The sequence below is a fragment of the Pirellulales bacterium genome, assembly GCA_035533075.1.
Classification (GTDB): domain Bacteria; phylum Planctomycetota; class Planctomycetia; order Pirellulales; family JAICIG01; genus DASSFG01.
In genome coordinates, this window is the sequence record DATLUO010000084.1 from 1 (window position 1) to 43574 (window position 43574).

The 43574-nt window shown below is 62.4% G+C and carries 37 protein-coding genes; 12 read left to right on the forward strand and 25 right to left on the reverse strand.

Annotated features, from left to right (window positions below; translation table 11 throughout):
- Window positions 1–120: 120 nt before the first annotated feature.
- The 10 genes from VNH11_11235 to rpmE form a co-directional block, all read right to left on the reverse strand.
- Window positions 121–1257: an LLM class flavin-dependent oxidoreductase gene (locus VNH11_11235; protein ID HVA46930.1), complete on the reverse strand. Its 1137-nt coding sequence runs from the start codon at window positions 1255–1257 to the stop codon at window positions 121–123.
- A gap of 119 nt (window positions 1258–1376) precedes the next feature.
- A complete protein-coding gene (locus VNH11_11240; GenBank protein ID HVA46931.1) occupies window positions 1377–1694 on the reverse strand; it encodes a hypothetical protein in 318 nt (105 codons plus the stop codon).
- 124 nt (window positions 1695–1818) lie between these two features.
- Complete coding sequence (locus VNH11_11245) at window positions 1819–3834, reverse strand: hypothetical protein (GenBank protein HVA46932.1); 2016 nt, start codon at window positions 3832–3834, stop codon at window positions 1819–1821.
- A gap of 184 nt (window positions 3835–4018) precedes the next feature.
- Entirely contained in the window at window positions 4019–5728 is a 1710-nt protein-coding gene (locus tag VNH11_11250) for a hypothetical protein (protein ID HVA46933.1), read from the reverse strand.
- Window positions 5725–7551: an ABC transporter permease gene (locus VNH11_11255; GenBank protein ID HVA46934.1), complete on the reverse strand. Its 1827-nt coding sequence runs from the start codon at window positions 7549–7551 to the stop codon at window positions 5725–5727. The genes VNH11_11250 and VNH11_11255 overlap by 4 nt, the downstream gene beginning before the upstream one ends.
- A 52-nt stretch (window positions 7552–7603) precedes the next feature.
- Entirely contained in the window at window positions 7604–8545 is a 942-nt protein-coding gene (locus tag VNH11_11260) for an ABC transporter ATP-binding protein (GenBank protein HVA46935.1), read from the reverse strand.
- 282 nt (window positions 8546–8827) lie between these two features.
- A complete protein-coding gene (locus VNH11_11265; GenBank protein HVA46936.1) occupies window positions 8828–9502 on the reverse strand; it encodes a hypothetical protein in 675 nt (224 codons plus the stop codon).
- A 1651-nt stretch (window positions 9503–11153) separates the two neighbouring features.
- Window positions 11154–12029: a peptide chain release factor N(5)-glutamine methyltransferase gene (gene prmC, locus VNH11_11270; protein HVA46937.1), complete on the reverse strand. Its 876-nt coding sequence runs from the start codon at window positions 12027–12029 to the stop codon at window positions 11154–11156.
- A 214-nt stretch (window positions 12030–12243) separates the two neighbouring features.
- Entirely contained in the window at window positions 12244–13323 is a 1080-nt protein-coding gene (gene prfA / locus VNH11_11275) for a peptide chain release factor 1 (GenBank protein ID HVA46938.1), read from the reverse strand.
- A 196-nt stretch (window positions 13324–13519) separates the two neighbouring features.
- Window positions 13520–13786, reverse strand: a complete 267-nt coding sequence (gene rpmE, locus VNH11_11280) for a 50S ribosomal protein L31 (GenBank protein HVA46939.1) — start codon at window positions 13784–13786, stop codon at window positions 13520–13522.
- A 158-nt stretch (window positions 13787–13944) separates the two neighbouring features.
- Here rpmE and VNH11_11285 point away from each other — a divergent pair, with 158 nt between their 5' ends.
- Both VNH11_11285 and VNH11_11290 read left to right on the forward strand, forming a co-directional pair.
- A complete protein-coding gene (locus VNH11_11285; GenBank protein ID HVA46940.1) occupies window positions 13945–14307 on the forward strand; it encodes a 4a-hydroxytetrahydrobiopterin dehydratase in 363 nt (120 codons plus the stop codon).
- Window positions 14308–14365: 58 nt separating this feature from the next.
- Window positions 14366–16450: an aryl-sulfate sulfotransferase gene (locus VNH11_11290; GenBank protein HVA46941.1), complete on the forward strand. Its 2085-nt coding sequence runs from the start codon at window positions 14366–14368 to the stop codon at window positions 16448–16450.
- Here the strand turns inward: VNH11_11290 and VNH11_11295 are convergent.
- The gene (locus tag VNH11_11295; protein ID HVA46942.1) at window positions 16416–17816 is read right to left on the reverse strand and encodes an amidase; all 1401 of its coding nucleotides are present in this window, start codon (window positions 17814–17816) and stop codon (window positions 16416–16418) included. The two genes, VNH11_11290 and VNH11_11295, sit on opposite strands and share 35 nt — an antisense overlap.
- Before the next feature lie 2 nt (window positions 17817–17818).
- A complete protein-coding gene (locus tag VNH11_11300; protein HVA46943.1) occupies window positions 17819–18136 on the reverse strand; it encodes a hypothetical protein in 318 nt (105 codons plus the stop codon).
- Between the two features lie 118 nt (window positions 18137–18254).
- On the opposite strand from VNH11_11300, the gene VNH11_11305 reads away from it, so the two are divergent.
- On the forward strand, window positions 18255–19208 hold the full coding sequence (locus VNH11_11305; GenBank protein HVA46944.1) for a DNA methyltransferase: 954 nt from the start codon (window positions 18255–18257) through the stop codon (window positions 19206–19208).
- Window positions 19157–20158: a hypothetical protein gene (locus VNH11_11310; GenBank protein HVA46945.1), complete on the forward strand. Its 1002-nt coding sequence runs from the start codon at window positions 19157–19159 to the stop codon at window positions 20156–20158. Before VNH11_11305 ends, VNH11_11310 begins: the two co-directional genes overlap by 52 nt.
- A gap of 51 nt (window positions 20159–20209) precedes the next feature.
- On the opposite strand, the gene VNH11_11315 is transcribed toward VNH11_11310, so the two are convergent.
- The 8 genes from VNH11_11315 to VNH11_11350 form a co-directional block, all read right to left on the reverse strand.
- The gene (locus VNH11_11315) at window positions 20210–20761 is read right to left on the reverse strand and encodes a flavoprotein (protein ID HVA46946.1); all 552 of its coding nucleotides are present in this window, start codon (window positions 20759–20761) and stop codon (window positions 20210–20212) included.
- A 159-nt stretch (window positions 20762–20920) separates the two neighbouring features.
- The gene (locus tag VNH11_11320; GenBank protein ID HVA46947.1) at window positions 20921–21187 is read right to left on the reverse strand and encodes a DNA-directed RNA polymerase subunit omega; all 267 of its coding nucleotides are present in this window, start codon (window positions 21185–21187) and stop codon (window positions 20921–20923) included.
- Window positions 21180–21758: a guanylate kinase gene (gmk, locus tag VNH11_11325; protein HVA46948.1), complete on the reverse strand. Its 579-nt coding sequence runs from the start codon at window positions 21756–21758 to the stop codon at window positions 21180–21182. The genes VNH11_11320 and gmk overlap by 8 nt, the downstream gene beginning before the upstream one ends.
- 8 nt (window positions 21759–21766) lie before the next feature.
- A complete protein-coding gene (locus tag VNH11_11330) occupies window positions 21767–22651 on the reverse strand; it encodes a YicC/YloC family endoribonuclease (protein ID HVA46949.1) in 885 nt (294 codons plus the stop codon).
- A gap of 139 nt (window positions 22652–22790) precedes the next feature.
- Entirely contained in the window at window positions 22791–23168 is a 378-nt protein-coding gene (secG, locus tag VNH11_11335) for a preprotein translocase subunit SecG (GenBank protein ID HVA46950.1), read from the reverse strand.
- Window positions 23168–23962: a triose-phosphate isomerase gene (gene tpiA, locus VNH11_11340; protein ID HVA46951.1), complete on the reverse strand. Its 795-nt coding sequence runs from the start codon at window positions 23960–23962 to the stop codon at window positions 23168–23170. The genes secG and tpiA overlap by 1 nt, the downstream gene beginning before the upstream one ends.
- A 39-nt stretch (window positions 23963–24001) precedes the next feature.
- Window positions 24002–25063, reverse strand: coding sequence for a 3-deoxy-7-phosphoheptulonate synthase (gene aroF, locus VNH11_11345; GenBank protein ID HVA46952.1), 1062 nt, complete (start codon window positions 25061–25063; stop codon window positions 24002–24004).
- Window positions 25064–25257: 194 nt separating this feature from the next.
- Window positions 25258–26043, reverse strand: a complete 786-nt coding sequence (locus VNH11_11350; GenBank protein HVA46953.1) for a DUF4058 family protein — start codon at window positions 26041–26043, stop codon at window positions 25258–25260.
- A 155-nt stretch (window positions 26044–26198) separates the two neighbouring features.
- Here VNH11_11350 and VNH11_11355 point away from each other — a divergent pair, with 155 nt between their 5' ends.
- From VNH11_11355 to VNH11_11380, 6 genes are all read left to right on the forward strand, one after another.
- Window positions 26199–26402, forward strand: a complete 204-nt coding sequence (locus VNH11_11355; protein HVA46954.1) for a hypothetical protein — start codon at window positions 26199–26201, stop codon at window positions 26400–26402.
- Window positions 26403–26614: 212 nt separating this feature from the next.
- Window positions 26615–27673 carry an alpha/beta hydrolase gene (locus VNH11_11360; GenBank protein ID HVA46955.1) on the forward strand — a complete coding sequence of 353 codons (1059 nt, stop codon included), beginning with the start codon at window positions 26615–26617 and terminating at the stop codon, window positions 27671–27673.
- Window positions 27674–27797: 124 nt separating this feature from the next.
- The gene (locus VNH11_11365; protein ID HVA46956.1) at window positions 27798–28946 is read left to right on the forward strand and encodes a transglutaminase-like domain-containing protein; all 1149 of its coding nucleotides are present in this window, start codon (window positions 27798–27800) and stop codon (window positions 28944–28946) included.
- Between the two features lie 2 nt (window positions 28947–28948).
- Entirely contained in the window at window positions 28949–29245 is a 297-nt protein-coding gene (locus VNH11_11370) for a hypothetical protein (GenBank protein HVA46957.1), read from the forward strand.
- A gap of 44 nt (window positions 29246–29289) precedes the next feature.
- Complete coding sequence (locus tag VNH11_11375; protein HVA46958.1) at window positions 29290–30951, forward strand: DUF1549 and DUF1553 domain-containing protein; 1662 nt, start codon at window positions 29290–29292, stop codon at window positions 30949–30951.
- A complete protein-coding gene (locus VNH11_11380) occupies window positions 30948–32417 on the forward strand; it encodes a DUF1501 domain-containing protein (GenBank protein ID HVA46959.1) in 1470 nt (489 codons plus the stop codon). Before VNH11_11375 ends, VNH11_11380 begins: the two co-directional genes overlap by 4 nt.
- Here VNH11_11380 and VNH11_11385 read toward each other — a convergent pair whose 3' ends face one another.
- Window positions 32418–32711, reverse strand: a complete 294-nt coding sequence (locus tag VNH11_11385; GenBank protein HVA46960.1) for a hypothetical protein — start codon at window positions 32709–32711, stop codon at window positions 32418–32420.
- A 62-nt stretch (window positions 32712–32773) separates the two neighbouring features.
- On the opposite strand from VNH11_11385, the gene VNH11_11390 reads away from it, so the two are divergent.
- Both VNH11_11390 and VNH11_11395 read left to right on the forward strand, forming a co-directional pair.
- Entirely contained in the window at window positions 32774–33085 is a 312-nt protein-coding gene (locus VNH11_11390; protein ID HVA46961.1) for a hypothetical protein, read from the forward strand.
- Complete coding sequence (locus tag VNH11_11395; protein ID HVA46962.1) at window positions 33082–33507, forward strand: DUF4288 domain-containing protein; 426 nt, start codon at window positions 33082–33084, stop codon at window positions 33505–33507. The genes VNH11_11390 and VNH11_11395 overlap by 4 nt, the downstream gene beginning before the upstream one ends.
- Window positions 33508–33522: 15 nt before the next feature.
- Here VNH11_11395 and VNH11_11400 read toward each other — a convergent pair whose 3' ends face one another.
- The 4 genes from VNH11_11400 to VNH11_11415 form a co-directional block, all read right to left on the reverse strand.
- Window positions 33523–34680, reverse strand: a complete 1158-nt coding sequence (locus VNH11_11400; protein HVA46963.1) for an acetyl-CoA C-acyltransferase — start codon at window positions 34678–34680, stop codon at window positions 33523–33525.
- A 250-nt stretch (window positions 34681–34930) separates the two neighbouring features.
- Window positions 34931–37075 (reverse strand): 3-hydroxyacyl-CoA dehydrogenase NAD-binding domain-containing protein, encoded by a 2145-nt coding sequence (locus tag VNH11_11405; protein ID HVA46964.1) that lies wholly within the window; start codon window positions 37073–37075, stop codon window positions 34931–34933.
- Window positions 37076–38078: 1003 nt separating this feature from the next.
- Window positions 38079–39386: a hypothetical protein gene (locus VNH11_11410; protein HVA46965.1), complete on the reverse strand. Its 1308-nt coding sequence runs from the start codon at window positions 39384–39386 to the stop codon at window positions 38079–38081.
- Window positions 39387–39485: 99 nt separating this feature from the next.
- Window positions 39486–43313, reverse strand: coding sequence for a polymorphic toxin-type HINT domain-containing protein (locus VNH11_11415; GenBank protein ID HVA46966.1), 3828 nt, complete (start codon window positions 43311–43313; stop codon window positions 39486–39488).
- Window positions 43314–43574: the final 261 nt, after the last annotated feature.

The window sequence follows — 43574 nt, forward strand, 5'->3', positions numbered from 1 at the left end:
GTTCAGAAACATTTGAATTGACCTTTGCCTGATGCCTGAAACCTGACGCCTGATGCCTGAAACCTGACGCCTCAAATGGTGGGCCGGCGCTCGCGAGCTCGCTGGTCCCACCCTACAATCTCACACGACCGCCGGTGCCGCTCCCACGGCCTTGTTCAGCGCCGGCATCAGCTCTCGCGCAAACAACTCCATGCTCCGCAGCCAGCTCGGCTTGTCGTCCCAGTCGTAGCTCATCAGCACCAGCGTGCCGAAGGTGCCGGTCTCTTCGATCAGGGCCAGCAAGCGGCGGAGCACTTCGTCGACGTCGCCGGCGATGATTTGCTCTTCCATCAAAAAGTCGAGGTTGCAATCGGCGTCGCTCATCTCCGGGTCGCGCTTGTAGATTTTGCGTCCCAGGCCGCGGTCGAAGAGCCTGCCGATGTATTCATAGTTGCGGCCGAGCGAATTCGTGCGGGCCAGGCGGCGGGCCTCCGACGTGCTGTCGGCCAAAAAGATCGAGCGGCAGACCTTCCAGTCGCTTCGCTGGGGCGTTCGCCCGGCGGCCAGCGCGGCCGCCGCGTAGGTAAGCCAGTGGTCGGCCACCACGTTGCCCGTCACCAGGCAATGGCTGAACGGCTGATAGCCGCGGGCGCCGGCCGTTTTCATCGTGGGCGAGTTGCGGCTCATGGCCGGCATGGCGATCGGCGGCAGCGGCCGCTGCAGCGGCCTGTGGACGAAGCCGATGCCGGTGTCGTAATCGACGTATTTCTTCAGGCTGATCTGCCAGAACTTGCCCTGGTATTCATAGGGCGGGTCCGACGACCAGAGATAGAGAATGATGTCGACCGCCTCATCGACCATGGCCTGGGCCTGCTTGGGGTCGATGCCATACAACTCCTGGTCGGCGGTGACGCTGCCGGCGCCGAAGCAGAGGTTCAACCGGCCTTTCGACAAGTGGTCGAGAAAAGCCAGCCGGCTGGCCACGTGCGCCGGATGATGTTGTTGCAAGCAGACGGGCGCCGCGCCCAGGCGAATCGAGCGGGTTTCGCCCAATGCCCGGCCGATGAAGATTTCGGGCATCACGATGGTTTCGTACTTCATCGTGTGATGCTCGCCGATCCAGAACTCGTCGAAGCCGAGTTCTTCGGCGCGGACGATCAGTTCCAGATCTTCGTCATAGCACTGGGCCAGCGGCTTGGCCGGGTCGTGGAACGGCATGATAAACATGCCATAGCGCACCGTGCCGCTGTCGCCGTTGGTCGAGGGGCCGTGTAACATCGCCTGGATCCTATGTGGCCGGATGAGCGAGAAGTGGCATCGTCGATGGCATCATCGCCCGCGCCCAAGCTAGACGCTGAGGGGACGCGAGTCAAGCAGTTGCCGTTCGCAGCGCCGAGCTAAACCGAGACGCTTTCGGGCGTCGTTGCGGGCTTCTGAAGCTGATGCGCCGGGACCCGCGGCGGCATGTGGACCCGCAACTGCCGGCAACGATCGAGCGCCCGCCGCGTGGCCGAAAGCATCTCGTCGGTGATGGCCTCCAACTGGCGCGCGTCGGACAGGGCGCGGCCCAGATCCTCTTTCGACTGCTGGGCCGTTGCCGATCGGTCGCGCGATTGCCGCCCGACCAGATAGCCGATCAAGGCCACGAACGCCAAAGCCATCGTCGCCGGGATGCCGGGAATCGGAAACCGATCGGCCAGATCAAAGAAATTCATTGTCGACGCCATGCAGGAAGGGTTGCTATTGATTTATAGCTCCGTTTCTCTCGCCGCCCGCCGTCGGAAAAAGACCGCACAATCGTCAAAAACGCCATCACCGTCGCGCCGGGGTACAGACAGCCTACTCCTCGCCCTGCTTCAACTGCCACGCTTCGTCAAAGAAACCGGCGGCGCTGACCTTGCCCGGCCAAAGGGCGTTGGGCGGCGTTTCCAGATCGATCACGGCCCAGTCGGGAAGCTTCGGCACTTGCCGGGCATTGTTCAGATACGCATAGTCGCGGAAGGTGAAGCCGCTGTTGAGCACCACGTAGCGCTCCGCATTCAACGGATTGGGGTATATGAGAATCAGAGCATGCCGATCGGCGGGAAAGCGCTGCTCGCCAACTTTGATCTCGCCCGTCTTCCACGAAATGGGCAAACGCTCGACGATCTTCGCCAGCACGCGGTTGCTCGCCGGATCGCCCCAGAGAACCAGGTTCGAATTGGCGATGTCGTCGTCCGTCACCTCGCTGTCTTGCTTGACCGGCGCGGCGCCGCGAAACTGCCGTCGCCAGTGTTCGATGGCGCGGTCCAATTCCGCCTGCGCCCATTTGCCGACCGCCGCGTGCCCGGCCTTCTGCGACGGCCGCACAAACAGAAACCGGTCCATGAACGCGTCGTCGATCGGCCCCTGCAAGTTGTGACGCTTGCGCAGTCCCTTGCGGGGCCGCGGGCCGGCCTCCCACTTGCCGTCGGCCAGGTGCAGATCGGCGTGCCACGAGCGGTCGCTCAGCGGCTGGGGCAGGAACACCTCCTGATTGTCAACAAAGGCCGAGATCGGCTGGTCGACGTCAAAGGGACACCACCCGGCGGGAAAGTCGAAGGCCAGATCGGTCACATTGTCGGCGGTCGCGTCGAGCGACGACGTATCGGCCAACTCCACCTCGACCGCGGAACGCTGCCAATGCTCGTTGATTCCTTCGATCGTGACCCAGCTCGTGCGGTTGTACTTGAGCGTATACGTCACCAGGTGAACGGCCGTGGGATGGCGATCGCGGCCCAGCTCCGCCAGACTGTTCATGCCCTGCTCGACTTCGGCGGCGGCTTGCGGATGATAACTGTGTGCGGTGCCGGGACCGATCACGTGCCGCAATCGAATGCCCGCTTCTTCCAGGGCCGCCGCCATCACGTCGGCCGCCTGCTTTTGGACGTCCTTTTCGCCGCTGTAGGCGATCGTCGGACAGTGAAACAGGTTGGGGGCCCAATCGTTACAGTCGTAAAGGTGAAACAGCCGGCGTTCGAACCAGGTGGGCTGCGCCGCTTCCTTCTGAAAATGACGCAGGAAGGCGGGCGTTTCGGCGAAGCCCGCGCCCGGATTGGCGGCGAACCAGCGATCGGCGTAATGCACGGCGAAATGCCAGCAGGCCGCGCCCCCCATCGAAAAGCCGCGGACGGAAATCAACTCGGGATCGACGCGATAACGCCGCTCGACATCGGCCAGGGCTTCGAGCACGTCCACCTCGCCCGCGAACTTGAACGCGTTGCAATAACGCCCGTAAGGGTGCAACACCAACGTGTCGCGCGGGGCAAACTGGCCCGCCTGCTTGCGCCGGCCCTGGATGAAGTTCAGCTCGCTGAGCGTCTCTCCCCGGCCGTGAAACCAGATGTCTAGCCGGTGACGGTACAGTCCTTTCGGCTCATAGGACTCCGGCACCACCAACCCGTAGGGCTGCACCGAGCCGTCGATGCGTGAGGCATAACCGCGCACGACAAGTCCGGTGGCCGTGCTCCAGGGCGCGTCGCCTTCGGCAAGTTGCCGGGCACGCTCCTGTCCCTCGCGCAGCAATTCCTCGGCGACGTCCAGTTCTTTGGCGTCGAAAAACTCGTTGAACTCCAAGGCGTCATGCACGGCCTTGGTATAGATTCGCACGTCGGGCAAAAGATCGCGGACGCGCGCCGCGGTCTGCTTGTCGAGCGAGGAGATTTGCTCTTCCAACGCCGCAAGCGCTTTTCGCAACCCCTCGGCACGTTCGGCGGGAACGTCGATTCCCGGCTTGGGAATGCGGCGGACGTTGTCTGGCACATTATCGGCCGGACCGTCGGCGCGTGCGAGGTTAGCGAGGCAAACAATCAGTAAGGAAGCGGCAGCGAGGCGCATAATGGCATCTCAGAAGACAGAACACGTTTTTAAGACGGTAGCCGCTGGCCGCGGGCTGTGCAAGCACTGCGTAGCCCGCTTGCTCCGCAAGCGGACCGGCTCGACGACAGGGTTGATCTTTCAGTACGTGAGGATCCTGCCGCGGAAAAAGGCCCTTGCGCTCACGGAGTGAGTGGGCTGCCACTCAGTCCTTCTTCGCTTCCGTCTTGTCTGCCTCCTTCTTCTCGGCTTCTTCTTTGCCCGTCGCTTCCTTGCCTACCTCCTCCTTAACGTCCTTGGTCTCTTGCGGGCTCCCGTCCTCTTCTTTGAGAACCTCTTCGAATTCCGGCGGCACCGGCAAGGCCTTGCGGACCATCATCGACCGGGCGACGTCTTTCAAAGGAAAGTCTTGAGGGAACGGCTCGTCGAGCTGGTGGAGCAAATCGAAGTATCCTTTGAAGGCTTCTTCGATCGAGGTGCCGCCGATCGTGTCGTCGCGCAAGTCGGGAAACTCGTCGATGACCTTTCGCCACTCGGCGAATCCTTTCTCGTAGGCCGCGCGCGCCTCTTCCCATTGCGTGTTCTCATAGAAATCCTTGCCCACGAAGATCAACCGGCGGGCTTCCAACGCCGGATCCGTCTTCTCGGCCAGGCACCGTGTCCGCCAATAGTTGAAGTTCACCGTATCTCGCTGGTGATTGATGAACTGGGCCAGATCGTAATCGCTCGACGCCTCGGCGGCCAACTTCTCGGCCTCCTCACGCTTCGACTCGTCGACGCGCGCGGACAGATCCTTGTGCGAAACGTTGAGCTTGACCGTGGCGCTGAAGGCCAGGTTGTTCTCTTCGAACGACCGCTCGTTGGCGGGCTTCTCGAGGGCCTCGCGCTCATCCGCGGGAAGTTTGGCCCGCCGCTCTTCGACGATTTTCTCCCGCAAGCCGGGTGCCAGCGCCTCGATCTGCTTCACCAATTCGTCCGCCTTGTGATGGAGCGATTCCTCATCATTCAAGCGGATCTCGATCCCGATGGTCGAAGGCATCCCCCGAGAGCCATATTTGTTCCAGTAATCGTCGGCCTCGGTCCAGGCGACCTTGGCCTTTTCCTCGAAGATGCCGTCTTCTTCCAGGTTCATGGCGTAATCGATCTGGCACATGGCCGGCTCGCTGAAGAAAATCAGCGGGTTCATGTGATGGATCGACCCGCGGCGGTCTTCCACCAGCGAGATGGCCCGGTAGTACCACTCTTGGCCGACCAGCCAGTTGTCGCGCCGGCTCAGGGGGCGGCCGGGATGCGTCGGCGGCTTGCGGCGTCCCTCATGGGCCGGGAATTCGTCGTCGTCATCTTCGTGGAACAGCCGGCGATATTGCACCTTTTCGTCGGCCACGCCCATTTTTTGAGCGGTGGTCCAGCCGACGTCGTAAACGAGCAGCGCTTCGCGGTCGTTATAGCGCATCCCTTCCAGCAACAGCTTGATGCCTTCCTTCACCCAATGGTAGCGGTCGTGGTAATCGTCCCACTCCACGGAAATGTTGTAAGACACGTTCCATGCCTGGTGCCGCCAGAACTTGTGGAAGTGCGGTTCCAGCTTGGTGAGCTGGTCGAGCGTCGCCTGCAGGCCGTCCCAGTCTTCCTTCATCTGCGCGGTCTTGGCTTTTTCCCACAACAGCGTGACGGCCACTCCGCGCAGGCCCAGCGTGGCCAGCTTGATCGTTTCGCCGGTGGGATCGATTTCTCCCAGGCTCGACGCGCCGATCTGGTCTTTCTCGCGCAACTGGGCCAGCTTGCCGCCCGAGCTGGCCTGCCGCTCGTTGCCCGCGGCCACGGTGGCCGGCTGGCTGTAGTACGACAACGGCACCAACAGAATGCCGATGCAAACGATATAAATGATCTTGCGAATGAACGAACGACGGTTCATTTCGCCACCTCGCGCATCTTGAAGAACAGGAATCCGAGAATCAACACCGGAATGACATAGCCCAGACCCATCGTGACGTGAATCGCCAGCAGGTCGAGCGGAATGTTAAAGCCATAGGAGACGTAGTCGACGTCGCTCAACGAGCTGAAATCGGGCAACACGCGCGCGGCCACAAAGATGGGCAGGCGGATCAGCCGGTCGCCCCACTGGGCCGTCAGCGTGGTGACGTTTCGCTCCAATTCGGAGGTCAAGTTCTCTTGGGTGACAATCCGGTAGAACGATTCCATCGGCCCGCCGCCCAACGAGCTGTTGTTGGCCAGGTTGCCTAGGAAATCGACGAAGTATCCGCCGACCATCGTGCCCAGGGTGGCCAGCAGGGCGACCGGGCCGTTCAAGAACGTGCTCCACATCACGCCCGCCGTCGTGATCAGCAGCATCTGCAGCCAGATCGCGACATAGCCCTTGACGAAGTTGACCCAAGGAATGCCTTCTCGCTTGAATAGGTACAGGTCGGGGCGGGCCATGCCAAAGAACTGCGCCCGCTCCAGGCAGTGGATCACGATATCGAGCTGGCCGTTCTCTGTAACGAGATCGCGAAACACGTCGATCTCTTTTTTGTCTTTGTCTTTGAACGTCAGCGGTATCTGGTGATGGTCGATCGAGAACTCCTTGGCCACAAAATTCTTGAGCAGGTAGCTGACCTTCGGATTGTCCGGATTCCGCAACGTGATCGAGCCGGAGATTCCCTTTTCGATATCTCCCTTGAAAGTGCGAAACACGCGCAGGGTCATATCGAGATTGATGCCGCCGGGAAAATCAGCCTGCCGCAGGCCCGAAAAGGTCCAGATGGCCGCCGCCGGGCTGCCGCCTTCGATGTAGCTGCGGTAGCCCCACTCGTTACCGACGTTGATTCCTTTGTCCGTCGGCCGGCCAGCGCGGTCGACGAAGGCCAGCTTGCCATAAAGGGGCACGCGGGCCTTGAGCTGACCGAGCGGTTTGCCCACGAGATACTCGGTCTGCCCGTCGCGCGTGACGGCGGTCACTTCGTGTTTGTGGTCCTGCGCGGATTCGGTAAGGCCGTGCCCGGTCTCGTCGAGCAACACCACTTCGTGGCGGTGTTCGCGCGTCACACTTGTGCGGCCTTGTTTGCCCGGCCGGGGCGCGCCGCCAGGGCCCGGCGAGCGCGGAGCCAGGTCGTCCGCCGTCAACTCATGGGTGTGATCGAGCGTCCGCACGACAAACAGGTAACTCGCCCCGCACATCACCACCAAGAGCGCGGTGCTCACCGCGGCGAAGCCGACCGCGCGGCCGAGCACGATTTCGGTGGGCCGCACCGGCTTGGTGACGATGGTGTAAATGGTCTTGTTTTGAATGTCGGCCGGCAAAGAGAACGCGCTGAGGACGAGCGCCATGAACAAGATGAGGTAGCTCGTGGCCGTCAAAACAAAGCTCAAGTAGAGTTCGGCCGGATCGGTCTTGCCGGGATTCAAGAACCAGCCGGCGAACAGCAAAATCAGCACGAAAACGATAAATCCCGCCAGCACGCGGCGGCGAATCGACTCTTGCACCGCCAGCTTGGCCAGGGCGAACACGCGCCGCGGCGAGGTGTGTGCCAGATCGTCCACCAGACTGACCAGCGACCTGAAGATCAAGTCGCCCGCTTTCATCGGTCCATTGCGGACCGAAGAGATGATCCAGGCCACAAACAGGCTGGCGACGATGAACAGCACCACCGTCAACAGCCAAATCCAGAAGGCGCCGGGAGTGGTTCCGGCGGAAAAGAGCCACTCGAAGTACGGCGGATACGGGTTTTCCAGGACCATGATGAACGAGAAAAGGGAAAAGTAGTTGGCACGAACCGGGACGAAGGTCTTTTTAGCCTTCCACGCGCGCTCGCCGGCCGGGCCGCGCCTCGGCGTCTTGCACGATGCTCAGGAACAGCTCTTCGAGCGTGCTGGTCGGGTTGTCCATCGAGACCAGCGACCCGCTGTGCCGGGCAATGACCGCTTTGATTTCTTCTTTGGCGGCGTCGCTCAAGCCCGAAGCCCGGATTTCCGTCACGTCGCGGATTTTGAGCAGGCTGTCGACGCGGCCCAGCTCCTTCAACTCGCCCTGGTGCAGAATGGCGATGCGGTCGCAGACGTCCTGCACGTCGGCCAGAAGGTGACTGCACATCAGCACGGTCTTGCCTTTGTCGCGCAGGTCGAGAATCAGGTCTTTCATCTCGCGGCAGCCGATCGGATCGAGGCCCGTGGTCGGCTCGTCGAGCACGATCAACTCCGGGTCGTTAATCAATGCCTGGGCCAGACCGATGCGCCGCGTCATGCCTTTGGAATACTCTTTGAGCTGACGCCGCTTGGCCCAGTCGAGCTTGACCAGATGGATCAACTCGCCGGTCCGCTGGCGGCGCAGGTCGGCCGGCATATCGAACAGTCGGCCGTAAAAGTCGAGCGTTTCTTCGGCGTTCAAAAAGCGGTAGAGATACGACTCTTCCGGCAGATAGCCGATGCGTTCGTTTTTGGTGACGTCGGAGGCGTCTTTGCCGAAGACGAGCGCCTGGCCGCTGGTGGGAAAGAGCAGGCCCAAGAGCAGCTTGATGGTGGTAGTTTTGCCCGACCCGTTGGGACCGAGCAGCCCGAAGATTTCGCCGCGCCGCACTTCCAGGTCGAGTGCCTTGAGGGCGCGGACCTTTTGCCGCCCCCAAAAGTCTCGGTAGATCTTGGAGAGGTTTCTGGTTTCGACGACGACGTCGGTTTTCGCGTCGGCCGGCGATGAGACCGCGGGATCGAGGACCGCCTGAGATGCCATGGACAAAATGCCTTACGATGGGAAGCGTAGAGATAAAACGGGCCCGAATTGCATGTCTTACGCAGACGCCGTGGTTTCGGTTCGCCGGCCGTTCAAAATAAGGCCGTTGGCCCGAAGACGACCCGATCGGCGTGCCCACTGCCGGCGCCCGACGCGCAGCATGCGCCGTCTTGGCGACGGCCGGATCGCCCCTGTCGATCATGCAAGAACGTGCCAGAACCCACTATAAGGCACCTGCCGGGCGGATTCAAGCGGCCGTACTTTCAGATCGTGTTTTGCGGCAATCATCGCTTAGCTCCTTTCCGCGGCTTGCGGTCCGGCGGCGGAAACGTCGATGATTTGCGGCGCGGTCTGCCCGGCGACCTGCCGCACGACTTGCCCCAGCCGGGCGTGCGCTTCGCGCACGCGGCCGTAAATGAACGACAGGTGCGAGTTGGGCACGGGAATTCCGCGCAGCTCGTCGAGCACCGATTGCAGCGTGGCCATCGCGTCTTGCAGCGCGCCGGTGGCCCGCGACCGCTCGATGACGGGCCCGCCGTCGGCCGGCGCCGGCCGCGCGGCGCGCTGCGCCTTGGGCGGCTTCGCGGTTTTGGGCGGCGTTGCGTCATTGGCGGTGGCCGCCTGCCCGCCCGACAGGATGCAACTCAGGGCCTTGATGGCCGAGCGTTGCGAGGTGAGGGCCTGGGCCGGCGCGCGGGCCTTCAACAGTTCCCAGTGCAGTGCCAGCCGCATATAGATTTGGGCCGACCGCTGCGAACCGTGGAAACCTTCCAGGAAACGCTCGAACGCGGCATCGTCGCACATTTCACGGGCACGGACCAGCGCCGCCCCGGCCCGCACGATAGGCTCGACGGCGTTCCGGGCATTTCGTTCGGCACGCGAAAACTCGCTGTTGGCCATCCGGGCCAGTTCCTCCAGGCTGCTCGGCAGGTGGATTCCTGAAACGGTCAATGGGTTCTTCGCCATCGCACATTCTCCTTGCAAAACAACAGTTAATGAATAGTCGTCATACCGATAAATGTACATAAGCGTCTTAAAGTTGTGTTGCTCGCCCACACCAACCCGAAGCGCAAGTTTTGGTGTTGCGCTTTCGACCGCCGCGGAGCGGCGACGGAGTCTAGCCGTGGGTGCCAACCCACGGAAAACAGGCCGAAATGCCTTGGGAAGCCGCGGAGCGGCGGCGGAAATTGGCGCCAGGCTCCGCCGCCGCTCCGCGGCTAACCCATTCCGGCCGATACGAACCGTGGGCTGGCGCCGGCTGGCGCCCACGGCTAAACACCGTCGCCGCTCCGCGGCGGTCCGTAATTCGCGCAACATTGAAAAGCGCAAGCGAGGAAATGGCGCGATTTGCCTCGCTGGCGCTTGGGGTTTGTGTCTCGTCGCACCGCAGCAACACAACTTTAAGACACTGCCCGATGGCCGCCGAGCGCGCTGCGCCTCGCGATCCGACACTGACATGTCCGTGAACAAGGCTCTTGGCTTCGACGACGGCCCCGCCGCTGTGTCGCGCAGCGCGCTGCGCGGTCCGAACGGGGCGTTCCGTTTGCTTGGCGACCGACGAAATCGGTCCGTCAGCCCGTGCCTGCCGCCTGCGCCAACCGCGCAGCGCGCTGCGCGTCGCGACGGTTTTCGTCACATGGCACAGCGATCGCTTGCCGGCGAACACCCCTCTGCTGGTCACCGAGGCGCAGCGCGCTGCGCGTCGCGTTATCATTCCACCCGACAGTATTTGTGTCGTGGAAGCCGTAACGTCTTGGAGCATAGTGGGTTGCGTCTCCGGCTGGGTAAAGTTTCGCCGAACCCGGTACGCAGGCGCCCTACACCAACCCGAAGCGCCAGCGAGGAACGTGAAAAAGGCGGCAAAACCTCGCTTTGGAGCCGTTTCTCGACTTCGAACTGGCGGCCGACGAAACCGCCTGGATTCGCAACTTCCGCGCCTGGGTGCGCGAGCGGTTCCTTCACGAAAAGGCTTGAAGCGGGCCGCAGGGTCAGTGGACCATCGGCACCGGGGAGATTCGCCGTTAGGGCGCGCGCTGATTCCTTCTCAGCCTCCTTGCAGGCAAGGCTCTCTTCGCCGCAGCGCTTTGATTAAGGAACGCCAGTACTTTTTCTGGATCGTAATGGTCTCCGTCTTCGAGATTTTGGCTGGCCTGGGCCGTGATCTCGGGCCGCTGGGTCTTGTGTTTACGATGCGCGCACCATGCATGCCAACGTGAGCCAGCCCGCGAGGGTCGATACCGTCTACGCTAGAAGGTGCGCCCGCCGTGAATGGGGATGGAGATTCCATCAACGCCGTTAGCGGGCGACCCACCTAGGCGTCCTTCGCGCCACAGTGTTGGTTGTTGCACCCGGCCTTGGCGCGTTAGCTTCTAGGAAACGCGACGGTCGGCAGGGTTGCAAACCTGTTGGCCAAGCGATCCGGAGTTTCCGCGCCTGGGTGCGCGAGCTTGGCCTTCGCGCTGGTTCTCTGGGCACCATCCGCCAAGGCTGAAGTTGATGTACCGGAAAGTCACCGCGTCGCCGTCCTTTCGTTCTCAGACTACGCCGAATTCAAGCGCGACCTGGAATATCTGAGCACGCTTTCTGGCGATCTCACGGAGTACCGACTGCTCCCACCCTACGCACTCCGCTGGGCCTGAATCACACGGCCTAGCCCGGCCAGGTCTTTCACAGTCGGCCCCAACTGCAGCCGGGCGTCGCCCGACACCAACTCGCGGACCGGGCGCTCGATCTGCGGACTGATTTCCATCAGCAACCAACCGCCCGGCGTCAGCCGTTCGGCCGCTTGCGGAATCAATCGGGCAATCACCTCGGTGCCGCGCGGGCCGGCCACAAGCGCGCCGCGCGGTTCGTAGTCGCGGATGTCGCGCGACAGCTTGTCGATCTCGCCCTCGGCCACGTAGGGCGGATTGGAGACGATGTAATCAAACGTCTTCTCCGCAGGCACGGCGGCAAAAAGGTCGCTTTCCATAAACTCAATTCGATCGCTCACCGCGTGGTCGTCCGCGTTCGCCGACGCCACCGCCAGCGCCGTGGGGCTGACGTCGATGGCCAACACGCGACTGGCCGCCAGCCATTTGGCGGCGCAGACCGCAACCACGCCGCTGCCCGTCCCCACGTCGGCAACCTGCCACTGGCTCTCGGCGGGCACGGCCAAATCCAGCAGTCGCATCACCACAAATTCCGTTTCGGGCCGTGGGATGAGCACCTCGGGCGTGACGCGAAAGGGGAGCGAGTAGAACTCGCGCCGACCCACCAGATAAGCCACCGGCATCCCTTCGGCGCGCCGCCGCACCAACTCGCGAAACGCGGTGCGGGGCGCTTCGCCGGGCACGTCTTCGAACGAGGCATAAAGCTGGATCCGCGGGCAGCCGAGCACCTCCGCCAGCAACACCTCGGCGTCGAGCCGAGGGCTATCGGCCCCGTGCTGCTTCAAGTAGTTGGTCGTCCACTGCAGGAGACGCCCAACGGTCCAGGTTTCGCTTGGAGGCATGCAAACAGAGTAACGGAAAAAGGATGAGGGATAAAGGACGGGGGATGGTGGCTGGGGCAGAAGCTGGCCGGGGCGCGCTCGCGCAATCCCCAAGACGCCGTCGGCCAGCGATGCCCCGGTGGTGCTGCCACCGGGGCATCGCTTGGCCGCCGGGCCTGCCGGCAAATCCAGCCCCGCCCGGCCAAGCTCTGCCCCAGCCACGATCCCTCATCCCTCATCTCTCATCCAGCGCGCCCATTTCCGACCGTTGCTGCTGTCGATCATATTCGACGCAGGCGTCGAGCACGGGCTGCAGATTGCCGGCCAGGATGCTGTCGAGCTTGTAGAGCGTGAGATTGATGCGATGGTCGGTGACGCGGTTGTCGGGAAAGTTGTAGGTGCGAATGCGCTCGCTGCGGTCGCCGGAGCCGACGAGCGTCTTGCGCTCGTGGGCACGCTTGGCGTGCTCCTGCGCGCGTTTGTGTTCCAGCAGCCGGCTTTTGAGCACGCGCAGGGCCTTGGCCTTGTTCTTGTGCTGGCTCTTCTCGTCCTGGCACTGCACGACGATGCCGCTTTCATAATGCGTCAGTCGAACCGCCGACTGCGTCTTGTTCACGTGCTGCCCGCCGGGTCCGCTCGCCGAGAAAAGGTCGAGCCGATAATCCTCCGGCTTCAAGTCGATCTCGACGTCTTCCGGTTCGGCCAGCACGGCCACCGTCGCGGCCGAGGTATGGATGCGTCCTTTGGCTTCGGTCTGGGGCACGCGCTGCACGCGGTGCCCGCCGCTCTCATAGCGCATCAGCCGATAGACGTCTTCGCCTTCCAGCCCCAGATAGATTTCTTTGAATCCGCCCAGTTCAGTGGGACTCAGGTCGAGCACTTCGACCTTCCAGCCCCTCTGCTCGGCATAATGCCGATACATTTCATAAAGGTCGCGCGCGAAGAGCGCGGCTTCGTCGCCTCCGGTGCCGGCGCGGATTTCCATTACGCACTTGGCGCGATTGGCGTCTTCTCCGCCCACGGTCATATCCAGCAGCTCGTCCCACAGCGTTTCGCGCTCGGCCCGCAGGTTGGGCAGCTCGGCCTCGGCCAGCTCGCGCAGTTCGGCGTCGCCGTCGGCGATCATCTCGTTGGTATCGCTGATCTGCTTGTTCAGATCGAGAAAATGGCGGTACTTCATGGCCAGCTTGGCCAGCGACCCGCGTTCGCGGGCGACCGCCGCCATCTGGCTCGAATTGGTGAGCACCGCCGGATCGAGCAGCTTGCGATCGAGCTCCTCGAAGCGGGCCAGTTTTTCGTCTAGTAGTTCGCGCATGGTAGTAGAAAATCGTAGGGTGGGACCAGCGAGCTTGCGAGCGCAGGCCCACCGTTAGACGCATGGTGTACTTGCGCTGTGTCTTGGTCCCGTCCGTCGTCCTTTACGGTGGGCCTGCGCTCGCAAGCTCGCTGGTCCCACCTTACGCCAGAGAGCGTTAGGCATTATCCAAATGCACAGGGAGACGATGCGGCCGCTAAGCTTCGCCGGTTTCCACCGTCGCGGCTTTGGCCGTTTTCTTGTCGCGCTTCAAACTGGCATAACCCGCCGTGGCAAACTTGTTCTTGAACTTCTCGATCCGTCCGGCCGTGTCGACGTATTTCAGCTTGCCCGTGTAAAAGGGATGGCAAGCGCTGCAGATATCGACCTTCAGTTCGGGCATGGTGCTGCGCGTGGTGAACGAGTTGCCGCAACCGCACTTGACGGTGGTCTCGAAATACTTGGGGTGGATTCCCTTTTTCATGGCACTCGCTCCGTTCGTATGGCGGCCGCTGCGGGGGAAATGCGCGGCCCGCCGTTTGCTCGCTCTTGACAGTTTGGTCAAACGCATAATTCTACTGATAGCCGCCGCGGGCGGCAAGAGGGGCCAAACTGCCTACCAACAACCGGAGGAGGTGTGTCATGCAGACGCAGACCGTAGACCAATTGACCCAGAAGAAGTGCCAGCCATGTGAAGGGGGCGTCGAGCCTTATAGCCTGCAGGAATCCAAGGCCCAGCTCGAAAAACTCGCGGGCTGGCGGCTGACCCACGATGGCCAGCGGATTCGCAAAGAGTGGACGGCCAAGAATTTCATGGTCGCCATCGACTTTTTCAACCGCATCGCCGAGATCGCCGAGGCCGACGGCCACCATCCCGACCTGCACTTGGAAAGTTATCGCAAGGTGGCCGTCGAGCTCTGGACGCACGCCATCGGCGGACTGTCGGAGAACGACTTCATTCTGGCCGCGAAGATCGATCGCCTGCCGATCGAGCTGAAAAAGTGACCGGCCGAATCCTGATGTACACTTCAATGGTGTTTGACAATGCGTGCGGAACCATGAGATGCCAAGCAGATTTCCCGGCCCAAACCTCATTCTCCGCTTGCGGAGCAAGCGGGCTACGGTGCGAACGATCGTTGCCGCCTCGGCCCTGCTGAGTCTGGCAAGCTTGGGCCGGCCGACAAACGGTCTTCAGGCATTCGCCGACGACGACGCGCAACCGTCCGGCGTCGATGTGTTCTCGTTCGATTTCGACGACTCACGGGCGTTTCCGGGCTATAACCTGATGTCGCCGCTCAATTCCAACCGCACGTACCTGTTCGACCTGCGGGGACGTGTGGTGCGCACCTGGGAGAGCGATTGTTCGCCGGCGCTGTGCGCTTATCTGCTCGACAACGGCCATGTGCTGCGCGGCGGCGCCATCGGCAACGAGTCTCAGGTGTTCGGCCCCGGTCCGGGCGTCGGCGGACGCGTGCAAGAATTCACCTGGGAGGGCGAGCTGGTCTGGGACTTTCCTTTTTATAACGCCAGGCAGATTCAGCATCACGACGTCGCCCCCCTGCCCAATGGCAACGTGCTGATGATCGTCTGGGACCGAAAAACGCGCCAAGAAGCCCTGGCCGCGGGCCGCCGCCCGGAACTGACCAGCGACAGTCATCTGCTCGTCGATTCGCTCGTCGAAATCAGGCCCACCGGCAAGACCACAGGTGAAGTGGTGTGGGAGTGGCACTTGTGGAATCACCTGGTGCAGGATTTCGACGGCGGCAAGCCGAATTACGGCAACGTGGCCGAGCACCCGGAGTTGGTCGACCTGAATTACGTCGAGGACGCGCTGGCGCCGCTGGCGGTCTCCAGAGACGCGGCCGACAAGCTGAAAAGCGTGGGCTACATCGGGGCCAAGGCGGCACGGGGCAGGCCGCGCGCCAACCCCGATTGGACGCACGCCAACAGCGTGGCCTACAACGCGGCTCTCGATCAGGTGGTCGTCAGCGTTCACAACTTCAACGAGTTCTGGATCATTGACCACAGCACGACCACCGCCGAGGCCGCCGGTCACACGGGCGGCCGCGGCGGCAAAGGCGGCGATCTGCTTTATCGCTGGGGCAATCCACGCGCCTATCGCGCCGGAAAGAAGGCAGATCAAAAGCTGTTCGGCCAGCACAACGCCCATTGGATCGACAAGGGCCTGCCCGGCGAAGGGCACGTGCTGGTGTTCAACAACGGCGGCAATCGTCCCGACGGCAGCTATTCGTCGGTCGATGAGTTGGTTTTGCCGGTCGATTCGCAGGGGCGATACCCGCGCCGGCCGGGTGCCGCTTATGGACCGGGCGGTCCGGTGTGGAGCTACACGGCGCCGAAAAAGACCGACTTCTATTCGTTCTTCATTTCCGGCGCCCAGCGTCTGCCGAACGGAAACACGCTGATCTGTTCCGGCGCCGAGGGCGTCCTCTTCGAGGTGACGCCGAAGAAAGAAGTCGTCTGGAAATTCACCAACCCGGTCAAGGGCGACCGGGGACCGTGGGGCGGCTTCGGCCCGGCCCCGCGGCCCGGCCAGGTTCTTACGCCGATCGTGCGAGCGCTGCTGGCGATTTCTCCGGAGCAGGCCGCGCAGCTCGACGCCGTGCAGCAAGACGTGGACCGTCGTCTGGCCGAGGTTCTCAGGGCCGATCAAACGCAACAGCTCGACGAGCCGCAGCCGCAGGGGCCTGGCCGCCTTGGTCCTTCTTACCAGGCCGGTCAGGTGTTGGCGGCCGCGGACGAGCGCCGCCTGAACCTTTCCGACGAGCAACAGAACGAATTGGCCGCGCTGCAAAAAGACGTCGACAGGCAGCTCAAAAAGATTTTGACGGTGGAGCAACGCCAGCAGACCCAGAGCGGATTCGCGCTGCCGGATTCCGTGCCGGACGGCGCGCATGTCGCCGGCGGTCCGTCTCGACCCGGCCAGCCGTCGCCACCGGTTGTACAAGGCGCGTCGAACTCGTCGGACGCGATGCCGGTATTTCGCGTTTACCGTTGCGCGGCGAATCATGCCGGTCTGGCCGGCAAGAATCTCGTTCCGGGCAAGACCATCGAAGAGCTGGAGGCGAGCGAGCCGGATTCACCAGACCGGCCTTTCATTCCTCAGGCCGCCGGCGATGCCAGTCGGTGATCTCTTGATACTTACGTGCAACCGCCAATATTCGATTCTCGTCAAAGGCACGGCCGACGAATTTCAGGCCGGTCGGCAGACCCCGCTCGCCAAAACCGTTGGGCACCGTGATTGCCGGGATGCCGGCGGCATTTTCCGCCCCCCCGAGCTCGCGGCTTCCCCAGCGGCGATGATACTCGCTGAACGGCTTGTCGATCGGGCCGGCCACCGTCGCCAAAGTCGGCGCCAGCAAGGCGTCGAAGGGCGCCAGCCAGGCGTCGATGGCTTGCTGAATCTTGCGGCGAATTCGCTGGGCGTTGATGTAGTCTTTGGCCGGAATGAACAACGCGGCATGCGCGCCCCAGCGGTCTTCCGGAGCCGTCATCTCCCAAATGTCGCCGCTTTTCACCAGACCCTCGAACGCCGCCGCCATCTCGCAGGAAATGATCGTGCCCGACACCGTGCCATAAGGAAGATCGGGCAGGTCGATTTCGGTGCAGGTGGCCCACGGCGCGAGTCGCTCGACGGCCGCTTCGTAGTTTGCCTTGACCTCGGGCTGAACGCGCTCCGTCGCGTCTTTCAGCACGGCCAATCGGAACGGCGGCCGGTGAGGGTCGTCGGGCGGATAGCTGTATTCCCGCTGGCTGCACGTGGGATCGAGCGGGTCGGCGCCGGCGATGGCCGCCAGCACCAGTCCGCAGTCGTCGGCCGTGCGGGTCATCGGCCCCAGTTTGTCCATCGTCCAACTGAGCGCCATGGCGCCGTGCCGGCTGACGCGGCCGTAGGTCGGGCGCAGGCCGGTGATGCCGCAGTAGCAGGCCGGGGTCATGATCGAACCCCAGGTCTCGGAGCCGATGGCGAACGGCACGGCGCCGATGCCGACGGCCGAACCCGGCCCGCTCGACGAGCCGCCGCTCCAGGCTTGCCGATTGAAAGGGTTCAAACCGGGACCGGTAAACGACGCATGCGCCTGGTCGTAGCCCAGCCCGCCGGCGATCTCGACCATCGCCAGTTTGGCGATGAGCACGGCCCCGGCCTCTCGCAGCCGGTGGATGACCGTGGCGTCTTCGTCGATCATCTGTTCTTTCAGCGGCGCGGCGCCCCAGGAGGTGGCAATGCCGCGCGTCGCGAGCAGGTCCTTGGCGCCGTAGGGGATGCCGTGCAAGGGCCCGCGATCGCGGCCGGCGCGCAGCTCGGCGTCGGCCTGCCGGGCCTGATCGAGTGCCAATGCTTTCGTCACGGTAACGACGGCGTTGAGCGGCTTCGCCAGCCGCTCGAGGCGGTCCAGAAAGAACTCCGCCAACTCCGCGGCGGTGTACTCGCCTCCCCGCAGAAGCCCGCCCAGTTCGCGAATCGTCGCCCAAGCGGCGTTGGCGGGCACAGCCACGTTCAGCCCTCCAACCGCCAGGCCGAGAACGTCGGCGCCGGCTCATCGGCATTGGTCAAGGCAAAGGCGCTCAGTCGCGCGGAGCGTTGCAAATTGACTTCCAGGTCGCCGTGAAGCTGTTCGAGATGCTCGCGCTGAAGCTGTTCAGGGTCGACGCGCCGGACGAGCTCCAGCAAGAGCTCGATGTGCGGCACCGACGACAGATCGGCGGTGGCTGCCTTTGGGTCGTCAGCGGAAGCGGCCGTGCCCGCGGTGAGCCCAGCGGCACCGCCGGCCAGGCACCTCACAAACGCACGTCGATGGATGTCACTGGGCGTCATGATGATACCGTAAAGAAGCCGACTGCGAAATCGATCTTCGAAGCCGAAACAAGGCTCCTTCAGGGTGGCACTTTGCCGGACGATTTGCAAGCGGTTACGGGCACGATATGCTAGGTCCATGCCCATAAAGCGAAAACACAACGACGCCCCCTTCCTGTTCCAGACGGACGTCGTCGTCAAGGGCAAGGTCGAAGCTATCACGGCGGCGTCGAATGGCCATCGCTTGTATTACGACCATCCGAACGGCAAGCTTTATCAGGGCGACTCGATCGACTGGCTGGCATCGCTCGCGACATCCTCGGTCGATCTGATCTTTGCCGATCCACCGTATAACCTGAATAAGGCGGAATGGGACAGCTTCGACAGTCAGGAAGCGTACATTGAATGGTCGCTGTGCTGGATCTCGCATGCGTCGCGAGTCCTGAAGCCCACCGGTTCGATGTATGTGTGTGGATTCTCCGAGATTCTGGCGGACGTCAAGCACCCGGCATCGCGATTTTTCAAGCATTGCCGCTGGCTCATTTGGCACTACCGTAATAAGGCCAACCTGGGTCACGATTGGGGCCGGTCACACGAGAGCATCTTGCACTTCCGCAAGACCGATCGGTTCAAGCTGAACGTCGATGAAGTGCGCATTCCCTACGGCAACCACACGCTCAAGTATCCCTCTCATCCCCAGGCCGAAACCAGTCAGTACGGCAGTGGGGCAAAGCGTGAGAACTGGACACCGCACCCGCTTGGCGCGAAACCAAAAGATGTCATTGAGATCCCGACCACCTGTAACGGCATGGGCGAGAAAACGCCGCATCCGACCCAGAAGCCCGAAGAGTTGCTGCGGCGACTCGTTTTGGCGGCCTCGAGGCCAGGCGATCTTGTACTCGATCCCTTTTCCGGTTCGGGCACCACCATCGTCGTTGCCGAGCAGCTCGGCCGCAAATGGCTGGCATGTGATTTGGAGTTGAAATACAACGAATGGGCCGTAAATCGAATCGAAGGCGTTCCCAAAATGACGGCCGACGCGTGGCTGGAGATGGACCGGCAGAACGCCGCACGCCGCGAAAGCATTCGCTAGCGCTTCGGCACCTCGTGGAGCGGGCCTCGAACAAGCAGCGATTCGAAAAGCTCCAGGATTACATCTCGTTCGCGCAGAGCTATCTGGACTTCATCGAGCGGAGCGGCAGTCTGCAAGCCCGCATCGTATCGCAAAACGAGACGCACTATGAATTCTTCCAATACAAGCAGGACGGCCATTTCAACATTACGCGACCGCTGAACTCAAATCTCTTTGTTCCCGCCGCCGATTCGCAGCGATTGGAAAACGAATTTCTGGAAATCCTACGGGAACCTTGGAAGATCCCTAGGGAGAACGACGAGCAGCGACTGCTGATATGTAAGGCGATCTACACGATCCAGCAATGCATCGGAGCGGCACTTGACGCTCTGCCAGCAAACCGATCGAACACCGCCAGGAAGATCAATGGCGACCTTTTCGAGCGTTTGATTCAATTGCTAATTCGGAGGCTGGGCGTCGATTGCGCCGCCGGCACGGTGCAGGTGCCAATCACCGTCGACGGCGTGGAACAGTTCAAGATGAGCTATCAGCACGACCTGATCGTCAAGGAAGGGGAAACCGTCAAGGTCATTGGCGGCGTGAAAACCTCGAGCAAGGATCGCCTCGACAAAATCTTCATAGACAAATACCTTTACTGCAAGCTGACCAACTCCTGCATTCCCCACATTGCAATTTTTCTCAATGACGTACAACGCAAGGTTGGAAAAGGTCGAAACCGGTACGGGATCAACGCCACGTTTCTGCCGGGCCATTTCAAGGGTTACTCAATCAAGTTGAACCCTCTCGACGGGGTCTATTACTGCGACATCCGGCCCAACATGAAGACCGACCCTTTGCTGAGGCAGCATATCCGCACAATCGATCATTTCTTCTGCGGTGACCTGTGGCAGTTCATCTCACTGCCAGGAGACGCAACAGCACAAATCGCTGACGAAACAAGGCTTCCTTGAGCTTCCTTCCAGTGCCGGCGAATGCACCACGCGAGGCAAAACCATGCGGCGTCAGCTCCTCGGAAGGCCAAGCTGTTCGACAATCACCTCGCGTATCCGCTCTGGCGAGGCCATGCGGCCGGCGCCCTGCTTGCGGCAACTCAACCAGCCCTCTTCCGGATCGATGATCGTCACTCCATCGCGGCGAAGCTGCTCGACATTGCGTTGCACGGCCGCCTTGGCCCACATTTCGCAGTTCATGGCCGGCGCCATCAGCACCTTGCCGGCGAAGGAAAGCAAAAGCGTGCTCAACAAGTCGTCGGCCAGACCGCCGGCCGCCTTGGCCAAAAAGTTAGCCGTGGCCGGCGCCACGCAAACCAGCTCGGCCTGCTCCGCCAAGTCGATGTGCGCCCCCAAAGGATGCCCGACTTCGTCGAACACGCCGACATGCACCGCGCGGCCGGTCAGCGCCTCGAACGTCGGCGGGCCGATGAACCGCCGGGCCGACTCCGTCATCACCACCGACACGCCCGCGCCGCCTTGCACCAATTGGCTGACCAGGGCCGCGGTCTTGTAGGCGGCGATTCCGCCCGTGACGCCGATGATCAGTTCGCGGCCGGTCATAGGGTTCAGGGTTCAGGGTTCAGGGTTCAGATGAGGGATGAGGGATGAAGGATGAGGGATCGCAAAGGGCGTGCGGGCACGACAGCCCAAGACCGAAGGATCCAAGACCAAAAATCCTGAACCCTGAACCCTGAACCCTGAACCCTGAACCCTGCGGCGCTAGGACAGGTCGGTCAGATCGAGCTCGGGCGGTCCGCCGGCCTCTTCGGCCTGTTCAACCGTGCGCAAGTTCGATGACGTGTCGAGAAATATCTTGTCCTGTAGGATCTCCTGGATCACGATCTCCAGCTTGTCTTGCGACTTCAGGTCGACCAGCGGACGGCTGCCCGCGTTCAGGGCCACCAGCCGCTTTTGGATCAAGGTCGATAACTTGAACCGGCCGCCTACTTTGTTCACGATCGCTTCTTCGCGAAGCTCGTCAATCATCTCGTTCGTTCTCCAGAGAAGTCAGGATTTCACGCAACTGTTTCAAAGCCGTGTCGACGTCGTCGTTGATCACCTGAAAGCGATAGCGGTCGGCGGAGGCCAACTCGCGGCGGGCCACTTCCAACCGCCGCCCGAGGGCGGCTTCGCTTTCGGTGCCACGCTCGCGCAGCCGCCGCTCCAACTCGGCCAGCGAACTGGGCCGCACAAAGATCGTCACGGCCTTCGGATACTGCTCGACCACCGCCAAAGTGCCTTGAACGTCAATCTCTAAGACTACCCATTTTCCCGCGGCCAGCCTAGGGGTGACTTCGCTCTTCAGCGTACCGTACCAGTCGCCCCGCTGGTAGACCTCGAAGCACTCCAGGAATTCGCCCCGCTCCCGCCGCCGGGCAAACTCCTCTTTGCTCAAGAAATGATAGTCCACCCCATCGGCTTCGCCGGGCCGCGGCGCACGGGTGGTGGCCGAGATGCTGGTCACCAGCGGCACCGGCGCCGTGGCATACAGCCGCTTCAGGAGCGTCGTCTTTCCAGCACCCGACGGCCCCGAAATGACGACCAGCTTGCCCGTCATGATGAACCCTATTCCACATTCTGTATCATTTCGCGGATCCGTTCGATCGACGCCTTGATTTCGATCACGTGCCGCGCAATCTGCACGTCGTTGGCCTTCGAGCCGATCGTGTTTGTCTCCCGAAACATTTCCTGGGTAAGAAATTCTAGCTTGCGGCCGGAGCTTTCGGGCGACTCCATGATCGTGTCGAACTGCTCCAGATGGCTTCGCAGCCGCACGACCTCTTCGGAAATATCGCTTCGCTCGGCAAAAAGCCCCACCTCTTTGATCAGGTCGGCCGGATTGAGCGTGACGGCGAACTCCGCCAGCGTGGCCTGCAATCGGTCGGTCAGCCGTTCGCGAAAGGCGGTCACCACCAAGGGTGCCCGCGATTCGATCTGCTTCAGCTCGGACGCAATCGCCAGACAGTTGGCCCGCAGGTCGGCGGCCATGGCCCGTCCCTCTTCGACCCGCATCTGGGCCAGGTTCTCCATCGCCGCCACGAGCGTATCGCGCACCAGCGGCCATTCTTCTTCGGCCTCGGCCGGGCTGGTGGGGTTTTCGATCACCACGCCCGGCAACAAGAGCAATTGGGCCAACCCCACGCTCTCGCCAAGCTGCCACTGGTCGCTCAGCTCTTGGAGTTGGCGGCGATAGTTCGAGAGCACGGCCGGATTAAGCTGGTAGTCTTCGCTGCCGCGAACGCGATCGACCCGCAGCGAGACCTGCACCGTGCCGCGGCGAATCTGCTGACGCACGACGCTCTCGATCTCCGGTTCCAGCAGGCTGTAACCTTCGCCGCACTTGAGCGTGAGCTTGAAATAGCGATTGTTGATGGTCCGCACTTCGACGACCACCGCCACACCGTTGGTCTGTCGATGCGCCTCGCCGAAGCCGGTCATACTGAGAAGCAAGGCACCACTCCGTTCTGTTCCTGATTGGGGGCGTCCGCGCCAGCCCATGTTCAAGGCGTTAGGCGATAGGCGTTGGGGCATTATTAGGGGGCCGCGCCTAACGCCCATCGCCTACCGCAAGAGGCAGTTCAGCGCTTGTTCACTCCTCGCCGGCCTTCTCCGCCGGCTTGGCCGGCCCCGTGGGGCTTCCACTGCCTTTGGGCGACGGCTTTTCGGGCGACCGGTCGATCGATTCTTGCGCAGGCGGCGGCGCCGCTGCGCCGCCCGCGTTGGGATCGAACAGGTCGGTCGGCGAATTGACGTACTTCAGAAAACCAACGCAGAGCACAATCCACACGACGGCCACGACCGAAGTGATACGCGTGAACACATCGCCGGCTTTGCTGCCGAAGGCGCTTTGTCCCCCCATGCCGCCCAAGGCGCCGGCCAGACCGCCGCCGCGGCCGCGCTGCAATAAAATCAGCACGATCAAGAACAGCGACGTGACCAGAATCAATATCTTAAGAAACAATACCATCAGTTGCTTGCTCCGGCGACAATTCCCAGGAAGTCATCGGCCTTCAGGCTCGCCCCGCCGACCAAAGCGCCGTCGATGTCAGGCTGCGACAGCAACTCCGCCGCGTTGCTCGGCTTCACGCTCCCGCCGTATTGAATCCGCACCGCCTGCGCCGTCCCGCTATTGTAGCGGGCCTCGATCAGCTTGCGAAGGTCGAGATGCACCTCCTGCGCCTGTTCGGGCGTGGCCACTTTGCCCGTGCCGATGGCCCACACCGGCTCATAGGCGATCACCACGCCGCGCATCTGCGGTTCCGAGAGCTTGGCCAGCGATCCGTCGAACTGGCGGCGAATGACGGCGGCCGTCTGGCCCGCCTCGCGCTCGCTCAGCAACTCGCCCACGCAGACAATGGGTGTCAGGCCGGCGCCCAAAGCGGCCAGCAGCTTGCGGTTGATCTGTTCATCCGTCTCACCCAGAATGTGCCGCCGTTCGCTGTGACCCAAGATACAATAGCGGCACCCCAAATCGACCAGCATGGCGGCACTGACCTCGCCGGTGAAGGCGCCCGAGGCCTCGTGATACACATTCTGCGCCCCCAGGCCGACGCGGCTGCCGGCCAGGGCTTGTCCCACCGCGTCCAGATAGACGCTGGGCGGGCAAACCGCCAGATCGGCGTGCGGGAATTCCGCCGCTCTGGCCGCCACCGCTTGAGCCAACTCTACCGCCTGCCGGCGGTTGAGGTTCATCTTCCAGTTGCCCGCGATAAAGGGACGTCGCACGCTCAGCACCTCTTTCAGGTAGTTTTTTCTGCCCATCGCCCGGCGATTCAACTCGCCTGCCGAAACGCTTGCATTTCAAACGGCCAGGGCACGGGCCGGTCGCGCGGCCTCTTTCTCGACGGTTGAAATCCGCTGGCCCAGCAACGCCGCCAACGACCGGATTTGCGCGACGACCGCCGCGTATTGTTCGGGCAACAGCGCCTGCGGACCATCGGACAGCGCCTCCTCCGGGCAGTTGTGTACTTCAATGTGGACGCCGTCGGCGCCCGCGGCCACGCCGGCCAAGGCGCAGGGGCCGATCAAATCGGGCCGGCCGGTGGCGTGGCTCGGATCGACGATGATCGGCAAGTGCGACAAGGCCTTGGTCGCCGGCACCGCCGCCACGTCGAACAGGTTGCGCGTGATCGGGTCGAAGCTCTTCACGCCGCGCTCGCAGAGCACCACGCTGGAATTGCCTTCCGACAAAATGTATTCGGCGCTCATCAGCAGGTCTTTGACCGTCGCGCTCATGCCGCGCTTCAACAGCACCGGCTTGCGCGTCTGGCCCACTTCGGTGAGCAGCGTGAAGTTCTGCATGTTCCGGGCACCGATCTGGAACATATCGGTATAGCGATCGACCAGCTCGACGCGGCGCGGATCCATCACTTCGGTGACGACCGGCAGGCCGTACTTGTCGCCCGTGTCGCGGAGAATCTTCAGACCCTCCTCGCCCATTCCCTGGTAGGCATACGGGCTGGTGCGCGGCTTGAAGGCGCCGCCGCGCAGCAGGTTCGCCCCGGCGGCCTTGATGGCCTTGGCAATCGCATCCATCCGCTCGGCGCCCTCGACGGCGCAGGGGCCGGCGATCATGGCCAGGAAGCCGCCGCCGATTTTGACGCCGGCCACATTCACGATGCTCGGTTCCGGGTGGGCCTCGTTGCTGGCCAGCTTATAGGGCGGCAAGATCGGCACGACGCTGGCCACGCCGGGGATGGCTTCCAGCGGCGAGACCTGCAGCTTGGCCTCGTCGCCGATCACGCCGATGATCGTGCGGTACGTTCCGCGGCTGAGGTGCGCCCGCAGGCCGAGCGATTCGACGCGTTCGATCACGTGCTCGATCTGCTTTTCGGTAACTTCGGGCTTCAGTACGATAATCACGGCTGGTTCGTCGCGTCGAGAAAAGGAAGGTGCATTATGCCCGCCGGGCGGGAAACTTCGCAGTATAACAGAACGTCGGAGATCAAAGTAGCCATGGGAGAACTGGGTAGTGTCCTGAAGTTGAGTTGGTCCCACCCTACGACGATGGCTGCGTTCGTGAGACCAACGCAACTTTAGGACACCACCGAGAACTGCTATGACCGCCCCGGCACCTTAAGCCCTGCCTGCTCAGCAGCCCAAGCTCGATCCACCGCAGACAACGGCGCAGTGGGCGGCTGTGAATAGTCGATCGAAGTCGCGTAGCCGCCGTGCTCGAACGCGGCGGCAAAGGCTTCCTGCAGATCGACGACGACATCGCCATCGGGCGGCTTCAAAGGAACGCGGAACGTCGGCAGCGGTTGGCGGAGGCTCGACGGATAGACCTCGCACCTGGCCCGTTCGTCGGCGCGGGCTACGACCACGCAGTAATCGCAGTCCGGCAACGGATCTGGCGGCGAGATGCGTCTGCCGCCGACCAACAGGTCGATCTCCACGAGCGAAATCGGCTGGCGGAGAATTGCCCGGCGTTTAGCGAGATAGGCAATGCGTTCCGACCCCGATTTATTGGTTGGTGAAAGCACCTCCAGCACCGAAACCACCGAGTGGTCGGGACGGTAACGAATCTCGATCCAGGCTTCACGATACTCTTCTTCTTCGATCAATAGTGGAAGAGTGACGGGTGACGCGGCCGATGTGCGCGCGGGGACGATAGCAACCAGTTCGGCCTCCCGCCTGAGGAGCGCAACGTCGGGCTTGATTTGTTTCTCGGAGTCCGAGGAGACATCGATCAGCTTGATCTGCTCGTCGAGGCGCGCCTCGTAATTCACCGGCAGACGCCGCCGCAGGCTGTTTCGCAGCGCGACAATAAACTCGAGATGGAAGTCCGGCCAGAATGCCGGGTCTTCGAGATACGGATCCATGCCGGGAAACGGGCTAAGCATAACGATCTCTCTCAGCGGCGTGATAAAGCCATCACGTCCATTCTAGCCGCACGTCATGGCCCCAGCCAACAGCCGCGAAGATGGCAGGCGTTTCGCGTTCACGCAAAGCGAGAATCCGTTGAGTCAACCTCCCCGCCGACGGTAGAATTGTGGGCATGGCCGACGATACCGACGAATTCGTAACGCAAATTGGCCGTGCCCAGAAAGCCGGCGACAAGCGGAGCGTCACGTTTGTCCGTGTCATCCACAAAACCACCGGCAAGGAAAGGCTGGTTACGGGCATCGGCAACGAGCGCGCGCTAGCCGTTGAAGCTCGCCTGATTCAAGAAATCAGGAAAGAGCTTGGCAGCGGCGATTAGACCACCGCCTCCAGGCTGAGGCCTGGACCGGTCAAACTGGCATCTGTTTCGCTCTCGGCCGAGGCGAAAGCTCAGCAGGCGCAGTCGCTAACCTGCCGGTTGTACGTCACAGGCAGGCGGTACGGCCACGCTAAACGCCGCATCTTCGTCGAGATGCTTCGCGTCGGTCAGGTGCTTCACAGATGCTATGTTAGCGGTCGAAATACGCCCTTATGGGTCGTCGTTGTTTTCGCCTGCTCGGCACGAAGCGCAATTTCCGCGCGGTCGCTACAGTCATTGCAATCGCTCTGGCGGGACAGCAGGTTTGTGTTGCGCGAGCGGCTGACGCACCGCCGGTCGAGGAGCAGTTGTCCGCGTCGCCGCGTCGCCCAGGCGACGAAGTCTGGCTGGTAAGCTGCCGCAACGTCGCGCCCAGTACCGACGGCGACCTGACCCGGCTAAGGTATTCGCGGTACCGTGCAACCCGTGGTTGGTCGGCTTCCCGTCAGCAAGACTTTCGCGGTTCGACGACATCCGCGGCGAATTGTCTGCTGGTGCTGGGCAACGGATACTCCGCCTCGCAAACGCAATCCTTGGGGTTATCCATTTATCGCCGACTGACCGCCGATCTGGAGGCGAACGTCGCCGTGCGCTTCATCATTTGGTCGTGGCCGAGCGATGAGACCGATTTGGGGGCGATCAAAGACGTGCGCCTCAAGGCCGCGCGCACGCCCCAAGTGGCGAATTGCCTTGCCCGCTGGCTCGACGCGATGTCGTTGCCGGGCAAGCTTTCGCTGCTGGGCACCAGTTTTGGCGCCCGAATCGTCATGGAAGCACTTGAGCTGCGTGCGGATGCGCGGCTTCGCAATTTGCAGACCGAGAGTTCCGTCCCCGCTTTTCACAGGCCGCTCGATGTCGTGCTGATTTCGGCGGCCATCGATAATGACTGGTTATTGCCCGGACGAAAGCTGAATCGGTCGTTGGAGGAGGTCGACCGCTTGCTGCTGATCAACAATCACGATGACAGCGTGCTCAACCGGTATCGTTGGCTTTATGGACGTCGCAGCCGGGTGGAGGCCGTAGGCGTCACCGGCATTGCAACGAGCCGGCTCGGACAAAACGCCGGCAAAACCGTGCAAATCGACGCGGCGTCGATCATCGGTCGACGGCACGGTTGCGATCCTTATTTCGATTCGCCCCGACTGTTGGCGGCCATGCGACCGGTCCTGTTCGGAGAACGCCCGCTTTCGCCACCCGCCGAAGGCGTCACCCTTCCCTTGGCTGGAAGGTAGAATTGGTTGGTTTGACGTCCCCTGAAAATCGCCGCGTTGCCGCCAAAACCTCTGGATACCGCGGCCAATCTGCAACATACTGGGTATATTGCCCAGTTTCACTCACCAGCCACGGTACTCTTGTATGACAAAACCCACTTTCACGCCGGCTGCTTTTTTGGCCGCCTTGTTGTGTCTTGCGTCGGCCCCATGGGCGAAAGAACGAGCTCCGTCGCCGGCCAAAAAGTCCGCGGCGCACGACGATAGCAGTGCCACAGATGCCGCCGACTCGTCAGCCGAGGAAAGCAAGAAGGAAGCCGATGACAAGCCAGCCCGGCCCGCCAAGCCCGGAGCGATCAAACCGGGCGTCAGTCCCGATCCGGCCATTGAATTGCTGGAACCGCGGACGTACCGGCTGAAAATCGTCGCCAAGGTTGAAGCGCCTGAAGATGCGGAGAGCCGCAACGTCGTCGTGGTGGCACCTGTTCCGATGGACTGGCCCGAGCAACGGGCACGGATGATCGGCAGCCCGAAAGTCACGTCGGGGGCCAAGTACAGCGAGACCGTGAAGCGCGGCCAGTGCGCCACGATGAAATTCACGGTGCCGATGATTCCCGCGGGCGAATCGGCCGGCGTGGAACTGCTCTATGAGATCACGCGCTGGCGGATGGAGTTCGCCTCGCCGACGGAAGACCTGACCCTGCCGCACGGTCCCCCGCCGGACGTCCGCGATCAATTCGTCAAGAACGACGCGCCGGGCCTCGAAATGAAGCACCCCAAGATCGTCGGCCTCACGCGCGAACTGGAAAAGGAACATGCCGGAGAGAATGCCTGGGACCGGGTGAAGGGCTTTTGGCAGTGGACCCGCGACAACGTCGAATTCAAGAACGGCGATTTCCGCGGGGCGCTGTTCGCCATCGAGCATCACTGCGGCGACTGCGAGGAAATGAGCGCCCTGTTCGTGAGCATGTGCCGGCTGTCGGGAGTGGTGGCACGCAGCGTATGGGTCGAGGGCCACAACTATCCGGAGTTTTATCTGCTCGATTCACAGGGCCGCGGGCACTGGATTCCGGCCCAGGTCGTGGGGCCGCCCTGGTTCGGCGAGATGACCGAGTATCGGCCGATCTTTCAGAAGGGCGACCGCTTTTACGATCCCTTCCAGCGGCAGTACGTGCGCTACACTCCGCAGACGATGAAGGCCGACGGCAAAGTGAAGCCCAAGTTCACCGTCGAGCACCTGATTCTGGCCGATTCGGATATCAACGGGCCGACGTATGAGAATAGCCGCGAATAGCCATGTTGCTCACCGACTATGAACGAAGTTTTTTGAGCGTATTTATCCGCGAAGCGACGACCGACCCTTTTAAGGGCCCCGTCACGGAGGAACTGCACCGCAGGGGCATTTACTACAGCGACTTGTCCGATTTGATGGCGGCCTACTACAGGGAGACGCCCGCCGACCAAGTCGCCGCTTTCGGCGAACAAAGTTTCACGGCCTGTTCTTGTCCTTGGCCTGACCGAGAGGCGGTTGCCTGTCGGAACCACGAGGTCCGATCCGAGCTCGAAGCGATGGCCAAGCAAGCCGCATTGTAATGCTGCGATTCTTGTCGATATCACTCATCGTTGCCACTTTCACCGTGCGATCCGACCTGGCTTCGGCGGTCGAGAATAGCGACGCGCCACGGGCCGCCGTTTCCGGCAATGCGACCGCCGAGCAAGCGATCACCGAGCGACGCGCGCAGCGGCTGAAGCTCTTGCCGGCACCGCCGTCGCCGCCCAAGGTCGCCTGGTCGCCAACCGGCAAGCAAACCGTCAACTTGAATCCCCTCGACCGGTTCATCTATGCCGGCTGGCAGGCCGCGAAATTACGCCAGGCCAGCCGGCCGCCCGAACTGTGCGACGACGCGACCTTCTGCCGACGCGTGTATCTCGACCTGACCGGCGTCATTCCCGGCCCGCTGGAAGTGAACCGCTTTCTGGCCCATCGCTCGCCGCAAAAACGGGCGGAACTGATCGATCAACTCTTGGCACGCGACGCCGATTACGCGGCACACTGGACGCCGTTCTGGGAAGACGCCCTGGCCAGCCAGCCGGTGCTCAGCCAGGGAGGCATCCCCACGCGCGGCAATTACCGCGAGTGGATTTACGACAGTCTCAAAGAGAACCGGCCCTACGACGTCATGCTGGCCGAGCTGATCGACCCCAGCATGCCGCGGCGGCATCGGGCAGTGACCGAGGACCTGTTCGGCGTCAAATACGCCATCGAGTACGTCCGCAACGAAGACCATACCGTCACGTTGCAGACGGCCGCCAATATTGGCCAGGTATTTCTAGGCACGAGCATGAAGTGCGCGAGCTGCCACGACCATTTCGACAACCCCGAATGGACGCAGCAGCGGTTTGTCGGTTTCGCCAGCCTGTTTGCACCCGCAGACCTGGAGCTGATGCGGTGCGACGTACACCTGGGCAAGACCGTGCCGGCCCGTTTTCCGTTCGAGTTCGCCGGCGCGGACCAGACCGTGCCGGGCGATCTCGACGGCCGCTTGCAGTTGGCCGCCCGGCTGCTCGTCGATCCGTTGAACGCGCGGTTCGCGCAGACGATCGTCAATCGGCTCTGGAAGCGTTATCTGGGCCTGGGCCTGATCGAGCCGGCCGACGATTTTCGCGAGGATGTGCCCGCCAGTCATCCCGATTTGCTGGCCTGGCTGGCCTACGATTTCGTCGAGCACGGCTGCGACCTGAAGCACACCGTCCGGCTGATTCTATCGAGCCGCACCTATCAGCACCGCTACGACAGTTCTTTGGAAGATCATTTCGACGCCGCCGATCGCACCGCGCCGCGCTATTTCCGTTCGCCCGCCTTGCGACGGCTGACGGCCGAGCAACAGCTCGACAGCGTGCGGATGGCGCTTTCCGGCAAGCTCGGTCCGCAACAGCGCTGTTACCTCGACGCCCGGTCGACGGCGCTCATGCGGGCACTGGGCCGCCCCGATTCGCGGAACGAAATCAGCACCTCTCGGTCCGACGATTTTGGCGTCGTCTCCGCCTTGGAGCTTTTGAACGGCCCTGAATTGCACGAGGTGCTCAAGGATACGGAGCTTTCGTTGAAGCCCGCCGTGCGTCACGACCCGCGGCGGCTGGTGGATCAACTTTATTTGCAGGTTCTCAGCCGGCATGCGACGACCGAAGAGAAGAAGTTCGCCGCGCGATGGCTGGCCGACGATGCCTCGCAGGAAGAGGCAATCCGCGATTTGTTATGGGTGTTGATTTGTTCGCCGGAGTTCCAGTACGTGCCATGACCAGACACGAACCGACATTCAACCGCCGCAGTTTTCTTCAAGCGGGCCTGGCCGCCGGGCTGGCCGGGCCGTCGCTGGCGGCAGCCGCGCGTCCGCTGGTGGCCAAGGCCGATGCGGTTATCTTCGTCTGGCTGCCCGGCGGCGTGTGCCAGGCCGACACTTGGGATCCCAAGCGGTTCACTCCCTACGAAAAAGGAATGAAAGGGAGCGGACTCTTGGGCACGTGCCCGTCGATTCCTACGACGGTGGATGGACTCTCGATCGGTGCCGGGCTGGAGCAGATGGCCTCGGTCATGCACCACGCCACCGTGCTGCGCAGCCTGACGAACGAGACAAAGTTCGGCGCGGTCCATCTCAAGGCCCAGTATTACATGATGACCGGCTACCTGTTTCCGGTCGGCGTAAAGGCGCCGAGCATGGGCGCCGCGGTGGCCCGCACCCTGGGGCCGCGGAATCCGCAGGTGCCGCCGTACATCTACCTTGGCCGCGACATCGACACCAGCGACACCGAAAAGCAGTTCATCAACGAATATATCGGGCCGGGCTTCTATGGCCCGAAGCACGCTCCGCTCATGATCCCCAACCCCGTCCGCGGGCTGGCGACGCTGAGCGCGACCGCCGGCATGACCGTCGAGCGTCTCGACCGGCGGCTGAAGATGCTGGAGGAGGTGCAGCGAGCATCCGGCGGCAGCTTGCGAGACTCGGCCAAGGTCGAGGATTATCTGCGGGTGATGGCCCAGGCCCGTGCCATGATGGATTCGCCGGTCAAACTGGCGCTCGACTACGTCAAACAGGAGCGGGCGGCCACCATTGCCGCCTACGAGCCGCAGATTACGGCCGAGCAGGTGAAAGACAAGAAATATTATTTTGGCCGCCGTTTCGGGCATGGGCTGCTGGTGGCCCGCCGGCTGGTGGAAGCTGGCGCGCGGTTCGTGCAGGTCGAGTATCAATACGGCGCCTTCAAAGGTTTTGACACGCACGAAGACGGCTCCACTCGCATCGTCGAGTTGAAAAAGCAGGTCGACGGCCCGCTGGCCCAGTTGATCCGCGATCTGGCCGACCGCGGCCTGTTGGAGCGGACGCTGGTGGTGGTGGCCACTGAATTCGGCCGCACGATCGCCAATCAGCCGAAGGCGGGCGTCGAGCCAATCGGCTTCGCCGAGCAGCAGTCGGGCGACGACCTGCTGATCGAGAGCGAGAAGATGTATGGCTTTCACGGCCACTTCAGCAGCGCCAACACGCTGCTCTTCTTTGGCGGCGGCTTCAAGCCCGGCCTGGTCTATGGCCGGACGGCCGAGCGTCATCCGATGGTGCCCGTCGAGCACGCCGTCTCGCTGAGCGACGTACACGCCACGGTCTATCGCGCGTTGGACATCGCGCCCGACACGGCTTACGTCACCGAGGGCCGGCCGTTTCACGTCACGAAAGACGGCAAGGGAAGGGCGATCGAGGCCTTGCTGGCTTGATTAATCGTCGCTGGACAAGGGCAAGGCGATTTCTTCCAGCGACTTGCGTTCGGCCACATAGGAGGTGCCGATGAAGCCGATTTCGTCGCTGGTGAAAGCCAGCGTGTCGGGATGCCGCAGAATGCCGCTGATCGCGCCCATCAGCGTCACTTCGAGGCCGTCGAGAATCCAGGTGATGCCCAAGGTAAACAGCACCAGCCAGTGAAACCGGCCCCAAGGCAGGCGGTCGAGGCGCGCGGGCACATCGGTCTGGATGGTACGCGGTGGTGCAGCGGAAAGGGTTGCCTGGGCCATGGCAGTAAGGGAGGTGCATCGTCCGTGCCAAGCCGTGGACAACGCACGATCTGAAGACGGCAATGATTGCCCCGCGGCTGGCGCATTTTGACAACCACCGCGCTGTGCGGATACGATTAGAGTACGGAACCCGTGAGACGTGCGCCATTGATGAGCTGCCCGCAATTATGACGAAAAGTCGAGAGGGCGGGGAGAATTACATTACCAAGGCCGCCAAGCGGGAAGCCAAACGAAGCGGCAAAGACGTATGTTCTATTCTTGGCAAGTGGCTCACCGAAGCCAAGCAGGCAGGCGACGTTCGGCGAGCCGTTGATATTCTTATGGCGCAAAAATACCTCGGCTGTCGAAATAAGCGGAAGAGGAGTTCAACATGAGTTGGTACGCCGCGCACTTGGTCATGTTCGTCGAGTTCAAAGATACGGTCCAAGAACAACATCCTGTTTGGGAGAACATTGTTCTCATCGGCGCCGCGAGCGAAGAGGAAGCGTTTGAAAAGGCCGAGCGACACGGTCGCAGCGCGGAAGGCGACGAGTGCGGCTCATTCCGCTGGGGCAAAAAGCCGGCACAGTGGGTGTTTGCCGGCGTACGCAAACTGACGGAATGCGCAATGCTCTCTGACGTACCCGGCGACGGCACCGAGATTTCCTTCAACGAATTGGAATTGGCCTCTCGTGAGGACGTCCGAAAACTAGCCCAAGGAAAGCCCGTTCAGGTCACCCTGGCCGATCGTTTTCCCACAACCTCACGAAGTGGCGCGGACGCCGAAAGCAAAGCTCGTAAACGGAAACCTGCCTGATCCAGTGAGGCCTGCTCACACGAGCTCGAAAATCGTGGCGATTCCCTGACCGACGCCGATGCACATGGTCGCCAGGCCGCGCGTGGCGCCGCGGTCGACCATGGTGTGAATGAGCGTGGTCGCAATCCGCGCGCCGCTGGCGCCCAGCGGATGCCCGATGGCGATCGCCCCGCCACGCACGTTCAGCTTCTCCTCGTCGATGCCCAGCATCCGCACGCAGGCCAGCGTCTGGGCCGCGAACGCCTCGTTCAGTTCGATCAGGTCGATATCTTTCAGCGACAGGCCGGCCCGCTTGAGGGCCTTCTGGGTCGCCGGCACGGGTCCGGTGCCCATCACGCACGGATCGACGCCCACGACGGCCGTGGACAGCACGCGCACCAGCGGCTTCAGGCCCAGCTCGGCGGCTTTCTCTTCCGACATCACCAACATCGCCGCCGCGCCGTCGTTCAAGGGCGAGCTGTTGCCCGCCGTCACCGTGCCGACGCCGGGCATAAACGCCGGCTTCAATGCCCCCAGGCTCTCCAGGCTGCAATCAGGCCGGATGCACTGGTCGGTCTCGACGAGCGTGCGCTCACCGGCCTCGTTGCGGCCCCAAACCGGCACGATCTCGTTCTTGAAGTCGCCATTGGCCGTGGCTTCGGCGGCACGGTGATGGCTGCGCATGGAAAACACGTCTTGCTCCTGGCGCGAAATGCCTTGCGTCTGGGCCAAGAACTCGGCCGTCACGCCCATGTTCAGCGCGCCCTTCGACGTGCGATGGAACAGCTTGGGGTTGATGTCGATGCCGGCGTCCATGGCGATATGGTGCATGTGCTCCAGCCCGCCCACGATCTGCACGTCTTCGAAGCCCGCCATGATGGCGTGCGTGGCCTGGTTGAGCGCCTGCAGGCTCGAACCGCAGAGCCGGTTGATCGTCGTGCCGCCGGTGGCCGGCGAGAGGTTGGCCATCAGGCCGATGCTGCGGGCGACGTTGAGGCCCTGCTCGCCCTGCTGCTGCGTGTTGCCCAGCACCAGGTCTTCGACTTCAGCCGGGTCGATACCGGTGCGCTCGACGAGCGCCTGGATGACGGCCACCGCCAGATCGTCGCTGCGGACATCGCGAAAGACGCCCTTTTCTTTGTGCGCGCGGCCGATGGCCGTGCGGACCCCGTCGATAACTACCGCGCGTTTCATAGAACCTCCAAGATACTTGCTCTATATTCTACAGCCCAAATCGTCTGCCGACCGCTGCGGCGCCGGCACCCCAAAACAACAGCAGCAACGCGCCGAGCAACAGGATGAATGCCCCCGCGACGACTTTGCCAAGAAACCGCCAGAATGCGCGCTGCGCTTCGAGAGCGCAATCGAGGTGTTCAATGCGGCGCGAGGTAACGAAATCGCCGATGCTGAAACTCCCGGACGACTTTCGATGCCGAATTGTCTTCTACTCCCCATAAAACGTCCGACCCTCCTTCGCCAGCCGCTCCAACATCGGCGTTGCCTGATACCGCTTGCCGAACGATTGATAGGGCTTCAACATCTCCACAATCTTCGCGGCCCCCAGCGTGTCGGCCCAGAACAACAGCCCGCCCTTGAACGGCGGAAACCCGATGCCGTAAATCAGGCCCAGGTCGACGTCGCGCGGGTCGCGCACCTTTTGCTCTTCCAAAATCCGCGTCGCTTCCAGCACCATCGGCAAGAACAACCGCTCGATGATCTGCTGCTCGCGGAGCCTGGTTTGCCCGCGCATCAGCGGCTTCACGACATCGGCGAGCGTCGGGTCGGGCGTGCCGCGGCCCTCCTTTTTGTCCTTATAGGCGAAGAACCCGACACCCGTTTTTTGCCCCAGCCGTCCGGCCTTGACCATCGCGGCCAACAAAGGCGATTCGCCGATCCGGTCCGGGAACGCCTCGTGCATCACTTGCCCGGCGTAGTACGCCGTGTCGAGGCCCACCACGTCGTACAGCGTGATCGGTCCCATCGGCATGCCGAACGTCTTGGCCGCCGATTCGATGGCCTTGATCTCCACTCCGTCCAAGATCAACTCCAAGGCTTCGTTCATGTAGGGGAGCAGCAGACGGTTGACGAGAAAGCCCGGTCCGTCGTTGACCACGATCGGTGATTTGCCCACCGCCTTGGCGAAGGCGACGGCGGTGGCCACGGTCTCGTCGCTCGTCTTCGGCCCGCGAATCACTTCCACCAGCGGCATCTTGCGCACCGGGTTGAAAAAGTGGATGCCGCAAAAACGCTCGGGCCGCTTCAGCTTTTCCGCCAGCCGGCCGATGGAAATGGCCGACGTGTTGCTGGCCAGAATCGTCTGCTCCCCCAGCAGCGGCTCGATGCGTTGATACAGCTCGCCTTTGACTTTCGGGTTCTCCACCACCGCTTCGATCACCAGGTCGCAGTTCTTGTATTCCGCGTCGGCCGTGGTGGCGTTGACCAGCGGAGCGAACTTGAGCATCCGCTGCGGATCGCTCCCCTTGGTCTGCTTGTTGTAAGAGACTTCTTCCAGAATCTTTTGCACGCCGCCGGCCAGGGCGGGCACGACGGCGTCGCTGAGCGTGACCGGCAGCTCGCGCTTGACGACCGCGGCGGCGATGCCCGAACCCATGATGCCGGCCCCGAAGATGCCGACCGATTTGATCTCGCGGGGTTTGACGGCGGCCGCCACGCCGGTGTCTTTTTTGTTGCGGTCGCTGAGAAAGAAGACGTTGATCAGTGCCCGGTTGATGGGCGTGCCGAACAGTCCGGCGAAGGCTTCGGCTTCGGCCTCGCCCGCGGCGTCGGCGTCGAGGCCGGCCGAGCCGAGCAACACTTCCAGCGCGGCCAGCGGCGCGGGATAGTGCCCCTTGGTCTGGCCCTGGATATAGGCCGAGGCCGTGGCGCCTAGAAAGCCCAGCTCGGTTTCGTCGATGTCGACCGGCTTGTGCCAACGCTGGCGGTCGGCCAGGTATTCTTTGGTTGTCGCCTCGCTTCGCACCAAGGCGACGGCCGCCGCGTCGAGGCGTTCACTGGGCACCAGGTCGGAAACCAGGCCCATTTGCATGGCCGTTCGTCCGTCGATCGGTTCTCCGCTCGTGATCATCTCGACCGCGTTGCCCAGGCCGACGATGCGCGGTGCCCGCACGGTGCCGCCCCATCCGGGGAACAGACCCAGTTTGACTTCCGGGAAGCCGAACTGGGCCTTGGGGCTGGTGCTCATGATCCGCCGGTCGCACCAGATGGCCAATTCGGCCCCGCCGCCCACGCAGATGCCGTCGATGGCCGCCACCGTGACGAACGGGCACCGCGACAGCCGCTCAAACAGCTTCCGGCCGCGGCTGGCGATGCCGATGGTCTGTTCGTGCGTGGGGTTCTTGGCGGCCACGAACTCCCGCAAGTCGGCCCCGGCCACAAAGATGCCGGGCTTGCCGGAACGCAGCACCAGCCCGGCCAGATCGCCGCGGGTTTCGAGTTGATCGAGGTGCTGCTCCAGCTCGTCGAGCACCGACTGCGATAGGACGTTGGCTCCCTTCTTCGGCGCGTCGAGCGTGAGCGCGGCAACGTCGGCATCGAGCATCGACAGGCGGATTGTGGAATCGTCGGCCATAAAGCATCCTTTTCCGGATCGGTTGACTCAAGGGCGATGATGTATTCTAGCAAGCGCACCTGGAAGCGGCAGGCATCCGCCGCGCGCGGCGCATTTGGCGACCGTAGCCCTTTCGCTCCGCGAGCGGAAGGCCGTTTACTCTGTGCCCATGCGACACGCGTGTCGCCTCGGCGCGTGTCGCCGGAGGCGAACGGGCCGCAGGCACTTTGGCCGCGCGCGGCCAAAGTGCCGACCGTGGCCCTTTCGCTGGAGCGAGAGGAAAGCCGTTTACTCCGCGCCCATGCGACACGCGTGTCGCCTTGGCGGCCTGTCGCCGGAGACGAACGGGCCGCAGGCACTTTGGCAGCACGCTGCCAAAGTGAGGAGGATGACGGATGACACCCCTCCAACGGATAAGTCGCAAACCCTTGTCGCCAAAGATTTTGCGCTTCCGCGACGGAACGCGGCCACATCCGTTTCTACAACGGCGCCTTCAGGGCATTTTCGAAGATGGCCAATTCGCGCCGAACGAGGCAGAGCGATGAACACCGACTTTTGCAAACGTTGGCAGCCTTCGAACACACTTGGCAGCCTTCGAAAAAAGCCGCGAGAAAGACGTAGCAGCCGTGCAGCGGAGGTTTGCTACGTTCAAAAACGCCAGCCGACGAAATCGACCTCTGATTTGAAGGTGGCCAACTCGCCACGGACCACTGACCACTGACAACAACCAACTTTTCAAAGAGCCTGGCCGGCGCGCTCGGCGCTGCCGCCCCGTCAGCCGTCGGGCTGCCAAATTGGCCGATACGACAGCCATCGGGTTATTGCAGCTATTCTCATGCCGCAAATGAACAAAGTAACACGTGTGCGCCGTTCGGGCCTTCATCCTGCCGCATTGAATCTCCCGGCGACTCGCTTTGCGAAAAGTGTGGGTGTCTTGCTCTGCCTCGCCTTGCGTTCGACCCGTTTTGCGTTCCGTTTTGCGTTCCACCTTATCCCCTTGTCCGGACCCTCACCGCCCGCACCATCACCAAAGCGGAGTTCCCACCGCCGTGCTGCCGAAATCGACGACCGTGCCGCCCGTGGTTCCTATGTTCAGGTTCGGCCTGAGTGCCTGAAGTCGCGCTATCCCCGCCGCGGTGATTGATTTTGCCCCGGCCAGATCGACCACCTCCAACGACGGCAGTGCAGCGAGATGCACAAGCCCCGCGTCAGTGATGCGCGTTTCGCGAAGACTGAGCCCACTTAGGCACGGCAGTCTCGCCAAGTGGCGCAGCGAGTCGTCGTCTACCGCGGTGGCCCACAACGAGAGGCTGGACAATTGGGACATCGTCGAAATGTCGGCCAGCGCCGAGGACGTGATCTTCGTCGCAGTCAGATCGAGGATTCGAATCGATGGTAACGCTGCCAGACATCGAGCCCCGTCGTCGTTGAAGTCGGTCTGGTAAAGACTGAGCTCTTCCAGTCGCGTGAGAGACGCGAGATGCCTAAACGCCACGCCGGCAACTTTGGCCTCACGCAGGCGCAGGACTCGCAAACGCGAGGCCCCGGCAAGACGGCGGAGGCCCTCGTCGGTGATTTCGTGCCCGCTCGTCACCTCGGGTCCGAAGGTCGCACGCAGCTTAGCGAGTGCGGCAGGATCCCCGTGTAGGTGGGCACTGATCATGTCGAGGTTCAGCTCCTCCAGCGCAGGCATCGAGGGAATATGTGCCAAGTCACTGTCGGAGATTCGCGTCCGGCTGAGATCGAGTAATCGCAAGGATCGCAACGCAGTCAGATGACGGAGCCCTTCACCGCTGATGCTCGTGGCCACGAGGCCGAGCTTCTCCAGCGACGGCAGCTTACCGGCAACCTCGCGCAGCACTGGATCGATCGCCCCATGCGCGGGCTCGTCGCCAAACGTGACGTACGGGCCGATCTGTACCGCCTTACCGGTGAGTCCCGCCTCCCTAAGCTCGGTCAGCGAGCCCGGAATCCAGTCGCGCCCCGGCTCACTTAGCCTCAGCTCCTTGAGCGTCGGCGACGCGAGGATCGCAGCAACCTCTTTCCTATCGGAAATGTCGCAAAACGCGCCGACAACAACGTCATGGCGCTCGAGCTTGCCCAAGCTGTCAATGCGACGTAACGACTCTGCGCCGCGGCCGGCCTTTTCGACGCAAACCTCGCGACCGTGCTTAACGAGCGGCGTGACGGTCGCGACGAGCGCGCGATAGGCGTGCTCGCGCGAGGCCCAAACGGCGAGCGGGACCGACGCCAAGGTGACCAGTGCGAGGAGCGACCGCAAGGCGTACTGAGGACGGAACGTATGTGGAGCGACAGGCGAAACGGCTTTCATGACACCCTGAATAACGACCTATTCGGCATTGTTGCCCGCGGCAAGCGTTTCAAAACTCAGGCCCACCGCTATCCGCACGGAAGCGACCACGGCGCGCGGTCACTTTTTAGGGGGCGGCAACCCCAACCAGCCAAAAATGTCCTTCTGCGCCAGGCCTGGTAAAGCACGATGCTTGCCGACGTCGTCCGCCGTTGCGGCCTTTGCGGCCTCTGGATCGTCTGGGTCGTCTGGCTTTGTCGTCTTGTCGACGTTGTTGTTGCCCAACGCCGGAAAGCTCGCACCATGTAATGCATCGGGGTTATCTGCATAGGTTTTGTCGTCGGCCTCGAACACGTTGAACCGGTCGTACGTGGCGCCATCGTTCGGCACCTCCGTGCTGGGTCCGCCGGTCTTACCGTTTGTGCTATTGACCGCGTCCTCCGTCAACAAATAGACACGTAGCTTCTTATCCCATTTGCCTTGGAATTCCTTCATGAACCCGGCCCCCTTCGACTTCGCTGGAAGATCCTTAATCCTTTCCGCGATCATGCCGGGGAGCAGCTCTTTAATCTTATTCGCCACCTTAATCGCCTTGTCGCCGCCCCAACTGTAACCAGCCAGCAAAAGGCGGTACACATTTTCATCCTTGAGTTTTCCCGCGGCAACGTCGTCCAGGATTTCCTTCACCAACTCTTTTGCAATCTCCTCCTCGTTGTTACCGACCGCGTCGAACGGGGCTGTGTTCTCGGAGGACGGGCGAAATTCTATGCCGGCCGGGGCCTGTTGCTTCTGCCCCTTCGGTGGCTTGGGCCTGTTAGCGTCGAAGCTTTTTTTGACATCCCGGAGCTGCTTCTGGAACCCGGTCGGATTGCTTTGCTCACCACGGCCGAGAATGCCGACAATTTTCACCGGCCCTGTGCCTTCCGCGAATTTTCGCTTCGTCGCGGCCTTTTGCTCGGCCTGCAACATCGCGACCTGCACGGCCCCGCCCTGCTCGGCACGCCCACCCGCCACACCCACTTCATCGCCGGAACGGAACATCGCGTCCTTGGTGCGCCGCTCCTCGCCGGCCTTGGCGAAGTGGAGGTCTTCGCCGGCCACCTTGGCCGGTCCGCCCGAGATCTGCAGTTCCTGCCCTGGCCTAAAAACGGCGTTGACCGGCTCTGGACTCGTGTTATGCACGAGCACCGCGATGTCGCCTTCCAGACTGCCGACGAAGTAGGTGTGGAAATCCGCCACCCGGAGGTTGAACACTTCTTCTATTGTATCACTCTCCTCCACGCTGGTCACGATCGCCGGCACCCCACTGTACGAACGCAGCTCGTCGCGCGGCTGCAGGCGCGACGCCGCCACAAAGCCTTTGCCTCGGACGTACAGGGGGTGATTGCCGGTGATGCGGATCAGCTTCCCATTAACGCGAATGTGCCATAGCCGCGCCGGCTGATTCTCGTAGAACTGCAACACCGGCTTGGTCGCGATCGTGCCCTCCGGATCCGCGTCGTGTGCCGCGCTCACCTCGCCGCCGGCCACGAAATCCTCGATCGCTGCCCGAACGCCGTTGTGAACAATCGGCGTTCCGCGCGGGAGGCAATACTCGTGCAGAAGGCTCAGCCCAAGCTCGTTAAAGGCGGCGTCGTTGGCGGCGGCGGCCAGATTCGCCGACGGGCCAGCGCCCCAGTACGGCGTACCGCCGACGTGGACTGCCGGGCCGACGGGCGAATAATCAAGGTCGCCGGGGCCGTTCGAACTGGTGGCATTGGAGCTATTGTTGAAGTAGGCCAGCAGGCCGTTGCGGTCGATGCCGGTTTCGGCGAAGTTATCGATCGCGCCCGACAAATAGTTGCCCGTCTCGGTGACCGTGTAGTTGGTGGCCGGCGTGCTGTTGTAAGGCAGATTGGCCAGATAGCCGGTCTCCGCCAGGGTGTCGTTGCCGCCGCCGCTGATCGTGCGGCCGAACTGCCCGCTCAGCTCGTTGCCGGTCTCGTTCGTCGAATAACTGTCGCTGCCGCTGAGCGACTGACCGAAGGCGCCGTTCGCATCGCTGCCGTTTTCGGTGATCGTGTAGCCGTCGTTGCCGCCCTCGTTCAGCGTGTATTGCCCGGTGACGTGGCTGCCGGACTGCGTGAGCGAGTAGCCGTTGCTGCCCGTTTCGGCCAGCGTGAAGGTGGCCGAGCCGGAGTGCACCGACTCGTTGAACGAATAGCCCTGGGTGGGCGATTCGCTGAAAGTGTAGTCGCCGCTGAGATTGTTGCCGCTCTCATAGATCGTGGGTGATTGCGTGCTGCTGGAGGTCACCGTGTAGCTGCCGCCCGAATCAGTGCCACCCTGGCTCAGCGAGGTGGTTTCCACCTCGTTGGTGGTGCTGGAATAATCGCCGCTGATGGTGTTGCCCGTCTCGGTCGCGGTGGAACTGGTCGTGTCGCTCGACGACAGGCTGAAGCTCGTCGTGCCGTCCTGGCTCGCCTGGTTGAGTGAATTCGTGTCGCTGTCGTAGGTCGTCGTCGAAGAAGTGCCCACGATCGAGTTGTCGGTGCTGTAGACCGTTGTCGTCGAGTTGTCGGTCTGGACGATCGTGTAGCTGCCGCTGGTGTTGTTGCCGATGTTCGTGAGCGTGCTGCTGTCGGTGTCGGTCTCGCTGGAGCTGCCGTAGCCGGTGATTTCGTTGCCGAACTGGTAACTGCTGACCGTCGTGCTGGTGTCGGTCGCAGAGTCGCTGTAGCTGTTGCCGGCCCGCGACCCGCTGTCGTGCGTGGTGGTCGTCGTGCTGCTCGATTCGCTGAGCGTGAAGCTGCCCGTGATGGAGTTGTCGCTGCCGGTCGAGGAGCTGGAGGCGAGCGTGGTGATCGTCTGGCTGTCGCCGTCGCTTCCTCCGTATGCATCGCTCTGGTAGAGCGTGGCGCTGCTGTTGCCGGTCTCGCTGGAGGTCGAACCGCCCGTCACGTCGTTGCCGCTCGACGAGACGCTGGAATAGTCGCTCTGGTAGGTAGTGGCGGTGGTGGTCACCGCGCCCACCGTGTCGTTTTCCAGCACCGTCGTGCTGGAGTTCGACACGTCGGAGAGCGAATAGTTGCCGGCGATGGAATTGCCGGAACGATGAACGGTGTCGGTCGAGTTGCCGGTCTCGGTATTGCTGGTGGAGAGGCCGCTGTTGGTGTCGGTCTCGGCGTTGGAGAACGAGGCGTTGGTGTTCTCGACCAGGCTGAAGCTGCCCGTGATCGAGTTGGCTGTCTCGCTGGTGTCGACGGTGGTCCAAGAGTATTTCGAGCCGCTGGTGTCGGACGAGGCGTCGCTGATGCTCTCCGGGCGGCTCAGCGTGTCGGTGGCGTGCGAGCTGGTGCTGGTGTAGCCCGTGACGTCGTTACCCGAGTAGGTGGTGCTGTCGGTCGATTGATCGGTTTCGGTGGCCGTGACGGAGAGCACGGGCGGGCCGACCATATCGCCCAAATTGGTCTCGGCCGGGTACATGGTCGTGGTGCTGGTATCGTAAGAGCTGCCGCTCTTGTCGCCGGTTACGTTGTTGCCGCTTTCGCTGGCCGATGTCGTACCGGTTTCGTTCTGCGAGATGCTGGTGGTCGAGCTTTGGTTGTATTCGACGCTCCACAGCGTGCCGCTGGACGAGCCTTGTTCGTTGTTACTGTAACTGCCGGTGACCTCGTTGCCGTTTTCGCTGGTCGTGCTGTTGTCGTACTCGGTGCTGGTGGAATGGCTGGTGTCGGCCTGGTTGGTGTCGGTTTCCCAGTTGGAGTTGTGGCGGAATTCGTCTCGGCGAGCGAATAGCGGCCGATGACGCTGTTGCTGCTGCCTTGCGTCGTGTCGGTGCCGCTCGACCGGCGCGGCGGCGGCGACCGCGATTAGCGGCGGGCGCCGACGCAGCCGATCGGACCGCTTGCAGCTGCTTTGCTTATGAATGGATTGCCAAAGAACACGGTGCGTCGCGAGCCTCGTCACGACGCTACTGGCCCCGCTCCACACAAATCGTTCTGACCCGTTGTCCGTTCCGAGAGCCGGATGCGGGAAATCCGCACGTCCGGTTCGATGAGCGGGAGGTGGAAACGGAGCACGGTTTGGCTAGCCCGGATTATTCATGGCCGCGGGAATAAATATGCCTCCGGGAGGCTCTAAGGTATTGAGTACCGTCACCTTAAGGCCGCGCACGGAGGCATGTAGTGGATCAGCAGTCTGTCTTCCAGGTTACCCTCAATTTTTTCG

Coding starts and splice junctions, on each gene's coding strand:
- VNH11_11235 (HVA46930.1), bottom strand. CDS start 1,257: ATGTTACACGGCCCCTCGACCAACGGCGACAGCGGCACGGTGCGCTAT.
- VNH11_11240 (HVA46931.1), bottom strand. CDS start 1,694: ATGAATTTCTTTGATCTGGCCGATCGGTTTCCGATTCCCGGCATCCCG.
- VNH11_11245 (HVA46932.1), bottom strand. CDS start 3,834: ATGCGCCTCGCTGCCGCTTCCTTACTGATTGTTTGCCTCGCTAACCTC.
- VNH11_11250 (HVA46933.1), bottom strand. CDS start 5,728: ATGAACCGTCGTTCGTTCATTCGCAAGATCATTTATATCGTTTGCATC.
- VNH11_11255 (HVA46934.1), bottom strand. CDS start 7,551: ATGGTCCTGGAAAACCCGTATCCGCCGTACTTCGAGTGGCTCTTTTCC.
- VNH11_11265 (HVA46936.1), bottom strand. CDS start 9,502: ATGGCGAAGAACCCATTGACCGTTTCAGGAATCCACCTGCCGAGCAGC.
- prmC (HVA46937.1), bottom strand. CDS start 12,029: ATGCCTCCAAGCGAAACCTGGACCGTTGGGCGTCTCCTGCAGTGGACG.
- prfA (HVA46938.1), bottom strand. CDS start 13,323: ATGCGCGAACTACTAGACGAAAAACTGGCCCGCTTCGAGGAGCTCGAT.
- rpmE (HVA46939.1), bottom strand. CDS start 13,786: ATGAAAAAGGGAATCCACCCCAAGTATTTCGAGACCACCGTCAAGTGC.
- VNH11_11285 (HVA46940.1), top strand. CDS start 13,945: ATGCAGACGCAGACCGTAGACCAATTGACCCAGAAGAAGTGCCAGCCA.
- VNH11_11290 (HVA46941.1), top strand. CDS start 14,366: ATGCCAAGCAGATTTCCCGGCCCAAACCTCATTCTCCGCTTGCGGAGC.
- VNH11_11300 (HVA46943.1), bottom strand. CDS start 18,136: ATGACGCCCAGTGACATCCATCGACGTGCGTTTGTGAGGTGCCTGGCC.
- VNH11_11305 (HVA46944.1), top strand. CDS start 18,255: ATGCCCATAAAGCGAAAACACAACGACGCCCCCTTCCTGTTCCAGACG.
- VNH11_11315 (HVA46946.1), bottom strand. CDS start 20,761: ATGACCGGCCGCGAACTGATCATCGGCGTCACGGGCGGAATCGCCGCC.
- VNH11_11320 (HVA46947.1), bottom strand. CDS start 21,187: ATGATTGACGAGCTTCGCGAAGAAGCGATCGTGAACAAAGTAGGCGGC.
- gmk (HVA46948.1), bottom strand. CDS start 21,758: ATGACGGGCAAGCTGGTCGTCATTTCGGGGCCGTCGGGTGCTGGAAAG.
- secG (HVA46950.1), bottom strand. CDS start 23,168: ATGGTATTGTTTCTTAAGATATTGATTCTGGTCACGTCGCTGTTCTTG.
- tpiA (HVA46951.1), bottom strand. CDS start 23,962: ATGGGCAGAAAAAACTACCTGAAAGAGGTGCTGAGCGTGCGACGTCCC.
- VNH11_11350 (HVA46953.1), bottom strand. CDS start 26,043: ATGCTTAGCCCGTTTCCCGGCATGGATCCGTATCTCGAAGACCCGGCA.
- VNH11_11355 (HVA46954.1), top strand. CDS start 26,199: ATGGCCGACGATACCGACGAATTCGTAACGCAAATTGGCCGTGCCCAG.
- VNH11_11360 (HVA46955.1), top strand. CDS start 26,615: ATGGGTCGTCGTTGTTTTCGCCTGCTCGGCACGAAGCGCAATTTCCGC.
- VNH11_11365 (HVA46956.1), top strand. CDS start 27,798: ATGACAAAACCCACTTTCACGCCGGCTGCTTTTTTGGCCGCCTTGTTG.
- VNH11_11370 (HVA46957.1), top strand. CDS start 28,949: ATGTTGCTCACCGACTATGAACGAAGTTTTTTGAGCGTATTTATCCGC.
- VNH11_11380 (HVA46959.1), top strand. CDS start 30,948: ATGACCAGACACGAACCGACATTCAACCGCCGCAGTTTTCTTCAAGCG.
- VNH11_11385 (HVA46960.1), bottom strand. CDS start 32,711: ATGGCCCAGGCAACCCTTTCCGCTGCACCACCGCGTACCATCCAGACC.
- VNH11_11390 (HVA46961.1), top strand. CDS start 32,774: ATGATTGCCCCGCGGCTGGCGCATTTTGACAACCACCGCGCTGTGCGG.
- VNH11_11395 (HVA46962.1), top strand. CDS start 33,082: ATGAGTTGGTACGCCGCGCACTTGGTCATGTTCGTCGAGTTCAAAGAT.
- VNH11_11400 (HVA46963.1), bottom strand. CDS start 34,680: ATGAAACGCGCGGTAGTTATCGACGGGGTCCGCACGGCCATCGGCCGC.
- VNH11_11405 (HVA46964.1), bottom strand. CDS start 37,075: ATGGCCGACGATTCCACAATCCGCCTGTCGATGCTCGATGCCGACGTT.
- VNH11_11410 (HVA46965.1), bottom strand. CDS start 39,386: ATGAAAGCCGTTTCGCCTGTCGCTCCACATACGTTCCGTCCTCAGTAC.